Origin of the sequence: Collinsella sp. AF14-35 (assembly GCF_003464565.1) — a bacterium.
In the GTDB taxonomy this organism is placed as follows: Bacteria; Actinomycetota; Coriobacteriia; order Coriobacteriales; family Coriobacteriaceae; genus Collinsella.
This window is the reverse complement of sequence record NZ_QRZD01000009.1, coordinates 1-57671: the sequence shown is the minus strand read 5'-3', so window position 1 is coordinate 57671 and position 57671 is coordinate 1. Positions and strand designations below refer to the sequence as shown.

The window sequence follows — 57671 nt, the reverse complement described above, 5'->3', positions numbered from 1 at the left end:
CTTTATAATTTTTGCTAACCAGTTAATAAATATTACTGGCGTTGCTTGGGCTCGGTGACGATGGCTCGGACGATGCGGGGGCGATCGGTGAGGTCGTGGACGATGCGCACGTCCGACAGACCCGCTTGACGACAGAGCTCGGCCGCGGCGTCGAGCGCGCCCTCGTAGAGCTCGCAGGCAAACAGGCCGCCGGCACGCAGCATATAGGGTGCCGCATTGAGCAGGCGGCGGAAGATGTCCAGGCCGTCGGCACCGCCCTCGAGCGCCAGGTCGGGCTCAAAGTCCTTGACCTCGTGCGGCAGCGAGCGCATGACATCGGTGGGGATGTAGGGCGGGTTGGAGACGAGTACGTCAAAGGTGCCCCACTCTTCACGGGGAATGGAGCTCACCAGGTTCGTGAGGCTGAAGGCGACCTCGTCGGACGTGAGGCCAAGCGCATCGCGGTTTTTGGTAGCAAGGTCGATGGCGCGCGGCTCGATATCGGTAGCAGTGCAGGTGACGTGGCCGCGACGCTCCCAGGCGATCGAGAGCGAGATACAGCCCGTGCCGCAGCCGACCTCGAGAACGCGGGCAGTGCGGGGCTCGGCTGGGGCAGGCGCAGCGGCATCCTGAGCTGAAACCGTCTCCTGGTCGGCGCCCTCGATGGCGATGTCGTATTCGTCGAGCTCGGGCTCGGCGGCTTTTGCGGCTTCGGCTTCTGCTGCTTGCGCGGCGGCTTCCTCGGCCTCGCGATCGGCAAGCTCCTCGGCATAGGCGCGGCTACCGAGCACGTCGCTACCCAGCGCAGCCTCATCGGCGGCCGTCAGGTTGGCAGCACGGCGCTCGGCGGTCGCGCGTTCGTCGGCCAGCGCCGCCTCAGCTTTGCGGGCCTGCTCGACCTCATCGTTCCAAGGCAGCTCAACACGCTGACGGGCAGCGGCCTCGGGGCTCAGCACCTCGGTATCCAGATAGTTCAGGACTTCTTCGACGAGCATCTCGGTCTCGGGGCGCGGGATGAGCACGCCGGGGGCGCACGCGACGTCGATCATGCGAAACTGCGTGCTGCCCGTGATGTACTGCAGCGGCTCGCCTTTGGCGCGACGAACGACGGCCGCGTGCATGGTCTCGAGCTGGGCTGCGTTAAGCGTCTCGTCCATGCGCATATACAAGTCGATACGCGCCAGGCCCGTGGCCGCGCACAGCAGCCACTCGGCAGAAAGACGGGGATGCTCCTCGCCGCGCTCGGCCAGGTACTCCTTGGTCCACTCGAGACAACGCTTGATGGTCCAAATCTCGTTTGCCATGGGGCCCTCCCCTCTTAAGCGCCGGACGGCGCGCGAATGTCGGAGCAGATTGTAAGCGAGGCCAGCGCTTGGCAAGGGGCGATTAAAGGCGATTATCGAGAATCAGCCCAGAATTTTGCTTGGAGCCTGCCTAGAGTGTTCATTCGTCGACGTCTAAATCTGCATCCGTCAAGCTTTTGGCAAGGTTGCCCCAAAACTGACCAATATCTAACCAAGAACTTGCCACATCGCTTGACGCGCGACGCACCAAAAAGGACCCCGCGACTTCTTGGACGATTTTTCGAGCAATATTTTCAATAGCAGATGCACACCGTTAATTGCTTTAAGCAGGTAAGCAGCTCAAAGGCCATCACAGCTGATTGAATAACACCTCAAAGCAATATGCCCAACCTGGTCATTTAAGAACGTCCCCAATGACCACCTCTAAGGCGCCGCAGGTTGAGCATAAGTCAGCGAAAACGCCCCTAAGCGAGCAAGGTGACGTGAAATGAAAGGGCGCTGACCTTCTGGTCGCGCCCTTGAAATTGAACGTCAGATTGCCGCTTAGGGGCGTTTGCAGCGTCGAGCCGTTACGGCGTTTGGTAAAACGCCGTAACTTAAACTGCCTGTGCCAGCTTCTCGGCTCGCTCGGCGGCGGCGAGTGCCTCGATGACGGTGCCGAGCTGGTCGCCCAGAAGGACGCCGTTGTAGGTGGAGTTGAAGCCGATGCGGTGATCGGTCACGCGGTCCTGGGGCTGGTTGTAGGTACGGATCTTCTCGGAACGGTTGCCGTGGCCGATCTGGCTCTGGCGCTCGGCACCGAGCTCTGCCTGCTGCTTCTCGAGCTCCATCTCGTACAGACGGGCGCGCAGCATCTGCATGCAGACTTCGCGGTTCTGGATCTGGGAGCGCTGTTCCTGCGACTGCACCACGGTGTTGGTGGGCAGGTGGGTGATGCGCACGGCGGAATAAGTGGTGTTAACGCACTGACCGCCAGGACCGGAGGCGCAGTAGGTGTCGATACGCAGGTCGGACTGGTTGATCTGGACGTCGATCTCCTCGGCCTCGGGAAGTACGGCGACGGTCGCCGTGGAGGTCTGGATACGGCCCTGGGACTCGGTCTTGGGAACGCGCTGGACGCGGTGCACGCCGGACTCGAACTTCATGACGGAGTAGACGCGGTCGCCCTCGACCTTGAACTCGATGGACTTAAAGCCGCCGGCCTCGCTGGGGCTGGAGTCGAGCACGGTGGTCTTCCAGCCGCGCGACTCGCAGAAGCGCTGATACATCTTGTACAGATCGCCGGCAAAGATGGCCGCCTCGTCGCCACCAGCGGCGGAGCGAATCTCGACGATGGTGTTCTTGTCGTCGTTGGGGTCGCTCGGGATGAGCATGTACTTAATGTCTTCCTCGAGCTGGGGAAGCTTGGCCTCGTTTTCGGAGATGTCCATCTGGAGCATCTCCTTCTCATCGGCATCGGTAGTATCGTGGAGCATTTCCTTGGCGGCCTCGATGTCATCGAGCGCGCCGATGTACTCGCGCGAGGCAGCGATGAGGTCGGACTGGTGCGCGTACTCCTTGTTGAGACGCGTGAACTCCTTGATATCGGAGGCGACGGCCGGGTCGGAAAGCTTTTTCTCGAGCTCCTCGTAGGCCTTGATGATCTTTTCGAGCTTGTCGCGCATGACGGGACTCCTTTATATGCGTGAAGGTGAAAATCGGCAGAATTGATGGGGCGCACGGCGCCATTGCGGGGGTAAGTCCAGCTAGAGCATGTCGATCTTCAGATACATGCGCATCCCTTCGCGTACGGGGTACATAGTTGCGGTCTAACCCATACATGATAGCGTGCGCAGGCAAACCTGCATATAACCCGCACGGAATCCGACAAAGGGAGAGTCCCTTTGTCGGATTCTAGAGCGTATGGAGCAGGGCGATGAGGAAGCGTACGCCCTGGAGGTAGGCGCGGCGGGTGATGCGCTCGTTGGTGCCGTGGACGCCGCGGTCGCACTCGTCATCGTCGACCACAAAGGCCGAGAAGCGAATGCACTCAGGGCAAATGCGTTGGTAGTTAGCAGCGTCGGTCGCGCCAATCACGGTCGAGGGCACAATTGCCACTGGCTCGAATGATCCGTTTTCCTCCGTCCCCTTTGGATCACGGAAATAGCGGACGGCGATGGAGCGAACCGCCTCGAGGCCGGGACCACCGATGCGCGGGGACGGCGAGGGCTCGGAGCTGCCGGGGCCCAGCTCCACTTCGACACGGTCGGCAAGGTCCGCCTCGGCAACCGCTTCACGGCAGCGCGCCACAACGTCGGCCACGCTCGTGCCCTCGAGCATGCGGAAGTTGATGTTGGCCCACATATCCTGCGGCATTACGTTGGCGCCGGTGCTGCCACCCTCAATTTGGGTCGGTGCACAAGTGGTGGTCACGAGCGGATAGAGCTTCTTGCTAGCGAGGCACTCGCGCACGATGGCGTCCTTGTTGGCGGCAATTTCATCGGCCGTGTAGAGCCCCAACTCGACGAGCTGGGCGGCAAGCAAGTCGGTCACGCGCGTCGGCCACTCGATATCGCAGATTGCGGTGATGGCACGGCTGAGCACCTCGAGCGACGTGCCACCGTAGGGGTTGGAGGAATGCCCGCCCGCACTCTTTGTCTTGAGCACAATGTCGGCATAACCTTTCTCAGCCAGGTCGGCGTGCATGAGCCAACCCTCGCCCGCGCTGTACTCGGCAGCCGGAGCGATGCGGTAATCGCCCTCGTCGATCAGGTACTCAAGCTCAATGCCGCGCTCCTCGAGCGCGCGGCCAATGGCGCCTGCGCCGTGCTGCGTAGTCTCCTCGTCCTGGCCAAAGGCCAGGAGCAGTGTGCGCTCGTGCCGCCAACCGTGCGCCAGCGCATACTCAACAGCTTCGAGAATGCCTGCGACCTGGTCCTTCATGTCGATCGCGCCGCGGCCCCAGATGTAGGTGTCGTCCACGTGCCCGCTAAAGGGAGCATGCGTCCAGTCGGCCTCGGTGCCCGGCACCACGGGGACCACGTCCATGTGGCCCATGAGCATGACGGGTTTGAGGGCGGAGTCGGAACCGCCAAGCGTCACCAACAGCGAATGGCCGACAAGCTCGACCTCGCCCGCCGCAAATACGTGCGGCCAGGCCTGCTGCATATACGCGCGCAGGTCGTCGAAGGGCTGCCAATCCACCGCCTCGGCATCCATGCTCGAAATGGTCGGAAACGACAGCACGCGGCCCAAGCGCTCGCACGCGCCGGCCTCGTCTATATCGGCAAAATCGTCCTCATGCGCAAAGAAGCGCCAAACCTCGGCCATGACATCCTTTCGATTGTGACGACAAAGGCCGCCCCACGGGAGCGGCCCTGCAACGTAAGCGTTTGCGGTCGGTTATTTGTCCTCGAGATAGCGAGAGAGGAACTCACGAGTGCGCTGGTGTTTGGGGTTGCCAAAGAGCTCGGCCGGCGCGGCGTCCTCGAGTACCACGCCCTTGTCCATAAAGACCACGCGGTCGGATACGGTTCGGGCAAAGGCCATCTCATGCGTGACGACGACCATGGTCATGCCGTCGGCAGCGAGCTTGCGCATGACCTCGAGCACCTCGCCCACGATCTCGGGGTCGAGTGCCGAAGTCGGCTCGTCGAACAGCATGATCTGCGGATTCATGCACAGGGCGCGCGCGATGGCCACGCGCTGCTTTTGGCCACCGGACAGGCGACCCACGGCGGCGTGCGCGAACTTTTCGAGTCCCACGCTCGTCAGATGCTCCATCGCGACCTTCTCGGCCTCGGCCTTGCTCATCTTTTTGAGCGTGACGGGCGCGAGCGTGCAGTTGTCGAGCACATCCATGTTGTTGAACAGGTTAAAGCCCTGGAACACCATGCCGATGTCCTCGCGCAATTTGTTGATGTTGCAGCGCTCGGCCGTGAGGTCCTGGCCGTGGAACCAGATGTGGCCCGCGTCCGGGGTCTCGAGCAGGTTGAGGCAGCGCAGGAAGGTCGATTTGCCCGAGCCCGAGGCGCCGATGATGGTGACAACCTCACCGGAATTGACGGACAGGTCGATGCCCTTGAGTACCTCGAGTGAGCCAAAGCTCTTGCGCAGGCCCTCGACGCGGATAAGCGGCTCTTGGTTTTGCACGGCTGCCGCAGTGCCGGTAGTGGCGGTATCTGCCATGATGATTCTCCTCGTCTTGCGCCTAGTTGGAGCTGGGCAGCGTGGCAGGGGCCTCGGCGCCCAGCTTTTTGCCAAAGGCTTCGAGCAGGCGGCTCGCCACGAGTGTCAGGATCAGGTAGACCACGAGCGCCACGCAGTAGACCTCCATCTGGCGGTAGTACACGCCGGCGACCGTGGTAGTAGCGTACATAAGGTCGAACACGCCGATGACCGAGAGCACCGACGAGTCCTTAATGTTGATGATGAGCTCGTTGGTGAGCGCCGGAATCGCGTTTTTAATGCCTTGGGGGAACACGACTTTGCGCATGGCCTGCCACTGCGACAGGCCCAGCGAGCGCGCTGCCTCGGCCTGGCCGGGATCGATGGACTCGATGCCGCCGCGCAGGACCTCCATCATGTAGGCGGTGGAGTTGAGCGAGATGGTGACGAGGCCGGCGGTGAAGGTACTCCAGATCTGGTTGGCCTGAGCGGTCTCGAAGCCCATGCCGCGCAAAACGGTAAAGCCCGCGTAATAGATGAGCAGGCCCTGGACCATCATGGGCGTGCCGCGCACGATGGTGGAGTAGATGGTCGCAAAGCCGCGGCCGATACTCTTAAAGAAGCGCACCAGGTCGTTGTCCACGCGGTCAAAGGTCTGAATACGCAGGAACACAAAGAGCAGCGCCAGGAAGAATGCGATGACGGTACCGAAGGTCGCAAGCGCGATGGTGATCTCGATACCGCGGATAAAGAAGTCGCCACTCTTGTAGGTCATGTAGACCAGGCTCGACAAAAAGTCGCTGGGGTTGGAATCCGAGACAATGCTCACCTGCACCAGGTCGATAAACGACATGACGCAGCGGTCGATAAAGAAGATCGCCGCGATAGCGACCACAACATAGCTACCCAGGCGCGCGCCGCGGCGGAAACGCTCGGATGCGAACGGCGACTTTTCGCGATAGTCACTCCAGTGCATAAGCTTGGTGACAAGCGCCGCTGCCGACACGACAATCCAGGCCCAAAGAATCGCCCAAAGGCAATCCTGGAAGATACCGGTGGGGGCTAAAAAGCTCAGCGGTGTGGGGTTGCGCTGGCTAAACGCCAGGCCGAGCGCCGCGATGACGCTCGTGCCCAGGTATACATAACGGTGGTCGGCCTTGATAAAGGAGGCCAGACGGTTGATGGCTTTCATGCTGCCTCCCTATGCCGGCTGACGGTCGAGGCACGCGTCCCACATTTGGTCGCGCTCCTCTTGGCTAATGCCCTTGAGTGTCTTGTCGATGAGCTTAAGCAGTTTGTCCGAGCCCTTGCGGCAACCGACATTTGCCGTGACCTCCTGCTTAAAGCCCTCGCCCTCGGCAAAGTGGATGGGGACGATACCGGGATTTTGGGCCATATAGCCCTTTTCGTTCTCAGTGTTGTAGGTCACGGCGTCGCACGTGCCCTGCAGCAGATTCGAGAACACCGTGGGGACCGAATCGACCGGGTTCTTGTGCACAACGCCCGGAATCTCGTCGATGACGGTATCGAGCATGGTGTCCTTTTGGCCGAGCACCGTGGCACCGCTGAAGTCGCTGAGCTTGGTGGCGTTTTGGTAGGGCGAGCCCTCTTTTACGAACAGGCCAAAGTAGCCAATGAAGTACGGGTCGGAAAAGCCGACGGACTCCTCGCGCTCGGGCGTGGCGCTCATGCCGGCGATGATGAGGTCAATCTGGCCGTTGTTGAGCGAGTCGATAAGGCCCGAGAAGCTCTGCTTGACGGCAACGGGCTCGCCGCCGAGAGCCTTGCAGACGATCTTGGCGATCTGCACGTCGTAGCCATCGGCATAGGCGCCCTGCACGTTGTCGATGGGGATCGTGAACTCGCTGGCCTCGGAAACCTGCCAGTTGTACGGGGCGTAGGCCGCCTCCATGCCGATGCGGATCTTATCCTTGCCGATCACAGAATCGGACAGGTCGTCGCGACCGCCGCCCGTCGTGGACTGAACTACTTCCAGCGTGGAGGGACGCTGGCAGCCGGCAAGTGCGCCGGCGACGACAGAAGCGCTCGCAGCGAGAGCGCTACCCAAAAAGATGCGACGGCTGCATACCGGCTGTGGATGCGCGTCGCGCTGTTGTCGAGATTGCATCTGGTGCCTTCCCAATTTCGTTTTGCTGACAATAAGACAGGATATACGCCCGCAACCAGCAGCGCGGCATGTGCGCGAAAAATTAATAGACACACGAGGACGATTGGCGCAAAGCAGCCTGCCCCATGTACCACTTGGCATGAAAAAGGCAAGGCATAGACCTTCTGGTCATGCCTTGCCTTTTGAATGACAAATTGTCGCTCTGGGTGGCGCGCAGCGTCGACCGGTCCGTCGTTCGTTAGAACGGCGGAACCTCTAGAGCAGGGTGACGCTAAAGGAACGGATGTCGGTAGCGCCCGGTGCCAACGTGATGGTGTTGACCTTGTGCTCAAAGACATCGTCCTCGGTGTCCATGGTGGTGTGGCCGGTCCAGGGCTCGAGCGCCATAAACGGAGCGTCGTTGGCGGCAGACCACACGCCGATGTACTTAAAGCCCTCAAAGTCGATCTTGACGCCGTGGCCCGACTTGCGGCCGCGCAGCGTGAGCGTGGAGCCCGGAGTATCGGTGAACATGATGGCATCGTTATCGAAGCTGCGGTGCGTGATGGGCAGCACGTCCGAGTTATCGGGAGCCTTGTAGCTACCCTCGAACGTCATGAGACCGTCGGGCGTGATGATGGGAGCCTCGTTCGTCCAGGCCTCGGTAAACGCCAGCTCGTAATCCTCGAATACCTCGTCCTCGGCACCGGGGGCGGGCACGTTAAATGCGGGGTGGCCGCCCACCGAGAACGGCAGGTCCACGTCGCCGGTGTTCGTAACGGCAAAGGTCTGGGTAAGCGTGGCGTCGCCGGTCAGGGCATAGGTCATGTTGAGCTTAAAGTGAAACGGAAAGGCCTTGAGCGACTCGGGCGTATCGGTGATCTCGTACGTTACCGAGGAGCCGTCCTCCGAAACCTCGACCAGCTTGTGCTCGACGATGCGCGCGAGTCCGTGGCGCGGCATCTCGCAGGTGCCGGCCGCAGACGTTGCCGTGTTGTTGCGCAGCGAGCCCACAATGGGGAACAGGATGGGCGCATGCTTGCCCCAAAAGGTGGGATCGCCCTGCCACAGATACTCGTTGCCGTTGAGGGCAAGGCTCGTGAGCTGGGCACCCATGGAATCGATGGCCGCGGTGAGGCCGCCGCGCTTGATGGTAGTGACGGTGGACATGCTACTTCCTCCAATAGTAAACAACGGTGTCGAGGGCTATTGTCCCACTCTTGGCGGCGGGGTTGAGCGACAGGTGCAGTTATTGAGCAATAGCGTAAAGGTCAAACCCGCCCTGCGGCGTGCTATCGACCGTATCGGGCGCCTGTGAATTAAAACTCACCGGAACCATGCGCTTTGAGGCACGGTAACGCGTGCCGTCGGTGGCGACGGGCGGCTCATCGACCGTGAGCTCGTAGTCGCCGGGCTTGAGCTCGATGCCGTCACCTTCGGAATTGACGTATTGGTACTCGTCGATCGCTTGCCCCTTGAGCGTGCGACCCACGATATGGACGAGCATCTGGCTGTCGCCGCGCGCGGTGTCCCACGTCGCGCCGTCCTTGACCTCGACCGATACATGCACCGAGCGCGTGCGGCTGAGCGATTGTTCGACGGACATCTCGACCTTGGCGGCGTCTTTGCGCTGTTGCTCCACGTGACTCCAGACATTTCCGATCGCCGAGCAAGCGATGACGCCGGCCATAAAGGCGATGAGAATGGGGCCGAGCGGCGAGCGACGTCCCGCATCTTCCTCGCGAGACAGATTGGGGCGACGCGTGGGCGCGGGCGCCTGAGCACCCTGCGAGGGCACGTCGAGAATGCTGAAGGATGCCGTGCTGTCGGGGTCGATGTTATGGCGAGGTTGCGGGGTGTTTGCCGGCGAGATGGACATATCGGCCGGCTCACCGAGCGTGGCCGTGGCATCGGCCTTTGCCTCGTCGGCCTCGGCCTGGGCCCAAGCCTGCTCAAAGGTCAGAGGCTCGGCGGCATCGGAGGCGGCGTCAGGCTCGACAGCAGCATCGCTGCCGGTCTCGTCCTCGTCGCTCGACACGTCACGCGGCGCGGGCTCGTCCCACTCCTCGTCCGGAGCCTCGCCCTCGCTATACCACCATTCAAAGTTATCGATATCCATACGGGGCGCCCCTTAAGCCTCGCAAATTAACACTTGCCAGCCTTATACCCCCAGATGGCACGGCGGCTCGCATGGAATGTGACAAAGGGACTATCCCTTTGTCACACGGCCAGACGTGAAAACTTATAAACTTGCAGATTTTGCAAGTTTATAAGAAATGAGCGACCCTCCTCCGCTTCAAAACAAGCTTGCGATGCTATTCGGATGTGACAAAGGGACTGTCCCTTTGTCACATCTGGAGGGCGACGGGGATTTGGATGCAGCAGAAGTCCTCTTGGTGGGGCTCGTCATAGCTCGTGGTATCGAGGTAGCAAAAGTCGAAGGCGTTGCCAACGGGCTGGAGCGCGTGCTCGTCCATGCAGGCCACAATGGCGCGGATGCCTTCGGGCTCGTACGGCATGCCCCAGCGGCTCATGCACAGGTATGTGCCCTCGGGCAGCACTTCGATGCCGATCTCTGCCAGCTCGGCAGCGTCGCTCGGCAGCAGCTCCTCGGCACCGCGCGGCAGCACGGCAAAGGAGCCGGCGCCGGCAATAGGGTCGTCGGAATGCAGCGCCTCGCGACGCAGCATGGCACCCCAGCCGCGCATGGGGCGCGTGCCCGTCAACGTACGCATGCGCAGGATGGCCCGCATGAGCGTGGGATGAAGCATTGAGCGGCCACGCTCAATATCGCCCGGAAACTCCTCAAAGACCACGTAGCGGCGCTCGAATTGCTTGAGTTCCGGTTTGCCCTCGCGCTCGCGCCAGTAGACTGCCTCGTCGTAAAAGCTCAGGCGCTCCTGCACACTCGCGCGCTCAGCCTTGAGCCCGGCAATCTGCTTGTCGAGCGCCTGCACCCGCGAGCGCAGGTGATCGGTCATCTCGCCAATGTCGAACGTCGAGGTCAGGCGGTCAATCTCGTCGAGTTCGAGCCCTAGGTCGCGCAGCATGCAGATCAGACGCATGAGCGGGATCTGCGTGGGCGAATAGAAACGGTAGCCTTTTTCGTTAACCACGGCGGGCTTAAACAGGCCGATCTTGTCGTAGTAGATGAGCGTTTGGCGCGAAACGTTAAACAAGCTCGCCATCTCGCTGATCGCATACATGCCCGTCTGCATAGATCCTCCCGACACACCAAAGCCCGCCGCCCACAGGGGCAGCGGGCTTAAACACTATTCGTATCCTACCCTAAAGACGCCTATGACCAGCGCTTATAGTTTGCGCATGACACGCCGACGGCCTCGAGCGCCTTGGCGGCGATGTGATGCACCGCGTCGTCGAGCGTGGCGGGGCCGTTGTAAAACGTGAGCATAGGCGGCATGAGCATGATGCCGGGCACGCGCGCCAGGCGCGCCATGTTATCGACGTGAATGGCGCTGAAGGGCGTCTCGCGCACCATGAGCACCAGGCGGCGCTGCTCTTTCATCTGCACGTCGGCCGCACGCAGCAGCAGGTTTTCGCTGTAGCCGCTTGCGATGCCGGCGAGCGTCTTCATGGAGCACGGGGCCACGATCATGCCATCGACCGGATAGGTGCCGCTTGCGATGGCGGCGCCGATGTTCTTGTTGTCGTAGACCACATCGGCATGCGCGGCAAACTCGTCGAGCGTCATGCCGAGCTCCTGCTCGATGGTGATCTCTCCCCCACGCGTGACGACAAGCGCCGACTCGGCACCGGCCTGACGCAGGCACTTGAGACACTCGAGGCCCAGCGCAGCGCCGCTGGCACCAGAAACGCCAACGACAATGCGACGGGGGCGAACAGAAGACTCAGGCATGACAACTCCTTGACTACTTGGTAGGGCTTACCAGCAACAACAAAATGGCGGCTATAGGTCGGGCAATGTCAGCGAGCGCACGCCTGGCGAGACAAGGTGTCCCGAAACAAGAAGGCATAGGGCTTATGCCCATGCCTTCGCAGCTGAGGGGCAGATTGTCCGCCAGGCGCGGGCGCAGCGTCGACCGGTGCGGCGTTTGTTAAAACGCCGCAATCTCCCTAGCCCACTTGTCCTTGTCGATCTCCATGAACTGCGAGCGGATGAAGCTCTTCTTGAGGTTGAACGGGACCGTGCAGTCGAAGATGGCCTTGCAGGCGATGCCGTGCTCGCGGATCGTGGGGTCGAACGCGGGGTCGTTGGACGGGTCGAGCACGTGGCAGTGGCAGCCAGGGATGGTGATGAGGTCCACGTCGGCCTGGAAGCGCGTGGTCATAGCCCACATCACGTCGCTCATATCAAAGATGTCGACATCCTCGTCAACCAGGATCACGTGCTTGAGCTCGGAGAACGCCGAGAAGGCGAGCATGGCGGCGTTGCGCTGACGGCCCTCGTCATTTTTGCTCGACTTCTTGAACTGCATGATGGCAACGAACTTGCCGCCGCCGCAGGGGGCGGCGTGAACGTTGAGCAGGCGGCCCGGGATAGCGGTCTCGACCATCTTGTAGATGGAAGCCTCGGTGGGGATGCCCGCCATGGACACGTGCTCGTGCGAAGGGCCGATGCAGCTCTCCATGATGGGATTGACGCGTGTGGTGACGGCGGTAATCTTGATCACCGGGCAGACCTTGGCGCCACCGGTGTAGCCGGGGAACTCGGGCATGGCATAGCCGTGGCCGTTGACGTCCTCGTTGATGGTCTCGTCGTGCATGAGGTAGCCCTCGAGCACGTACTCGGCATTGGCGATGCACTTCTGCGAAACGGTAACGCAGTCGGCGAGCTCGACGGCATGGCCGCGCAGGGCGCCGGCGATCTGCAGCTCGTTGAAGCCGAGCGGCGTGGTGGGAGCCTCAAAGCCGCAGCACATGTACACGGCGGGGTCCAGGCCGATGGAGATGGAGATGGGCATGTCCTCGCCGCGCTGGCAGTACTCGTCAAAAAAGGCGCCAAGGTGACGGCTGCCCGGGGTGATCCACATGGCGAGCTTGTCCTTGTCGACGCAGGAGAAGCGGTGGATGGTCACGTCGGACTGGGAGCCGTCGGGGCTCGTGCCGTAGGCGAGGCCCATGGTGATGTAGGGGCCGCCGTCGACGGGCGTGTTGGTGGGAGCGGGGACGATCTTGCGCAGGTCAAAACCCTCGTCGGTCGCCTTGTACACAACCTCCTGGCAGTCGATGTGCGCGCCCTCGGCGATCTGCTTGGGCGCGATCAGGTTCTCGAAGCGCTTGCCGATCTCGAGGCCCAGGTGCTCCTCGTCAAGGTCGAGCAGGGCGGCAACGCGCTTGCGGCTGGCAAGCATGCCGATGCAGACCTTGGCATCGTCAAAGCCCTTGACGTTGTTGAAGACCATCGCCGGACCCTCTTTGGTCGGACGCATAACGGTACCGCCGGCACCGACGTGGCGATAGACGCCCGAGACCTCGGCGTCCGGGTCGACCTGGGTGTCGGTCTCGAGCAGCTGGCCCGGCATCTCACGCAAAAAGTCGAGCGCGGAGCGCAGGTCGTGGATCTGGGAAGCATCGGTAGTGGACATAGCGTGCTCCTTTCGGGAGAGTGCCCGGCGACGGGAGTGCCGCCGGGCTGGGTAACGTAGTGGGGCCGCAGCGCTTATAGATGGAGCGCTTGGCAACTCGCGGTTCAAGCACTCGGCTGTTTACAGCCCAAGCGCTCGGCCGCTTACATCAGGCCAAAGAGATGGAACCAGGCGGCCTCGACCAGCACGACGATAAAGACGACCGCGGTGAGGGGAATGCCCATGCGCATGGCTTCTTTGGAGGTGTAGCCGCCGGCGTCCTTGCCCTCGCCGATAAGGATCGGCAGGTTATGGAACGGCAGGATGTAGTGGATGTTGATGGACGTGAAGACGATGAGTGCCACGGCGAGCGGGCTCACGCTGGAGCCGGCCGCGAAGCTGATGAACGCCGGCACGCACACGCCGAGTACGGCCATGACCGAGCCCATGAACATGTGGATGATCATGGAGAGCGCGGCGACAAGCAGGGCGAACAGGAAGATGTTCTCGGGCACGGAGCTGGGAAGCACGACGTCGGCGATCCAGGCGTTCATGCCGGTGGCACCGCCCACAGAGCCTACGGCCATGGCGGCCGTCAGGAACATGAGGGACTTGATGTCGACAGCATTCCAGCTGGCGGGGGTGAGGACCTCGCCGATGACGGGCATGGCGAGAGCGACGCCAATGGCCAGGGTGACCCAGCCGATGTAGTCGCCCGAGACGGTGAGCCACAGCGCAATGGCGATGACAAGCCACACGATGGTGCGGATCTCCTTGACGGAGAGCTTGCCGAGCGCGGCCTGCTTGGCCACGATCTGCTCGCGATCGTAGACGAGCTCCTTGCTGGGCTTAAAGAGGAAGAGGCCCAGGAACAGGGTGCACAGCAGCGCGACCAGCATGGGCACGCTCATGTACAGGAACCAGTCGACGAAGGACGGGCTCATGCCGCCGGCCTCGGCGCTGTACTGCGCAACGAGCGGGTTGAGCGTGGAGTCGCCCGTCAGGAAGAACATGGAGCCCGGGGCGGCAGCGGCAAACACGAGGAAGCCGAGCTTGCCGCGGTCGTCGTCACCGTAGCCGGCGGACTCGGCGATGACCGAGACGACGGCGAGGATGAGGAAGGCGCGGGGGAACGGATGCGGGATCAGCAGCGACAGCACAAAGGTGAGCGCGAAGATCGAGATAATGAGCGACTTGGCATCGCGCACGAACTTGAGCATAAACGCATAGGCGATGCGCTCGCCCAGGCCCGACTCCTTGACCGCGCTGGCGATGAGGTAGGCGCCGATGACGAGCCACATGGTGGCCTTGGTCCACGAGCTAAACGTGGAGGCGACCGTCGCCGAGATGCTCGCGGCGCCCGTGTCGTCCACGCACACCTTGAACAGAACGAGCAGCGCGCAATAGAGCAGGCCCACAAAGCCCGGCTGTGCCACGCCACACGCCCAGAACACCACCGTGGCGAGCGTCAACGCCAGACAGGTCTGACCGCCGACCGTAAGCTCGACCGTCGAGCTCAGCTCCGCCAAAGGAAGAAACTTCACTAGCAAAAAGACAACGATACCCAGCACAAAGCCAATTTCGCGCCTGGTGATCTTAAACGCCTTCTTTTCCGCTTCCATCTCCCCACCTTTCTTGTTGGGGGCGCTCCGGATTCGCAGCCACGTTGCCACTTAAAAAGGGGCGCCCGTTATCGGACACCCCTTACGTTGCGCTGTGTTGCGGCAATACAGTCAAGCGGGATTTTTGGATGAGAAGCGATCCTCTGGGCAAAAACCGTCACAACATTCGACGCTTTTCCTCGATTTCGAGATTTTCATCGAATGTTGTGACGGTTTGGATATGGCAAAGGGACTGTACCTTTGTTACATAGCGAGGGCCGTACGGATGGATGGGTCGCTGAGTGCCTCGCGGAGCCAGGGGGCCAGCTGCTCGGGGTGACCCTGCAGGTAGCCTTTGAGCTCGGACGGGGCCACGCGACGCACCTCCGAGATCTCCTCTTGGTTGATATGCAGCTCGCCCGGCTCAACATGGGCTGCGAACACCTCGCACCATTCGCACTCGCAGCGGCCGTCGCCGTGATCCTCGCGATACACCACGTGACCGAGGTGCTTGAGCTGGTCGGGCTCGCGCGCAATGCCAAGCTCTTCGTTGATGCGACGCGCCGTGGCGGCCGCGACGTCTTCCCCGGGGAGCGGATGGCCGGCACAGCTATCGGCCAGCACCCCGCCCCACAGTCGTTTGAGCGGACTGCGGCGACAGAGCAGCAGGCGCGCGTCTTCGCCCTGGCCCTCGACCAGAAGCGTCAGAAATGCCTGGTGCAGAATGCCCTCGCCGGTATGGGCCTCGACGCGATCGACGGGGCCAAGCGCCTCGCCGGTCGCGTCATCGACCGCCACGACCTCGGCGCCTGCGCCGCCCTCATCCCAGCCGGCGCGCAGAATGCGGGCTGCGGCCTCCTCGAGCGCGGCGATGAGCTCCTTGGTGGTATCGAGCATGCGCTGCAAGTCGTCCCCGCTCGCCTGCTCAACATGAAAACCCGTGCTTGCAACGACCGGCACATCAAAGCGCGTGGCCAGCGCCGCCGCGATATCGTGCGCCGGGATCTCATCTCGATGGCACGGAACGGCCAGGATGCTCACCGTCGCCGTGCGGCCGGGCTCGGGGCGCGGAATGGCCTGCGCCGTAGCGCCCAGGTGCGCGAACTCCGGCGAGCAGGCGTACACCGCCATGCCTCGCGGCGTCACCGTCAGCTGGGCCTCGAGCGCAAACTTGCCCTCGCCCACTGCAACCTTTGTCGTGTGCATACCCATGGGATCTCCTGTCGCCCGCGATGTACCTGAGACCATCTTCGCCTGTATTGCGACTATACAGGCAAGCGCAGCCTGCGACAAAGGGGGCAGGCACCTGACACATTCTGTTAGAGTTGCAGGGATTGAATCCCGCTTATTCATGCGACATTGGAGTGACAACCTTGACCGCCGCAACCACGCCTAAAAGTAAGTCAACCGCCGCCGCGCTCTCCCCCGCGCGCACCAAGCTCTGCCTGGCGCTGCTCGTGCTGTTGGGATTCTCGCTCGGCTGCTCCGAGTTCGTGGTCATCGGCATCGAAAGCGACTTGGCGACGGAACTCGGCATATCACTTGCCACTGCGGGCCAGCTCATCAGCGTGTTCGCACTCGTCTACGCCATCGCCACGCCGGTGCTTGCACTCAGCACGGGGCGATTCCGCCGCTATCAGCTGCTCGTGTGCTATAGCATCGTCTTTGTGCTCGGCAACCTGGTCATGGCGTTGGCGCCCAACTTCCAGGTACTGTTTATCTCGCGCATTGTCCTGGGCTCTGTCTCGGGCGCACTGCTCGCCGTGGGCGTGACGTACATCCCCGAGCTGCTGTCCCCGCAGCAAACTTCGCTTGCCATCTCGGTGGTATATGGTGCGTTTTCCGTGGCAATGGTCTTTGTCACTTCGATTGGCAAGTTCGTGGCCGACACGCTCGACTGGCACGTGGCCATGTACGGCACGCTGACCTTTGCCGTTCTGATCTGCGGAGCGCTCGTGGCGTTTATGCCGCGCGCTGGGCAAACCGACGAGCCTGCCACCTTTCGCGAGCAGGCGGGTCTGCTGCGCGAGCCGAGCATCATCACCGGCATGCTCATCTTTTTGTTTGGCGTAGGCTCGGTCTATGTGTTCTACGGCTACGTGACGCCTTATCTTGAGCAGGTGCTGGGCATGGGCACCGTTCAGGCGAGCACCACGCTTATGGCCTACGGCGTGTTCTGCCTGATCTCGAACATCCTGGGCGGATGGATCGACGCACGTTTTGGCATGAAGGCACTGCTTGTGACGTTTGTGCTGCAGGCTGCGGCGTTGCTCGGGCTGTTTGCCGTGGGCGGCACCATGCCGCTCGCGCTGGTCTTTGTCTTTAGCTTGGCGCTGCTCATGTACCTGTTCTCGGTGTCGTGCATCACGCACTTTATGGACGTGGCACGCAGCCGCCACCCCAAGTCGATGGTACTCGCAAGTTCGGTTGAGCCCATGGCGTTTAACGTCGGCATTTCGTTTGGCACCGCGGTAGGCGGAGCCGTGGTAAGCGGAGTTGGCATTGTCTGCGTGGGCGCGGTTGGTGCCGCGTTCTCGCTTGTGGCCTGGGCGCTTACGCTGGTGACGATTAAGCTGGCACGTTGGGAGCGCAAGCGGGCGAGGGCGTAAGCACAGATGCGATACTCGAGCTCGATGATGGCGATCGAAAGGAAACCGCATATGCAACGTGTACTGTTTATCTGCTATGGAAATATCTGTCGCTCGACGATGGCTGAGTCGGTGTTTACCGAGCTGGTGCGCCGCGCTGGGCGCGCGGGCGAGTTTGTCATCGATTCTGCAGCGACCTCAACTGAGGAGATCGGCAACCCGCCGCATCATGGCACGGTCGCCAAGCTGCGCGAGGTCGGGATTCCCGTCGTTGCCCACCGCGCACGCCAGGTGCGTCGCGCGGAGTATGGCGACTGGGATCACATTGTCTATATGGATGCCGAGAACGCGCGTGGCCTGCGTCGCATCTTTGGCGACGACCCCGACGGCAAGATTACGCGCTTGCTCGATTGGACCGAGCGCCCCGGCGACGTGGCCGATCCCTGGTACACCGGCAACTTCGATGCCACCTACCGCGACGTGCTCGACGGTTGCATCGCTATGCTCGAGCAGCTGTAGGCAAGCGAGCTCGCGAGGTGCGCCATTGGCATAAAACGAGCGTGGATTATCTCCCGCATACAAATTGAGCGTGGATTTTCTCGATGGGAGAAAATCCACGTTCAACTACTCGTCGACGATCTCGGCGAGCCAGACGTTGAGGGTGTCGACCTCGGGGCAGCAGAACTTTGCCGTACCAGGCTCGTTGCCAGGCACGGTTCCGCCATAGCGCAGGATATCAATATAGGGAAAGCCCACATGGCAGGCCATGGCGCACATCTTGCCGCGGTCTCGGTCGAAATCAAAGACGTCGCCCGGCTTGTGACCATGGTGGCAGCGGCACGCACCCAGCTGGTCCACGCAGCTCACGCGGATACGCGGACGCTTGCCACGCGGCGCGCCGAGCGGCTTGTTCTCGCCCGTGGCCTCGGTACCACTCTCGTCGGCGTTACTCATGGTCAATCACATCCAGGCAGGCCTCGATGGGAAGGCCGGCGGACTTATCCTCCTGGTCGGCATTGCGCTCGATAAGCTCGGCTACTACGCGCATGGCATCGCTCGTCGCGCGCTGCAGACTCCAACCTGCCATAACGCGGCCAACGAGCACCGCCGAGAACGTGTCACCCGTGCCCGGGAAATAGACCGGAATGAGCTCAAAGGGAATCGTGAAGTACTCCCCCGCTACATGGTCGTAACCGATAACCGCGTTCGTGCCATTGACCACGGCGCTCGTAATGACCACCGACTTGGCACCCAACTCGCGCACGGCGTCCACAAGGACGCGGGCCTCATCGGGCGTGATCTGCTCTGCAATAGGCGTATCGGTGAGCAGACAGGCCTCGGTGTAGTTGGGCACCGCGTAGTCTGCGCACTCCAGCAGGTGCCGCATAAGGCCAATCGTGGACTCGGGCACGCCGGCATAGAGCTTGCCGTTGTCGCCCATGATGGGATCGACGAACACCTTGGTGCCCTTTTGCGCACGGCGGTGGCAAAAGTCCGAGATGATGCGCGTCTCTTCCTCGGTCACGATAAAGCCGGTGGAGATGGCGTCGAACTCAAAGCCGAGCTCCTCCCAGATAGCGAGACTCTGGCGCACGTACTCCGTGGTGTCGTGGATGTAGAACTTGGGGTAGTTGAGCGTATCGGAAACGAGGGCCGTCGGCAGGTTATGGATACGGTAGCCCATGTGCGACAGCACCGGCAGCATGGCGGAGAGCGCGACCTTGCCGTAGCCGCACATATCGTTGATCAGCAGCAGCTGAGTATTCTTCATGAGGGTCTCCCTTGTTTCGGGTGCGGCGCAGCAGCGCCACAGTGCGACTAAGTGTAGCGCAGGGGACGTTGTGAACGGGCGCTGGCACCGCAGAGGACGAATTGTTGCGGAAAGGTTACGGGAAGGAGGAAGTTAGTCGTTGGGGACGTTCTTAAATGACTAGTCGACACAAGGAGTGTCCCCAAATGCCGGCACATAAGGAACGTCCCTAAGTGCCGCTCGAACATAATAAGTTTGGTACCTTGACATTTATTTACCGTGCTCCTAAATTGGTTAGGCACAAAACAATTCAACTACCTAACTAAAGAAAGGAGCGAAGCTTAGATATGTGTGTTGAACCACTCGTCCTTCCGCATGAGCCCGGCGGTGACCCGTCGCAACCGGTAGACATACCCGAAGCGGTCAGCGCCGAAGACAAACTCGCCAAGCGCATCCTGAGCGGCCTGGGCTTTTGCGGCCATTACATGCATTTTCATGGCGGAGGCGTGTCCGGCAAGGCGCCCATCATCTGCCTGCTGGCCAAGCAACCCGGCGGCGAGATGTCGCAGCAGGAACTCGGCATGCACTTTGACCTCAAGCCGGGGTCGCTTTCCGAGATCCTGTCCAAGCTCGAGCTCAACGGCCTCATCGAGCGCAGCCGTAACCCCAAGGACCGACGGCAGCTCACCATTCGCCTGACCGAAACCGGCCGGGAAAACGCCCGCATCGACCAGGCGGCCCGCATTCGCTTTAGAGAGCAAGCCTTTAGTGCCCTCACCCACGACGAGCGCGAGCAGCTCGCCGAAATGCTCGAGAAAATCCGTGTAACCTGGGAGGAACTGGATGATTAAAACCCTCATGGGAAGCATCCGCGGCTATATGAAAGTCACCGTTGCCACGCCGCTGCTCGTGCTTGGCGAGGTGCTCTGCGAGATGCTGATTCCATTTATCACCGCCAACCTGATCGACGCCATCAAAGACGGCGCCACCGTAGCCGAGATGCTTCCCACCGCGGGCCTTTTGGTGCTCATCGCGCTGACATCGCTTGCTTTTGGCGCCGCGGCAGGCGTCACCTGCAGCCATGCGAGCTGCGGCTTCGCCAAGAACCTGCGTCACGACCTGTTCTACAAGATCCAGACGTTCAGCTTTGCCAACATCGATGAGTTCTCGAGCTCCTCGCTCGTCACGCGCCTGACCACCGATATCAACAACGTGCAGCAGGCCTTTATGATGATCATCCGTATCGCCGTGCGCGCGCCGCTGGTATTGATCTTCGCCTTTACCATGGCGTTTATCATGGGCGGCAGCGTCGCCATGGTCTACCTGGTCATCATTCCGCTGCTGGGCTTTGGACTGTTCTTTATCATCTTTAAGGTGCGCCCCATCTTCTCGCGCGTGTTCCACAAGTACGATGCCCTTAACGAGTCCGTCGAGGAAAACGTCACCGGCATGCGCGTGGTCAAGAGCTATGTGCGCGAAGACTTTGAGAAGGAGAAGTTCGCGACCGCCGCGCGCGACGTCCAGATGGACTTCACCCGCGCCGAGAAGCTGCTCGCCTTTAACAACCCCATGATGAACATCTGCGTCAACGGCGCGTTTGTCGTCATCATCTACCTGGGCTCCAAGCTCATCATCACGAGCCAGGGCACGCTGTTCGACGTGGGCCAGCTCTCCTCGACCTTTACCTATGGTTTCCAGATTCTCATGAGCCTGATGCAGCTGTCGATGATCTTTGTCATGGTGACCATGGCCGACGAATCGGCACACCGCATTGCCGAGGTGCTGGCCGCCGAGCCCACGATCGCCGATCCCGCCGAGCCCGTGCTCGAGGTTGCCGACGGTTCCATCGACTTTGACCACGTGAGCTTTAAGTATTCCGCGCATGCGAAACGCCAGGCGCTCGACGATATCGACCTGCACATTACGAGCGGCGAGACCATCGGCATCATCGGCGGCACTGGCTCGGCCAAGTCCACGCTCGTTAACCTCATCGCCCGCCTGTACGACACCACCGAAGGCGCTGTGCGCGTGGGCGGCGTGGACGTGCGCGACTACGACCTGGACGCACTGCGCCACCAGGTCGCCATGGTACTGCAGAAAAACGTGCTGTTTAGCGGCACCATCGCCGAGAACCTGCGTTGGGGCGACCCGAACGCCACCGACGAGGAAGTCCGCGAGGCAGCGCATCTGGCCTGCGCCGACGAGTTTGTCGACGGCTTCCCCAAGGGCTACGACACCTGGATCGAACAGGGTGGCTCTAATGTTTCGGGCGGTCAGAAACAGCGCCTGTGCATTGCACGCGCCCTGCTGCGTCGCCCCAAGATCTTGATCCTGGACGACTCCACCAGCGCCGTCGACACCAAGACCGACGCTAAGATTCGTGCAGGACTGGCAAGCTATCTGCCCAACACGACCAAGCTCATCATCGCCCAGCGCATTAGCTCCGTGCAGGATGCCGATCGCATCATCGTCATGGAGGGCGGCCGCATCGCACAGATCGGCAACCACGAAGAGCTACTCAAGACGAGCGAGATCTACCGAGAGACCTTTACCTCGCAAAACAAGATGTCTGCCGAAGGTACGCAAGACGCCGACGACGTCTCTGGCGACGCGAACACGGCGGCAGACAACACCGACATGACCGCAACGCAAGCTCAGACCCAGGAAGGAGGCGAGGCACATGAGTAAGGCAACGACCGCCGAGCGCGCGCTCAACCGTAAGGGCGGCACCATGTCGCGCCTCATCAAGACGCTCTTTGGCTTCTATCCCGTGCTTTTGCCCCTTGTCGTCGCCGGCGTGGTGCTCTGCGCCATCATCAACTCCATCGGCGCGACCTTCCTGCAGAGCGCCCTGCAGATTATTAGCGAATCGTGGCAGTCGGGCGATTGGGAAGCCGCACAGCCCAAGATTCTGCAGCTCGTGACCACCCTCGCCTGCATCTACGGCGTCGGTGTCCTGTCCTCGCTCTTCTGGAACCGCGCCATGGCTATCGTCACGCAGGGCTCGCTCGAGAAGCTGCGCGAGATGATGTTCAACCGCATGCAGGACCTACCGATCCGCTACTTCGACACGCACCAGCGCGGCGATATCATGAGCCACTACACCAACGACATCGATACGCTGCGCCAGATGATCAGCCAGTCGCTGCCCAACCTGCTCATGACGATCATCATCATCGTCACGGTGTTCTTTATCATGCTGTACTACAGCGTGTGGATGTGCCTGGTCATCATCGCCGGCGTCGCCTTTATGACCTTTATGACCAAGCTGCTCGGCTCCAATTCCGCGCGTTTCTTCATTGCGCAGCAGACCGAGCTCGGCGTGGTCGAGGGCCATATCGAGGAGGTCATGAACGGCCAGAAGGTCGTCAAGGCGTTCTGCCACGAGTCTGCCGCCGAGGCCGATTTTGACGAGCGCAACGAAAAGCTCTTCGAGGTCTCCCAGAAGGCCAACATGTACGCCAACATCCTCATGCCCATCCTTATGAACCTGGGCAACCTGCTCTACGTGCTGGTCGCACTGGCGGGCGGCATTTTCCTGGCGCTGGGCGTGCCCAACCTGAGCATCTCGGGCATGGCGCTGTCCATCGCCGTCGTGGTGCCGTTCCTCAACATGACCAAGCAGTTCTGCGGACAGATCGGCCAGATCTCGCAGCAGATCAACGCCGTGGTCATGGGCCTCGCCGGCGCCGACCGCATCTTTGAGCTCATCGACGAGAAGCCCGAGGCCGACGAAGGCTATGTGACGCTCGTCAACGCACAGGTGAACCCCGAGACTTGGGAGTTCGAGGAGGCTGACCACCACACCGGCATGTGGGCGTGGAAACATCCGCACCGCGCAACCGGCGAGATCGAGTACGTCCCGCTGCGCGGCGACTTGGTCATGGACAACGTCGACTTTGGCTACACCCCCGACCACGAGGTCCTGCACGGCGTGTCCGTGTTTGCCAAGCCGGGTCAGAAGGTCGCGTTTGTCGGCGCCACCGGTGCCGGTAAGACGACCATCACCAACCTCATCAACCGCTTCTATGACATCGCCGACGGCAAGATTCGCTACGACGGCATCAACGTCAATAAGATCCGCAAGGCCGATCTGCGCCGCTCGCTGGGCGTCGTGCTGCAGGACGTGAACCTGTTCACCGGCACCGTGATGGACAACATCCGCTACGGCAACCTGGATGCGACCGACGAGGAGTGCATCGCGGCGGCCAAGCTCGCGGGCGCAGACGACTTTATCACCCGCCTGCCCGACGGCTACGACACGATGCTCACCGGCAACGGCGCACAGCTGTCGCAGGGCCAGCGCCAGCTGATCTCGATCGCCCGCGCCGCCGTCGCCGATCCGCCGGCGATGATTCTAGACGAGGCCACGAGCTCCATCGACACCCGCACCGAGGCCATCGTGCAGGCGGGCATGGATAAGCTCATGGAGGGCCGCACGACGTTTGTCATCGCACACCGCCTGTCCACCGTGCGCAACTCCGACGCGATCATCTGTCTGGACCACGGCCGTATCATCGAGCGCGGCAACCACGACGAGCTGATCGCCAAGCGCGGGTACTACTACCAGCTGTACACGGGTGCGTTTGAGCTGGAGTAGGAACGGTTACTGACGGAGGGTGCCCCGGGGCGTCGGGGTAATTCCTCCGTGCTCAAACATTCTCGCTTCGCTGCGAAACTGCGCGCGGAGGAAATACCCCGCCGCCCCGGGGCACCCTCCTGCGCGCAATCAGCCCGTTGTTTAAAACGGAATAAAGGTTAGTGAGGCCCTGGCCGTTTGGCCAGGGCCTCGTTTTGTTAGTCTTTTTGGGACGGGGCTTTTTGACTACTTTGAGGGTGCGCAGGCAGGGCGGCGAAAGTAGCTAAAAAAGCCCCGTCCCAAAAAGACTACCCGCGCCAAATGAGCTAGTTGAGGAGTTGGGCCATGGCGTTGACGAATTTTTGGACTTGGAGGGTGGGCTCGAGCGGGTAGTGCAAATAGACCGGCACCTCGCGACCGCATAGAAACGGTACGCCCACAAAGGCCGGGTGCACGCCCGACCACGCTCCGCAGGTGAGCACCGCATCGCCCTTTTCCTCCGCCTCGTTAAAGAGCGCAAAGTCGAAGCTATCCACGTCGATCACGTCCACGCCGCCGTCGGCCAACAGGTCGATGCGCAGGCTGTCCATAGCGTCGTTGCCGTGACGGAGCGCGCGCAGGCGCATGCCCTCCAGGTCGGCAACCGTGATGCGCGTCTTGCGCGCAAGCGGGCTCGTGCGCGGCACATCAATATAAAACGGTACGTTGACGATAAGGAGCTTTTGGCAGGCGTCGCCCCAGCGCGGGGTCGAAAAACTCGACTGCACTACATCCACTTCGCGACCAAGACTGCGCATGACGGTCTCGCGCTCATCGTAGAGGTCACTCACCGGCACAATCTCAAAGCGCAGCGACGGCTCCAGCTCGTGCACACTCGGCCACATCGACAGCGTTTGGCGCCCCGGGCACATCATCGACACGCCCAGACGCACGGCGCCGCCATCGCCCGCTGCGCGTCGGGCACGGCGCAACGCATCCTCGGACTGACGCATGATCGAGCGCGCATCGTCTACCAGCAGCGCACCCGCCGGCGTCACCTTAACGCCCGAATGCGAGCGCTCGAACAACGTGATGCCAAACTCGGCCTCGAACCCCGACACCTGTTTGACGAGAGCCGGGGTCGACACACGTAGTTTTGCCGCCGCGCGCGAGAAGCTTCCCAGCTCCGCGGCGGCCGATATGGCCTCAAGTCGTCGATCGTACACGTCAATCTCCCGTTTTCGCGCCCGTGGCCACATGGTGCCACAGGAGGTTGTTTTCGCAGGTCATGCGCTCAATTGAGAACAAACCTCAATGTACAGTGTAAACCTACGGTTAACGTCATTCTAACAAATATGCAATTCACCTGCGCGAACGCTAAGCATACGATAACCAGCGAAAACCACGTGGGTCGGTTAATGGGAGCGACCCACCGGGAGGCACAAGAAGGGAAGTTCCTATGAGCAACTGGCTTAAGCTCGAGGGCGATGTCTGCGCCGTGACCGGCGCACTCGGCGGTATGGGCGTCGAGATTTGCCGCGAGTTCGCCCGCAACGGCGCCAACGTCGTCCTGCTCGATCTGGACGAGGAAAAGGTCAAGGCCGCAGCCGCTGACCTCGCCGCTGAGTTTGGCATCCACGCCGAGGGCTACAAGATGAACGCCACCGACGAGGCCGAGGTTCAGGCCGCCGTCGATGCCACCATCGCCAACTTCGGCCGTGTCGACGTCCTCGTCAACACCGCCGGTATCCTGCGCTTCGCCGCCATGGAGGACCTGCCGCTCTCCGACTGGAACGAGGTCATCAACGTCAACCTCACCGGCTACTTCATCACCTCGCAGCGCTTTGGTCGCGAGATGATCAAGGCCGGCCAGGGCCGCCTGGTGCACATCTCCACCGTCGCCAGCCACTCCCCCGAGACGTTCTCGGGCGTGTACAGCTCCACCAAGGCCGGCGTCAACATGATGTCCAAGATGCTCGCCGCCGAGTGGGGCCCCTACGGCGTGCGCTCCAACTGCGTCGAGCCCTGCTTCGTTAAGACCCCGATGTCGGCCAACTTCTACGCCGACCCCGAGGTCGAGAAGAGCCGCAGCCGCCTGATCGCCACGCGCCGCATCGGCGAGGTCAGCGATATCGCCAACGCCGTCATGTTCCTGGCGTCCACGCGCTCGGACTTTACCACCGGCGACGCCATCAAGGTCGACGGCGGCTTCTCCAATATGATGGGCGACCTCACCGCCAAGCCCGGCGGCCGTCGCGCATACGCCGACAACTACCTTAAGAACAAGGGTGTCGAGCTTTGGTCCGACGAGTCCGGCGTCGCAAAGCCGACCGATCAGTAAACCAGCCCGACTGGGAGGCCCCGCGGACGCGCCCCTCCCTCCCCCGTATCGATTAGAAAGAGTCCAATGGCTTCCACCAACTCCAATAAGGGTCGCGCCGTCGTGCTTTCTGCCGCGTGCGTCACCATGTTCTTCATCAGCTCCATCGCGCTGTACTCCGTCGTGTCCAAGAATCTGCTCGCCGTCTACCCCGAGTGGTCCAGCGCACTTACCTGGGCTTTCCCGGTCTTCCAGACCATCATGGCCGTGACGGGCATCTTCGCCGGCCGTATCTCCGACAAGATCGGCCCCCGCAACGTCGTGATCGCCGCCGCCGTGTGCTACGGCGTGGGCTGGTTCATGTCCGGCACCGTCACCGAGCCGTGGCAGTTCTACCTGTGGTTCTCGCTCGTCGCCGCCATCGGCAACGGTCTGGGTTACAACCCCGCGCTCACCACCGGCCAAAAGTGGTTCATCGACAAGAAGGGTCTCGCCTCCGGCATCACCCTTGCCGCTTCGACCGCCGGCCCCGCCGTGCTGTCCCCGGTGCTCGCCTCACTGCTCATCCCGAGCCTGGGCATCTTTGGCGCCCTCAAGGCACTCGGCGTCATCTTCTTTGTGACGATCGCCGCCTCCGCCCTGTTCCTGAAGGCCCCCGAGGCCGGCTGGCTGCCCGAGGGCTTCGAGGCCCCCAAGGGCGGAGCGCACGCCGGCACCTTCGGTGACCTCACTCCGGGCGAGATGGTCAAGACCCCGCGCTTCTGGGTCCTCATCGTCACCTTCGCCTTTGCCGCCACCGCGGGTACCCTGCTCGTAGGCAAGGTTGCCTCCATCGCCGCCGTCCAGCTCTTCGCCGACCCCACGAGCGCCGCAGCTGTCGCCCTCGGCGGCGTGGTGGTCTCCGTCAACACCTGCGCCAACCTGGTCGGTCGCCTGTCCTTTGGTCAGATCATCGACAAGCTCGGCGCCTATAAGTCGCTGCTCATCAGCCTTGTCGTCACCATCGTCGCGCTCGTCATCATGTCGATGAGCTTTACGCAGAGCATGTTCTTTGTGGCGCTCGCCCTGCTCGGCTTTAGCTTTGGCGCCCTGCTCGTCATCTACCCGCCGCTCACTGGTGGCGCCTTTGGCACCAGCAACATCGGCGTCAACTACGGCATCATGTTCCTGGGCTATGCCGCTTCCACCTGGATCAGCCAGCCCATCACCGCCGTGCTGTATCACGCCGAGGCCGGCAGCGCCGCCTACCAGCAGTCCTTCTACGGCGCCATCGTGATCGCCGCCACCGCCGTCGTGCTCACCGTCTATATGATGGTCTCCGACAGCAAGAAGAAGTCCGCTTAGTCGTATCGATGTGACAAAGGGACAGCCCCTTTGTCACATTCGGCAGCCACCAATTATTAAGGAGTCGAAATGTCTGAGCTCAACCCCGTCCGCATTGCCGTTATCGGCGCCGGCGCCATGGGCCGCAACCACATCCGCTTTGTCACCGAGGAGCCCGAGGCCGAGCTCGTCGCCATCGCCGACGCCTTTGAGGGCGCCCGCGCCACGGCCGAGTCCGCCGGCGTGCCGTTTTACACCGATCCTGCCCAGATGATGGACGAGGTCAAGCCCGAGGCCGTCATTATCGCCACCCCCAACGACCTGCACCTGGGCGTTGCCCGCGAGGCTGTGAAGCGCAACATCGTACCGCTGGTCGAAAAGCCGATCTCCAACGATCTCGAGGATGCCCAGGCCTTCGCCGCCGAGGCCGAGACCGCCGGCGTGCCCGTGCTCGTGGGCCAGCACCGTCGCCACAACCCGTTTGTGAACAAGGCCAAGGAGATCATCGAGTCCGGCGAGCTGGGCAAGCTCACCGTGTCGAGCTTCCACTATATGATCTATAAGAACGACGAGTACTTCGATGTCGAGTGGCGCCGCAAGAAGGGTGCCGGCCCGATCCTGGTTAACCTGGTTCACGACGTCGACCTGCTCCGCTATCTGCTGGGCGAGCCCGTTGCCGTCCAGGGTATGCAGTCCAGCGCCGCCCGCGGTTTTGAGACCGAGGACTCCGCCGTGGTCAACGTTCGCTTTGCCGATGGCGCGCTCGCGAGCATGACCATCTCCGACGCCACCGCCAGCCCCTGGAACTGGGAGGCGACTGCTCGCGAGGACCCGCAGTACCGCCCCTTCGACGCCGATGCCTACTTTATCGGTGGCACCAAGGGCGCCCTGTCGCTGCCCCGCCTGCACCAGTTCTCCTACGACGGCGCCTCCAACTGGCACAAGCCGCTGCAGATGGAGATTCCGGCCGTCGACCCGGCACTGCCGCACAAGATGCAGCTCAAGCACTTTGTGAAGGTCGTCCGCCGCGAGGTCGAGCCCGTCGTGACCCCCGCCGACAACGTTAAGACGCTCACGCTGCTTAACGCCATCAAGGAGGCCGCCGAGACCGGCCAGCTCGTCGAGCTGTAATGCCTTAAGAGCGGCCGCGGCAGAAACCCCATGCCGAGTCCCTCGGTCCGTCACAAATAAGCCCCTCTTCTTTGCCCCGCGAGCAGCCTCCTGCCCGCGGGGCATTTTGCTACCTTGCCGACGATTTTTCTGGAGCAGGAGCCATTTTGTACCTCAGATTGATTCGTTCGCCACGAAATGGGCCTATCTACTACGTTTAACCGATTGCCCTCAACCATGCCAAATTTCGAGAAATAAAAACCGCAGGTAGACAGGTTGCGCGTTCTCGGAAAACCGGGGATGGTCGACCCATACGGTTCAAACGTAGTAGATAGGCCGTTTTCATGGCGCGGCCCCAAAACAGTCTTTTGGGACGGGTGGTATCCTTGGTAGCCCTGTGCCGCAAACGCACCTCAAACGCAAGGAGTTCCATGGATCTTATCGCCCAGCTCGCCCGCGAGCTCAACCTTAAGGCCGCCAACGTCGAGGCAGCCGTCAAGCTCATCGACGAGGGCAACACCATCCCCTTTATCTCGCGCTACCGCAAGGAAGCAACGGGCGGCATGGACGACGTTGCCCTGCGCGCGCTCGACGAGCGCCTGTCCTACCTGCGCAATCTTGAACAGCGTAAAGAGGACGTCATCCTGCTCATCGACGCCCAGGGCAAACTCACGCCCGAGCTCGAGCAGCAGATTCGCGAGGCCACACAGCTCCAGCGCGTCGAAGACCTCTACAAGCCCTACCGTAAAAAGCGCATGACCCGCGCGCAGAAGGCCCGCGAGGCAGGTCTGGAGCCGCTTGCCAACATGGTCATCATGCAGGCCTCGGCCAAGGGCAGCGCGCTCGACGCCGCCGCGGCATACGTCAACGAGGAGGCCGGCTTCGACACGCCCGAGAAGGCGCTCGCTGGCGCCGCTGACATCGTGGCCGAGACGGTAGCCGAGGACCCCGAGAACGTCGCCGACGTGCGCGCCTTTACGCAAAACACCGCCGACATCGTCGTCGAGGCAACCGACCCCGCCGAGAAGACCCCCTACGAGCCCTACTACAGCTATGACGAGCCGTTGCGCCGTATACCCAACCACCGCGTGCTGGCTATCGACCGCGGTGAGCGCGAGGGCAAGCTCCGCGTGCGCGTGAACGTCGACGGCGTTGCCGCCACGGCGCGCCTCAGCAGCCGTTGGCCCCGACGCCAGGGCGTGTTTGCTCCCATCTTCGATGCCGCCATCGCCGACGGCTACAAACGCCTCATGGCTCCCTCGCTGGAGCGCGAGGCCCGCGCCAAACTCACCGTTCGCGCCCAGACCGAGGCCATCAACGTCTTTGCCAAGAATCTCGAGGGCCTGCTCTCGGCGCGCCCCGTGCGCGGCGCCCGCGTACTCGCGCTCGACCCGGGCTACCGCACCGGCTGCAAGGTCGCCGTCATGGACGAGACCGGCAAGCTGCTCGACCACGGCGTGGTCTACCCCACCAAGCCGCGCCACGACGTCGCCGGCACCAAGCGCGAGCTCGCCCGCCTCGTCAAAAAGGACGGCGTCAACACCATCGTCATCGGCAACGGCACCGCCAGCCGCGAGACCGAGGAAGTCGTCTCGGAGTTCATTGCCGAGCAGGCGCCCAGCCTTCGCTACACCATCGTCAACGAAGCCGGCGCGTCGGTGTACTCGGCCTCCGAGCTCGCGAGCCAAGAGTATCCCGACCTGGACGTCACCGTGCGTGGCGCCATGAGCCTGGGCCGCCGTCTGCAAGACCCGCTGGCAGAGCTCGTCAAGATTCCGCCCCAGTCCATCGGCGTGGGCCAGTACCAGCACGACCTTGACCAGGCCGAACTCTCGCGCACCCTGGGCCACGTGGTGGAAGACGTCGTCAACCGCGTGGGCGTCGACGTCAACACCGCGAGCGCGAGCCTGCTGGGCTACGTGTCGGGCATTACGCCGAGCGTGGCCAAGAACATCGTGGCATACCGCGAGGAAAACGGCGCCTTTACCGATCGCCGCCAGCTCAAGAAGGTCCCCAAGCTGGGACCCAAGGCATACCTCAACGCCGCGGGCTTCCTGCGCATCAGCGGCGGCAAGAACCCGCTCGACGCGACAAGCGTCCACCCCGAGAGCTACGAGGTGGCCACGTCCGTCCTAGAGCGCGCAGGCGTTAAAGCCAGCGAGCTCAGCCGCGGTGGCGTGCCCGACATCGAGCGCCGCCTGGGCAGCATCTCGGCGCTGGCAAGCGACCTGGACTGTGGCACCCTGACGCTCATCGACATTGTCAACGAGCTCAAGAAGCCCGGTCGCGACCCGCGCGACGACGCGCCCGAGGTGGTCTTTAGCCGCTCGGCACTTTCTATTGACGACCTGGAGCCCGGCATGGAGCTCAAGGGCACGGTGCGCAACGTCGTCGACTTTGGCGCCTTCGTCGACGTGGGCGTGCACCAGGACGGCCTCGTGCACATCTCCAAGCTGGCCAACCGCTTCGTCAAGCACCCCAGCGACGTGGTGCGCGTCGGTGACACGGTCAAGGTGTGGGTTGAAAAGGTCGATCGCGACCGCAAGAAGATCTCCCTCACCATGGTGCAGGGGAAGTAAACCGCCAAGCAAGGGTCCCCCCTCTCGCGACGTGCAAAATGGCGAATATTCAGCATTTCCCGATAGCACCGCGGCACCTCGGAGAACCATAAAAGCAAAAACGGCCCCCGTTTTGGCGTTTTTAGAGCCAAAACGGGGGCCGTTCCGTGCTTCGACCAACTGGTAAAAGCTGGTAAAATCTGATAAAAGCCTTTACCGTGCTGAATATTCGCGATTTTGCACGTCGCGAGAGGGGGTACCCTTGCTTACGGCAGGATATGGAAGCCCAAAGCGGCGATATCCTTGGCAAAGCCGCGCACGGTGTCGAGCGAGACCTCGTACGGGTCGCGACCGATGTTCTTGCGCTTGGCCAGGATGCTGTTGGGCACCGTGATGATCTGGCAACCGCAGGCTTCGGCCTGGTAGATGTTGATGAGCTCGCGCGTGGACGCCCACAGGACCTCGCAGTTGGGCTTGGCGGCGGCCTTCTTAACCGACTCCGTCATAAACGGAATGGGGTCAACGCCGGTATCGGCGATACGGCCGGCAAAGAGCGAGATGATAGACGGCGTCTCGGCGTCAACGGCCTCGACCATCTCATCGACCTGCTCGGGAGTAAAGATGGTGGTAACGTTGACCTTGATGCCGTCGGCCGAAAGCTTGCGCACCAGCTCGGCGGTGGACTCGCCCTTGGTAGTCACGCACGGAATCTTGACGTAGACGTTCTCGGCCCAGGCAGCAATCTCGCGGGCCTCGACCTCCATGGTCTCGACGTCGTCGGCAAAGACCTCAAACGACACGGACACATCGATGATGTGGGCCAGGACCTCCTTGGCAAACGCGCGGTAATCCGTCACGCCGCCCTTCTTCATAAGGGACGGGTTGGTCGTGAAACCCTGAACGTTGCCGCTCTCGTACATGTCGAGCATGCCCTCGAGGTTTGCACCGTCAGCGAACACCTTGATTGCCATCTGCCTGATTCCTTTCGTTAGCATACGGCCGATAAACTGCTAAACACTTTATCTACGTTTATCAAGGCGTGAACTGCGGTTTTTTATCTTCTCGGCGAACGGTTTTGCAGATTTACCATTTTTATATCGACGCCCCAGCGGCAAAACGTTTTTGCCGATCATCGCGGTTGATTCCGTTCGCGGCGCAGAGACAGCGCTTCACCGGTGCGTTTTCACAACCAGTCCAAAACAAAAAGCGGTGACGCCTCATTTGAGACGTCACCGCTTCCGTGTAGGAGCCGGTTATCGGAGCTCCGCCCGATTAGGGCTTAACGTATGCCTGGATTACTCTTCCTCAACGTGATTGATCACAGCACCCTTGGTGTGGATGAAGTTGGGGACGAAGGCGACGATCAGAAGGACAGCAAGAATCGCGTAGACACCGGTGGTACCGAAGGCCTCGGCAGCGCGGCCAAGCGTAATGCCAATGACGGAGAAATCAAAGTCGCCGAACGTAGTGTTCTTGAAGCCAAAGACGTCAAGAACGGGCAGGAGCAGGGCCGGGGCAAAGGTGATGAGCAGGCCGTTGACGAAAGCGCCAAGAGCTGCGCCCTTGCGACCGCCGGTAGCATTGCCGTAGATGCCCGCGGTAGCACCGCAGAAGAAGTGAGGAACCATGCCCGGGATGATGAAGATGCCCAGGGTAGCGCCCACGATGAACATACCGACCACGCCACCGATAAAGGAAGCGACAAAGCCGAGGATGACGGCGGTGGGAGCATAGGGGAAGAAGACGGCGCAGTCGACGGCGGGGATGGCACCGGGGATCAGCTTGTTGGAGATGCCCTGGAAAGCCGGGACCAGGTCGGCAAGGATCATACGAACGCCGTTATAGACGATGGTGACACCAACGGCAAAGGACAGGGCACAGGTCAGGGCATAGACAATCACGTTGTCGCCGCCAGCGGTCTTGGTAACGACCGCAGGATCTGCGATGTAAGCGGCGAAAGCGGTAACCAGGTAGAAGAAGGCCATGGTAAGAGCCGTGGAGATGGTAGTGTCGCGCAGGAAGGCGAACTTCTCGGGAACCTCGATCTTCTCGGTGCTGTTCTCCTCGGCGTCCTTAGCAAAAAGCGTACCGACTGCAGCGGAGATGTAATAGGCGAGTGAACCGAAGTGGCCCATGGCGATTTCATCGCCATCGGTAACCTTCTCGGTGAAACGCTGACCAACGGCGGGAAGCATAGCGCTCACGAGGCCCAGGAACATGCCGCCCACGATGACAAGCTGGACATCCTGGAAGCCAGATGCCTGCAGAACGGCAGACAGCAGGCAGGCCATAAACATGCTGTGATGGCCCGTCAGGAAGATGTACTTAAACTTGGTAAAGCGGGCAATGATAATGTTCACGACATAGCCGAGAATCAGGATCATCATGGTCTGAACGCCGAGGACGCTCTGAGCCATCGAAACAACGACCTCGTTGTTGGGCACGACGCCGGTGATGTGGAAACCGGTCTCGATGAAGGTACCCAGCGGAGCAAGGTTCTCCTGAACAACAGCGGCGCCGGCGGACAGCATGATGTAACCAAGAATGGGCTTCAGGGTGCCCGTCATCACCTTGTGGGCAGGACGCTTAAGCGCGACAAGGCCCACAAAGGCAAATAGACCCATAATCCACGCTGGCTTGGTCAGAATCGATTGGATAAACTCAAGTATGGGAAGGATGGCTTGCATCTGCGCTTCCTTTCTCTCTAACGTGGGCGCGTTTCCCTCTTCCACAGGGAACCGCCCTTTTTTGTGCCGCTTTAGGCGTTAGCGGCGGCCGCCTTGATTGCCTCGAGGGCGTCTTCGCGGATCTTCTTCTTGTTCACATAGCTGCGAACGATCACAACGTTGCCGTGGAGCTCGGGGGCGAGTTCTTTAACGGTGATGAACAGATCCGGATTTGCGGAAGAAGCACCGTTCAGGTCCATAGACTCAACGTCGGCCTTGATGCCCTCCTCCTCGCAAAGCTCCTCGACTTTGCCAGCGAGCATCAGGCTGGACCCGATGCCGTTTCCGCATACGGTGATGATATGCATGGCAACCTTCCTCTCCTACACGTGACGGTTTTCCGTCTATCCAAAAGCGGCGACGCATCGCCGTGCCATTAAGGCCTAAAAGAATGAACGCATGGTCTCCAAAACCTGCTCGGGCGTATCGCATGCGCTGAGCTTGGCAACGCAGTCCTCGTCCTCGAACATCTGCGAAAGCTCCGCCAAGCAGCCAAGATGAGCCTTGGGGTCGGGTGCGCAAATACCCACGAGCACGTGAACCGGATCGAAATCCTCGTGTCCAAACGCAATGGCAGGGTCAAGCGTGACGATACAGATCCCCGCTTCACTCACATTGCCATCTGCCTGAGCGTGGGGCATGGCGATGCCCTCTTCCAAGACCATATAGGGGCCGAATTTGTGAACCGGTGAAATCATGGCGTCAACATAGCTCTGGTCGCATTTGCCAGCGTCTACGAGCAACTTACCGCATGCCTTGATCGCTTCCTCCCAGTCGGAGGCCTCGACGTGGCAGGCAACAAGCTCGGGCTTAAGAAGATCGGTCAGCATGCTCGTCCCCTACTCCTCGGGCAGGATATGAAAACCAAGCGCCTGAATGTCGCGGGCAAAGCCCTTGACCGTATCAAGCGAGTACTCAAGCAAATCTTTCCCGAAATTCTTGCGCTTGGCAAGAAGGGCATTGGGGACCGTAATGATCTGACAGCCAACGGACTCCGCCTGGAAGATATTGAGGACCTCGCGCGTAGACGCCCAGAGAACCTCGGCAGCAGGCTTAACGGCAGCCTTCTTTACGGACTCCGCCATGAGGGGCAGCGGATCGACGCCGGTATCGGCAATGCGACCGGCAAAGATGGACAGAATAGAGGGGGTCTCAGCAGAGACGGCATCGACAAACTCGTCGACCTGCTCGGGCGTAAAGATAGTGGTGACATTCACCTTGATGCCGTCGGCAGAAAGGCGCTTGACCAGCGCGGCAGTGGACTCACCCTTGGTGTTGAGCGCCGGGATCTTAACGTAGACGTTGTCTGCCCAGGTTGCGATCTCGCGAGCCTCGGCTTCCATACCCGCCTCGTCGTCGGCGAATACCTCAAAAGAGACCGACACATCAGTAATGTGCTCAAGAACCGTCTTGGCAAAAGCGCGGTAGTCGGTCACGCCGCCGGCCTTCATAAGGGAAGGATTGGTCGTGAAGCCCTGAACGTTGCCATTGTCATGCATGTCAAGCATACCCTCGAGGTTAGCGCCGTCGGCAAACACCTTGATCGCCATGTTCGGTCCTTTCTCATCTAACACTATTGCTATCGAAAGCCTTCTTCTTTGTTTCAAAAGCTTTTCGGTTTTCTTTTATAAACCATTTCAAAAGCTATCGAAAGCTCAATTGTCAACTTTCCGTGAACGGTCGAATATCGGGCGTGAACGTACTTCTTTTGGGCGGCACCTTCAGAATGAGACTCTTTATAGCCCGTTTACGTGCGAACTATCTGCTACGCATGCATTTGTGACATGCCATTCCGTTCTTTTGATTCATTCGAATTTGCCTTGTTCTTTTCATATCGATACGTTATATTTCGATTACGAAAGGCGCATCTTTTACCTTTTGTTCAAAAGGAGCGGCATATGGCATCTACTTCAGACCTTTCACCGGCCGAGCGTCAGCGATTTATCATGAATTGGCTGGCCGAAAAGCCAAATATCTCGGTATCCGACATCGTTCGCCGTTTTTCGGTTTCGGAAGTCACCGCACGACACGACCTCATCTCGCTGGAATCCGAAGGCAAGCTGCGTCGCGTACGCGGCGGAGCGGTATCGCTTTCTCGCTCCAACGCAATCTCGTATCCCGAGGAGCGCATCAATGTCCAAGTCGAGGCCAAGGAAGCCATCGCCGCAACCGCAGCAACTCTTGTTGATGATGGCGATGTTCTGGTAATTGATATCGGCACCACAGGCTTTTACTTCGCTAAGGCCCTCATGGACAAGCGTGAGATCACCATTATCACCGGCGATCTTGCAATCGCGAACTACGCCAGCTTCAATCTCCCCAATGCTTCGGTAGTGCTGCTGGGCGGCTCCGTGCGCAAGGGCCACCTCTATCTCGCGGGCGCACTAACGCTCGACTGCATGAGCAAACTACATGCCGACAAGGCGTTTGTCAGTGCCGACGGATTCCACCCCGACCACGGTTTTACCGTCGAGCACGACTTCTCGGCCATGATCAAGCATATGTACCTTACCAACTCAAACCAGGGCTACATGATGGTTGACCAGGGAAAGTTCAATAAGACCAGTTTTTATCAGTCCGCGCAGATCGATGACCTCGACGGCATCATCGTTGATGGAGACGACGAGGGCATCATGACGGCGGCGATCGAGAGCAGTCGCAGTCATCCCAAGCTCTATATTGCAAAATAGCTCAAATGGCCGGGTCGCCCCCACTGCGGGCGACCCGGCCATTTATTAAATCAACCCAAAATGGCGCATCGCTGTGACGGTGCCATCGTGTGCGACATCGTCGGTCACGTAGTCGGCGACTGCCTTGACCTCGGGCATGGCGTTGCCCATGGCTACAGCCGTCTCGACGGCGGCGAGCATACCCAGATCGTTGCCGGAATCGCCAAAGCCAAAGGTGCGCGCGTTGCCGGTGCGACCCAGGTATTCCAGCGCTCGCGCCACGCCCACGCCCTTGTCGATGCCCTTGGGGCTCAGCTCGCGATTCTGACCACCGGTGTTGCACAGCTCAAACTCGCGCTCGATAAAGCCGTCATCGTTGGCTACGCGAGCCAGGTCGTACGCGTTAATGCACACCTTGCCTACGCGCAAGCGGCCATCGACGCGCATCTGGTCGGTGCCATGCACCACGCCGGCGCCTAGCAGAAATGACTGTTCGACACCAACTGGCTCAAGTGAATAGGTGGCACCGTTCGTCTCGAACAACGCCTCGCCGCCCGCCACAGTAATGCGACGCGCGAGCTCCTCAACAATGTCCTCGTCAATGCAGTCCTCGTGTGCCACGCGGCCCTCGACCTCGAGCGTGGCCCCCGCCATGGCAACGATACCCGCCGGGTTCAGCGCGCGCAGGCCATCGGCAATCAGCCACAAGGGGCGACCCGTGCAGATAAACGCCTGGTGCCCCGCATCGCGCAGACGATGAAACGCCTCGATGACCGCCTGCGAGGGGCGCACCGCCGAAAAATCCTTATCGGTCATGTTATCGGGATCGAACGACGTCAGCGTGCCGTCCACGTCAAAAAAGAGCACAGCGGAATCGGGGCACGCATCAATCATATGGGTTCCTTTCGAGGATAAGGGCAAACGAAGCATCCATCATATAATGGAGCGACGCAACCAGAGAGGTCACCCATGGAATTTTACGCAAGCTGCCCCGAGGGCTTTGAGTCCGCACTCGCCGATGAGCTTAAACGCCTCGGGCTTTCGCATGTCCGCCGCCTGAAAGGCCGCGCTACGTTTGAGGGCGAGCTCGAAGAAGGCTACCGCGCCTGTCTGTGGTCGCGCCTGGCGAGCCGCGTGTTCGTGGTACTCGGGCGCTTTGAGGCGCAGGATGCCGATGAACTGTACGATAGCGTTTACGACATCGCCTGGGAGAGCATCGTCCGCCCCGGCGCCACCATCGCCATCACCGCCCGCGGCGTGACCGAGCAGCTGCGCAACACGCGCTTCTCGGCCCTGCGCGCCAAGGACGCGCTGTGCGACCGTCTGGCCGAGACCACGGGCCGTCGCGCCGATGTCGACGCCGCCGACCCCGACGTTCACCTGTTGCTTTCACTGCGCCAGCGCCGCGCGAGCATAAGCCTGGACCTTTCGGGGGACCCACTGTTCAAACGCCTGCCGCCCGCAGCGACCCGCGCCGGCGAGGGCGCGCACGTACTGCGCCCCGACTACGCCGCCCTGGTGCTGGCGCAGGTCGGCTGGACCGCACTGTGCGAGCGCGATCTGACGGCCGACGATTACGAAAACGAAGCCCTACCCACGCTGATCGACGCCTCATGCGCCGGCGGCGGTCTGCTGTTGGAGGCCGTGAACATTCTGACCGACCGCGCCCCGGGTACCGCACGCGAGCACTGGGGCTTTGAGGGCTGGCAGCTGCACGACGCCGCCCTGTGGAAGCAACTGCTTGCCGAGGCGCGCGAGCGCGAGACGGCAGCACGCGAGCGACAGGCGCGCATCGTGGCCGTAGACATCGACCCCGCCGCCCGCAAGACCGCAGAGCGCATGGTCAAGTGCGCCGGCTACAAGCGTTTTGTCGACTTTTGCGCTGCCAAGCCCGCCACCGTGTTGGACCATGCAGGCGCTGTCGCCGGCGCCGCCGTGGTCGCGGATACGACCGAGACACCGCTTTCGCTCATGCACGACGCCATGACGCTGATCGGCGAGCTGCGCCGCGCGCCCGAGCTCGCTTCGGCACCGGTCGCCGCGCTCACCCGCGATGGCCTTATGGCCCGCGCGCTCCATGCCGAGTCTGCGCGCTCCATCGCTGTCATGCCCAATAACGAGGAGGCGGCTATTGAGGTTTGGCCCTCGCTCGACCACGCCGCCGCGACATTCGAAGCTGCGACCAGTGCGAATGCCGAGGCCGAGGTTACGGATGCCAACGAAGTCAACGACGAAGCCGCCGCTTCCGCCATGCCCGAGCCTGCCGCCATGCTCGACCTGGGCGACGGCAAGCCGCTGCCCGTGCTCATCCCCGAGTCGGAGCAGTTCGCCAACCGCCTGCGCAAAAACGCCCGCCTGCGTCGCAAGTGGGCAAAGCGCGAGGGCGTGAGCTGCTACCGCGTCTACGATGCCGACCTGCCCGATTACTCCGCCGCCATCGATCTGTACGAGGGTTGTCCACAGACTCCGGGCCGCTGGCTCGTCATCGCCGAATATGCCGCGCCGAAGACCATCGACCCCGCACTGGCCCAGGCCCGTATGCTCGATATCCTGGCCATCGCGCCGCGTATCCTAGATGTTCCCGCCGAGCATGTGCACGCCAAGGCCCGCATGCGTTCGCGCGGCGGCTCGCAATACGGCAAGCAGGGCGCCGGCAAGGGCGGCTCGGGCGAGCGCGCCAATATCGCGCGCCGTCGTCTGCCGCTCATCGAAGAGGGCGGCCTCACCTTTGCCGTCAACTTTGACGACTACCTGGACGTGGGCATCTTCTTGGACCACCGCGTCACCCGCAACCTGGTGCGCGAGCACGCCAAGCAGGCGCGCCGCTTCCTCAACCTGTTTGCCTACACCGGCACTGCCACCTGCTATGCGGCAGACGGCGGCGTCGAGGAGACCGTGACGGTCGACCTCTCCAACACCTATCTGGACTGGGCCGAGCGCAACATGCGCCAGAACGGCTTTGTGGGGCCTCAGCATCATTTTGTGCGCGACGACGTGCTCGCCTGGATTCGCGACCAGCGCCAGACGCGCAACCGCTGGGACCTGATCTTTGTCGACCCGCCCACGTTCTCGAACTCGTCCAAGATGGGCCGTCGCACCTGGGATGTTCAGCGCGACCATGTTGAGCTTTTGGCCGGCGTATCGCGCCTGCTCGCGCAGGGCGGCCATGCCATCTTTAGCTGCAACCTGCGCGGTTTCCGCCCCGAGACGCGCAAGCTTGCGCGCGCAGGCGTGGTGCTGGAGGACATTACGGCGCAGACCATCCCCGAGGATTTCGCGCGCAACCAGAAGGTGCACCACTGCTACATCGTGCGCCGCCTGCCCATCGAGGACGCCATGGCCGAGGTCGGCTTTAGCGTCGAGGAGATTGCCGAGCGCGTTGAGGAACTGCGCAACCCCGAGGCCCGCAAGCCCCGTGCGGCAGTACCCGCACACGCGCAGGCCGGCAACGACAAGTCCAACTTTGCCGGCAAACCCTCCCCCGCCGGCAAGCCCAAAAAGAAAAAGTTCTACGCCAGCAAGCCCAAGGGCAGATAACAAAGTTGCGGTGGAATACGGACTGTTTTGCCTGGAATTAGGCAAATTTAGACCGTATTTCACCGCAACTCATATTGGGATGGTGGTTGGCGATCTAGCCTTGGGTAACTAGGCGGTAGCCAATGCCTACGTGCGTCTGGATATAGCGCGGATGCGCGGGGTCGGACTCAATCTTCTTGCGCAGCGTGCCCATAAAGACGCGCAGGCTCGCCAGGTCGCTCTTGGTCGCCGTGCCCCAGATCTCGTGCAGGATAAACTGGTGCGTCAGCACCTTGTCGGCATTGTGTGCCAGCAGGCACAAGAGCTTGTACTCAATCGGTGTCAGATGCAGCTCCTCGCCATCCATCGCGGCGATACCGGCATCAAAATCGATATGCAACTCGCCGGTATCGAACGAGCCCTCGGAGGAAACGCCGCCCGTTTGCGCATACGAAAGGCGCCTGAGCGTCGTGCGAATGCGCGCGAGCAGCTCCTCGACCGAAAACGGCTTGGTCAGGTAATCGTCGGCGCCGGCATCGAGCGCGCGGATCTTGTCCGCGTCCTCGCTGCGCGCCGAGACCACGATGATCGGCATGCCCGACCACGCGCGCACCGACTCCACCACCTTGACGCCGTCCATATCGGGCAGGCCCAGATCGAGCAGCACAATGCTCGGCGCCTGCGACGAAGCGGCGGCGATGGCGGCGTGGGCGGTCTCCACAGCCATATGGCGCAAACCGTGCGCCTCGAGCGCAGCGACGATAAGGTTGCGGACGGCGGGATCGTCCTCAACGACCAAGATGAGCGGTTTCACGGCAGAGTTCGGCACAGCGCTACTCCTTATCAAACGAAACATCGGCGGCGGGAAGCTCAATCGTAAAGACCGAACCGTGCGGGTCCGCCGCGGCAACCTCTATGCTACCGCCATGTGCCAACGCAATGGAGCGGCAGAGCGAAAGCCCCAAGCCCACGCTGCGGCAGCTGTCGGCTAGGCCATGGTTGGCGGTGTAGAACGACTCAAAGATACGCTCGCGGTCCTCGGGCGCAATGCCCGGACCGTCATCGGCCACCGAGCACGCCACGCACCCATCATCGACGCCAATCGAGATCACGATATGCGAGCCCGCAGGCGTATAGGCGATGGCGTTGTTCACCAGATTGACCACCAGCTGCACCATCAGACGTGCGTCGACGTTGACGAGCGCCGGTTCATCGCACGCCACTACCTTAAGGTCGTGCTCGCGCACGGCCGGGTTTACGTGGCGCAACGCCTCCTCGACGATATCGTCCATAAGCTCGAGTGTGGTCGACAGATGCATACCGTCGCCCTCGAGCTTGGTAATGGCGAGCAGATTCTCGACGGTGGCGTTGAGCCATTGTGCATCCGAACGAATGGATAGGAGCATGCCGCGGCGCGTCTGATCGTCGAGCACGGCGGTACCGGTCGAACCCTGATCGAGTAGTACATCGGCATTGCCAGAAATACTGGTAAGCGGCGTGCGCAGGTCGTGCGAGATGGAGCGCAGCAAGTTGGCGCGAAGTTGCTCGTTTTTAGCAAGCACCGCCGCTTCCTCGCGGGCCTCCATGGCGCGGGCGCGATCGAGCGCCAGCTCGCCTTCGCTCACGATGGCATCGGCAAGCGTCCGCTCCTCGGGCGTCAGCGCATCGGGCTCGGCGACAATGGCGAACACCCCCACCACCGAGGCGGGATCGCCCGCGCGCACCATGGTGTCGCCCGAGCGCACGGTCAGGTATATGCCGTAGAACGCCGAGGCGCCATAGGTGGCATCGAGCGGCGTTCCCACATAGGCGGACGCCGAGAGCCGCGGCGGCATCTGCGGCGCCAGCTGGTGTACCGGCGCGGCATCGCCCACGGCCGTGTACGTCGTGCGCGGCATCAGGTCATCGTTATCGGCATCGGCGCTATACCACACGACCGGACAGTCCGAAAGACGCGCCAGCTGCGTTGCCATAGCGTGCACAATCTGTTGCTGATCGCCACACCGCTGCAGCATGCGGTTGGTCTCGAGCACCATCTGCGTGCGACGGTCGCTGGCGGCAGCCTGCGCCAAGGCGCGGCGCAGGGCCAGCGCGATCGAGCTCGATACGAGCGAGACCGCAAACATGATAAAGAACATGCCGGGATAGACGCGGTCGATAAACGACAGCGCGTAGCGCGGGTCGACAAACAAGAAGTTGTAGAGCGCCACGGCGGCAGCCGAGCTCAGCAGGCAGTACAGGCGGCTCCAGGTAAAGAAAGCGCACAGCTGCACGGCGAACACATAGACGATCATGATGCTCGGCGCGAGCCCCGGATGGTCGAGCAGCGCGCCCACAATCGTCGCCGCGGCTAGCAGCCCCGCCGATACGCAGGCGTCATACAGAGGGCTGCGACGCGTCAGCGTTGTACGCCGCCACCAAAAGTTCTCGGCAATATCGCCGTCCGCACGGACGTCCATCAGCGCCCCGCCCCTCTCTCAAAAACAAAAACCACCACAAAGGGGACTGGCGCCTTTGCGGTGGTGGCCTCCTTGTGGTGGTTTCAAGTGTATAGCCTTTGCAGCCTGCGGTCGCTAGACAAACAGCAGACGTCGACTACGGGCGCTCGTCGGGAGCCAGGCGCTGCATCTTGCTCACGGCCTTAAACTTGGTGAACAGCGGCACGTACTCAAAGCTCACGTTGGAGTTCTCCAGGCCGTACCAGCGCGCGGGGGTGCCGGCAGCGCGGCGGATGATGTACTTGAGCGTGATGGCCGTACGCTCGCTGGGCTCCACGTCGCTTTCGGGCGCCAGCAGCTTGCGGATCATGACGAACTTAAACGTACCGATGTTGCCCGGATCCTTGTAGACCGAGTAGTCGTGCGTCTGCGCCGGCAGCTCGCCGCTGGCAGCCAGGTCCTGAACAACCTGGCGCAGGTAAGCATTGACGCGCTGGTTGATCTTATAGCCCAGGTACAGATGCACGCGGAATACGTAGTCGGTGCCGAACGTCTCGACCGAGTAGGCAAAGGTATGCGGCTCGTCCATGGTCTCGACGTTCACGAACCACCAGGCACGAGCGCGCTTGGGGTGCTTGTCCAAAATCGAGTAGACGATATCGCGGTCGATATAGTCGGTGTTGGTGTCCTTGGTCAGGTACACGATGTTGTCGCTCACGAGCTCGTAGCGATCGTCGTCGCGCAGGCGCTTGAGCTGCGGCAGATAGCTGCGCAGCGGCAGCAGCGTAAACTGGCGCTGCTCAACCGCCGTGCCGTTGTACCAGCACACCATGATGCCCATGATGAGCGCGGCCATAAGGATGGTGAAATAGCCGCCGTGGAAGAACTTGGTGAGCGAGCTCACAAAGAAGAAGCCCTCGAGCATAAGGAAGAAGGCGGCAAAGATCCACGGCGCGACCTTGAGATTGCGCTCCACGTGCAGATAGAAGAAGAGCAGCATTGTCGTGCACATCATGGTCAGGGTAATGGCCAGGCCGTACGCGGCCTCCATGTGCGCCGAGTTCTGGAACAGCAGCACCACGACGACGCAGCCCACGAGCATGACGTTGTTGACCATGGGGATGTAGAGCTGGCCCTTGGTCTCGGCAGGATAGAAGACCTGCATATGCGGCATGAGGTCCAGGCGGCTGGCCTCGGACACCAGCGAGAATGCGCCGGTGATGAGCGCCTGCGAGGCGATGATGGCCGCAACGGTGGAAAGGCCGACGGCAAAGGGGCGCAGACCCGGGGCGAGCATCTGGTAGAAGGGGTTGAGGTCGGCGATACCCATGAGCTCCGGGTTGCCGGCGTTGTTGATAAGCCACGCGCCCTGGCCCATGTAGGACAGCAGCAGGCAGCACTTAACGAACGGCCAGGTGGCGTAGATGTTGCCGCGGCCCACATGGCCCATGTCGGAGTAGAGCGCCTCGGCACCGGTGGTGGCAAGGAAGCAGCTGCCCAGAATCATGATGCCCGCGTGGTTGTTGGGGCTCAGCAGAAAAGCGATGCCACGCAACGGGTTGAGGCACAGCAGCACCGCGGGATACTGGCAGACAAAGAACAGGCCCGTGCCGCCCAGGAACAAAAACCACAGCGTCATGATGGGGCCGAAGGCGTGACCGATCTTGGCCGTGCCGATGCGCTGCACCAAGAAGAGCGCGATGATGATGGCAAGCGTGATGGCGACGACACGACCCTGGTCGTCACCGAGCACGGCATGGACCGCCGGGATGGTGCGCAGGCCCTCAATGGCCGTGGTGACGGTAACGGCAGGCGTCAGGATGCCGTCGGCGAGGAGCGCCGCGCCGCCCAGCATGGCGGGGATGATGAGCCACTTGCCGCAGCGCTTGACCAGGCTGTACAGGGCAAAGATGCCGCCCTCGCCGTGGTTGTCGGCGCGCAGCGAGATCAGCACGTACTTGACGGTCGTCAGCAGCGTGACCGTCCACACGACAAGGGAGAGCGCGCCGAGCACGAACTCCTGCGTGACGCTTCCGATGCCGCCGTTGCCGGCAACGAGCGCCTTGGTTACATACATGGGGCTGGTGCCGATATCGCCATACACCACGCCCAGCGTGACGAGCATCGCCGAGATGCTCACAGGAATCGCAGCGTGCGAGGCTACTTCCTTTGCCTTTTGTTCCATAAGCCGGTTTCCTCCCAATTTTAACGTTCGACGGGATTATAGGTAATCAGCCCATATTTTAATGGCACCGTTTTCCCAGCTAGATAAACATTTATGCGGCCTTTAGGCCACCGCGGCGATATGGAATGTGACAAGGGGACGCCCCCTTTGTCACATTCGTCATTTTCCGAGCCAGTTTTTGAACCACCACTCCATAGAGCGGCTCATCTCGGCCATAAAGGGGCTCGTGTGCTTGCGGGTGTAGATATCCACCACGCGCTCGCCTACCTCGCGGGCATGCGGACGGAACATCGCGTCCATCTCGGCCACCTGCGCGTCCATGGTCGTGGCGCCGGCGCGGCAGTAGCGCTCCTCGTGCACCAGGTTCACCACGGGATGCGCAATAGCCGGGCGCTCCTTGCGGGGCGTGCCGATGATGAGCATCGACAGCGGCATGGTATAGGGAGGCAAGTCCAGCAGTGCGGCAACTTCCTCGGCATTCTCGACGATATCACCGATGTAGCAGCTCCCCAGCCCCAGGGCCTCGGCGGCAACCACGGCGTTTTGCGCAGCGATCACGGCATCCTGCGCCGCGATGGCAAAGTCGCCCAAACCCGGCGCGCGGCGGGGCGCCTTGCCCGTGCATTCGACAAAATCGGGCTCAAAGCAGCCCACGTGCTCAAACAGATCGATCCACTTGGCATAATCGACCACAAATATAAGTGCCCAGGGCGCCTTGGCGATCATGGGCTGGTGATCGCACAGGTCGGCCAGACGGTCCAGCGTAGCCTGCTCGCGAATGCTCACGATGGAATACATCATCATGGCGCCCGCCGACGGCGCGCGACTCGCCGCATGCAAGATCGCCGCCCGCTGCTCGTCGGTCACCGCCACGGGACGGCCGTCGTCATCGCGCGCAAAAGCGCGCGTGGACGAGCGGTGCTCCAAAATGTCCAGCACCGCGTTGCCCGTGGTCTCGACCGGATAACCGCCAGCATCCACGCCCGCAGCTCCGCCGCCGCCCACGTCCGCCTTGCAAACCCGCTCGTTCATCGCCTCATCCTCGCCATTTCTTTAAGAAGCCTTTACGTTTCCGTGTAATTCCCGTCCATTATCGCGCAGGTCGACACTACATTGCGCCACACCGCCACACATGCGCGTTAATATGGCTGGTTGTTGTGCGCAGCCACCAATTGCAGCGCATATCTTGGTAACAATCGGGTAAACCCCCGCTTTCGTAGGTTTTACATTTGTGAGGAGTCTCAGCATGTTCGCTGCCGCCATCTCGCTCGTCGGTCTTGCGGCGACCGTCTACCTTGTCTTGCGCGAGGCCAAGGCCATTCGCGCTCAGTCGGGCACCGTCACCAAGGGCGCCTTCGCCTGGAGCGTCGCCTTTGGCCTGTTCCAGCTCTTTTTGACTATTTGGGGCGCCGTGGGCCTCGTCGCCCAAAACGAGCCGCTCGCCTTTGTGATGCTCATCCTGACCAATGCCATTCTCACCGGATGCGCCTGGGCCAGCATCGCCCGCGACCGCATCGCCCCGCGCGCCTTTGCGTTCGCCTCTGCCGACGCCCCCGTCCCCACCGGCAAGCTCGCCCGCCTGCGCAGCGCCTTTGTGGGCAAACCGCTCGTCGCCGCCGTCTTGTGCCTGCTGCTCGCCGGCGTCTTTGCGCTGCTGGGCATGGAGGTCTCGTCCAACCACGACTTTACCTGGGTCTACCCCCTGTGCATCCTGCTCGAGTGGGCCATCATCACCACGCTCATGGTCGGCCTGTTCTTCCTATTCCAGCGCCACGGCGCAGCTCCCGCGGTCCTGGCCATTGCCCTCTTTGTCCTGGGCATTGCCGAGTTCTTCGTCATCACGTTTAAATCCATGCCCATCCAGCCGGGCGACCTTTCGGCCATCTCCACCGCCGCCGCGGTCGCCGGCACCGGCTACACCTTCTCGATCTCGCTGTTCTGCGTGCTATCCATGGGCTTTACCGCCATCGCCATGCTGCTGTGCGAGTACGCCGGCCTGGTCGCGCCGCACCGCCAGAAGGGCGCCGCCAACGCCAAGCGCATGCTGCTCACCAACCTGCTCGTGGCGGTGCTGTGCCTGGGCGGCGTGACCGCGCATGTCACGCTCATCGACTACTACAACACCCTCGGCATCACCGTCTACACCTGGCGTCCGCTCGAGAGCTACTGGCGCGAGGGCTACCTGCCTGCCTTTATTAGCGCGGCACAGTCCATCAAGCCGCCCAAACCCGCCGACTACTCCGTCGACGATGCCAAGGCCACGCTCAAAAAGTACGCCAAGGCCTACGACAAGTCCGATGCGGCCAAGAGCGACGAGCGCGCCGCCGCAAAGGAGCAGTTCGATAGCGAGAAGCCCACGGTCATCGCCATCATGAACGAGACCTTCTCGGACCTGTCCATCTACCAGAACATGCGCGCCGGCTACGAGGGCCCGCAGTACTTTAAGAACCTGTCCAACTGCCTCAGTCGCGGCAAGCTCTATGTGAGCGCCTACGGCGGCGGTACCGCCAATACCGAGTTTGAGTTTATGACCGGCAACTCCATGGCCAACCTGGGCTCGGGCGTGTACCCCTACACCATCTACAACATGGAAACGACTGGGAACCTGGCAGAGCAGTTCAAGTCGCTCGGATATTCCACCACGGCCATGCACCCCAACCACGCGACCAACTGGAACCGCGAGAACGTCTACAAGGACTTTGGCTTTGACCAGTTCCTGTCCATCAACGACTTCCAGGGAGCCGATACCCTGCGCGGCATGGTGACCGACCAGGCTACCTACGACAAGATTCTTGAGCTGCTCGACCAGAACGCCGATCCGCAGTTTATCTTCGACGTGACCATGCAGAACCACTCGGGCTACGACACGGGCCTGCTGCCGGTCGACAAGCAGATGCACCTGAACATCGACACGACCGACCTGGACGCCAAGACCGTCGAGGACGGCACGCTCTCCGATGTCGACGAGTATGTCTCGTGCATCGAGCAGTCCGACCAGGCGCTGCGCTACTTCCTTAACGCCTTAAGCAAGCTCGACCGCAAGGTGGTCGTGGTGTTCTGGGGCGACCATCAGCCGTTCTTCCCGTCCAAGTTCAATGACAAGTGGTTTACCAACGAGGACGACGCCACGCACCAGGAGCGTCTGTGGCAGACCGACTACATCATCTGGGCCAACTACGACGTTGCCGGCTGCGACCAGACAAGCGAGGTCGACGACTTGTCCACCAACTACCTGTCCACGCAGCTTATGCAGTTGATCGGCGCACCGCTGTCCGACTACCAGAAGGCGCACATGACGCTGCGCGAGTCGCTGCCCGCCATCAACTCGGTCGGCTACGAGGACGCCAGCCTGCGCTGGGCGCTCTCCTCCAACGTCACCGGTGACGACGCCGTCGCCGCTGCTGCCACCAAGGCGCGCGAGGATTACGCCAAGATGCAGTATTACGAAATGTTCCGCGACGGCAAGAACGTCTACACCGAGCACTTCCAGACCGAGGCCAACGAAACCGACCCCAACCTGGCGCCGGGCACGACCAAGATCAAGTAGCGACCAGCTGCGAGTTCATAACTGAAACGTCTGTCCGGGCGGAGGCATATAAGGTTCCCTGCTCGGACAGTCCTGCGCAAGACGGAGGCCACATTAAGTGGCCTCCTTTGCGTGCGGAACTCGCGATGAACCTTATATGCCTCCGCCCGGACAGACGCCTTGTTGTTGGAACACGGCTTGTCATGGGGGTACCCGCAACATATATAAGTTGAAGGCCACGTCATGTGGCCTTTTTTGCATCCGGAAACTGTGTCCTAGAATTCATGTCCGGAGTGGGATGCAGTTTCCCCTTGCGACCCCGTTGGGAAACCACATCCCACTTCAAGAGTAAATTCCGGGTCGCACTTTCCGCTAAGGCTCTCAACCGGAAAGTGCATCCCATTCCAAGCCTTAATTCCGGGACATAGTTTCCGGACAAGACATCAACCGGAAAGTGGGGACCACTCTGAGCGCCGATTCTGGGACACACTTTCCGAAACACCGCCCATCCGGAAAGCCCGTCCCACTCCGAATACATCCAGGCATAAAATCATCAGCTTATTAGGCCTTCTATCAATAAAGAGACACCCTCCCGGGCGGCGGGCACGAAGTTCATCGCGAGTTCCGCACGCAAAGAAGGCCACTTAATGTGGCCTTCGTCTTGCGCAGGACTGTAGAGCAGGGAACTTCGTGCCCGCCGCCCGGGAGGGCGTTTCATTTAGAAGATGAACCTAGCGCTTATCCCTCCGGGACAAAAGAAGCGCGGCTATAAATGCGATGATTGCAAGTGTCAGCAACACCAAAAGCAACGTGAGCGTGTTGTCGCCTGTTGCCACCAGACCAAGCAAACCGGGCTTCTTGCTGTCAGCAGACTGCATGGGGATCTTCTCGCCATCGTCCTCGGCGGTGATTTCCCAGCGAATGGTCTTGTTTGCGTCGGCAACCTCGTTGCCCACCGATGTCGGAACGTTTAGCTGCAAATTAAGCACCGTGCTGCCATCGCTCGTAAACGTGGCGATTTGCGTGGGATAAGCGAACACGCTGCCCGGTGTTCCTGTCTGGAGCCAACCTGCAGAGCCATCGCCCGCCGACGCCGTTAGGGTAATGGGCGACAGCAGGCGTGCCGTCTCGTTATCGACAACGGCACGCACAAACACGCGCACCTGGGACTTTACGCCCGTGGCACGAATCTCTATCTGCTGATCACGCACATCGCCAGGCATCAGATCTTTAAAGGCCAAAAACAGATCGGGCTCCCCCGAGGAGTCCGTCGCTCCCGATACCGTTAGCTGGCGTGCATTTCCGTTATAAGCAATCGTGGGAGTGTCAGCAAACGCACGTGCAGGAACGGCGAGCGCGATAAGGCAGACGATTGCCGCCATCACGCAATGCAAGAAACACGCAACGTCTTTACGAATCGGAGAGGCCATACTTACGCACCTCCATGCGGCGGCACCAGCACGCCATCCTTGACTGTACAGCCCCATGTCTCTGCAACTGCATCGTCGGGCGTGGATTGAATTGCCTGGGTCGAAATGTCAACGACCAGGTTCTTCCCATCTGCCTTCTGCTCAGTCACGCTCTTGATGAGCACATCGGTTTTGTCCATCGGTGCAACGGGAGACGTCCAGTAGTAGTATCCGTCGGACGCGACAACCCAAGATGAGGCGGTGTTGGAAGCAGATGCCTTGGACACACTGCCCCACTCAATGGTGTAGTCGGTGCCGGCAACCGGCTCATCCCACAGGCGCGCGCCATCCTTATCCTGCCAGTAGATATCCACCGCGACACGCAGGTATGCCGGAGCCGAGCCCGTGTTTTTTACCGAGACATCCCTTTTCACGTTGTCCTTGCGCGTCTCGTCCACCGAAGGTGCCACCGAACCAAAGCCAAACTCGTTGACCAGCACCCCCGTAACCGAAAGCCACGCAAAGGTACCGGCGGCGCCAGCCAACAGGAGAACGCCAACAAGGAGGGCAACGATCTGCTTGCGCTTAGTCATCCTAGTCCTCCCTCCTCAGCGTGCCGTTTTCCCAAACATTCTTGGCACGCGAGCCGCCATCGACCCATTTGTCATTCGCGCGCGTGTTGACGCACGTCACCACCGCATCGCCCGCGCTCGAAGCAGACGAAATCGTCAGCTCGGCAGATTTACCGGGCGCCTTGCCCGGCGTGCTCAGCTCGCCCTCGTAGCGCCATGCCCAATTCGTGTCTTCCTCGACGGTATAGATGCCCGTCGGCGCGGCAAATTGCACGCTGCCGACATACCAGGTCTCGCCGTCTTCGTCGCGCCTCTCGCTAACTTTCACCTCGACCATGCGCGTCTCGGCAGGAGAATCCTCCGACGCCTTGCGTGCCACCTTAAAGCGGAACGTTTGTCCCATGGCGCTGGCATCGGTGGTCTTTTTGACGATCGTCAGCGCATGGGTCTTGGCGAAGTCGAACACGGCATTGCCGTCGCCTTGCTTGCCTTCGCCCGTCTTCTTGGACTCCAGGCGGTTGGCCAAGTCGAACGAACCGTTACCCGAGCCCAAGCTGTAGAGCGAGACATACTGGTCGTTAACGGGTTCCTCCGTCATGGACGCATCAGGACCGTAGCTCGCCCGCTTAACGGTAACAGTCAGCTGCGTCCCCATAAACGGCTCAGCAAAGCAGACCTTAAAGGGTGCTTTGTCGGCGCTATTGTCGACTGTGTTGGCGGCGTTGGGATCGAGCAGCCATTTAAGCTGCGCGGTGGTCATGGTTACGTGGTTCTCGGGGTCTGATGTATCCTTGGCGACCACGCGATACGTCACGGGATACAGGTCCATGTCGCCCTTAACCGACTCGTCCTTAAACTCATCCCAATACTTCGCAGCGCCACCGTCAGGCACATATCGCCACTCCAGGAAGAGTTCGCGCACGTCACCGCTGGCCGCCCGTTCATCGAGCAGCGCGACGATCTTGGAGTGGGCGTCCGGGTCGTATGCCACGGACTTTTTCTCCATCTCGGGATTGCCGTCGTTGTCATAGACCGGGTTGCCGCTCTCATCCACCTTGGGAACATCGACGTTATGGACAAAGCCGGCGCCCGTCGCGCGCTCGCCGTCCGAGTCGACCGTCGCCGTAAAGACGACCGACCCGTCGACACCGTGATAGCGAACCTTATACGGCGCGATCTTGTACACCGCGGTGTAGGTCACGCTCTCAAAGGGCTCGCTGCCCTCGAGGGGATACTTCTCGTCATCGGTCAACAGGGTGTATTTGCCATCGGAATCATAGTCGCGCGACCAGCCGGCAAAGTCGTACTTGGTGCCGTCAATGCCCACAACCTCCTTGACAGCCTTGACCTCAAGAGAAATCTGGTCGCCGGAATCAGTACGGCCGAGACCGCGGACAAGAGCAGGATTCGCGAGATTTGAGTCGATGTTCGATTGAACGGTAACCAGGCTGGGACGGTAGACCGGGTACAGCTCCATGGGGGCCCTGACCACGGTAGAAGCACTCACCATGCGGATACCCTCCGACCAAGCGACATAGCCCTTGCCAGGTGCCGGCTTGGCTTCCGTCCAGCCCACGAAGGCGTTGAACGCACCTCCTGTATCCCTATCGATAGCGCTGACGTCATAAGTGGGCTTCGGGATGCTGCCATCAAGGTTGCCGAGCATATCGCCTTGCTGAGCAACTTTGCCGTCAACATCTTTGGCATTGAGATGGTACACGACCGCCAACGGCGAATAGTACGCCACAAATGTATAGGCCCCGCCGGGTTCCACCTGATGGGAATACGAGTTATCGCCGTTAGGTTCGATCTCTTCAGCTTCGCCATTCGGAAGCTCGATCTCAACCTTCTGCAACTTATACAGCTCACCGCCTGCTTTATAAACCGGAGTCGTGACGTCAGGGGTCACCGTTGCCGTAGCAGGGTCGGTGCCCGCGTTGATAACGGGATCGATGTCGTACCTAGGCACATTGACCTTGTCCGTGCCCTTAAAACCGGCGCGATACAGGTTGGTGGTGTACCTAACATCGTACTTCGCGTACACCGGATAGGCATCCTGCCACTGGGTGACCTTAAAATCTGGTTTCACCAGATACGGTTCGGCCTTATCCGGGTCAGAAGTGGTGAAGGAATCGCCCTCGACATCGTAGATATACTTCCAGACGTCAGAACCCTTCTGGACCTCGGCGGTCGAAATCCAGCCCAGGAACTTATAGCCCGGCACGGCCATGTCGGCATCGGTCGGGGAAGCTTCGAGGGTCAGGGGGCTCTCATACGATCCCTTCTCACCATCTTCTGGCTTTTCGGCCACTTTAACCGACTTATTAACATGCGGGTAGTAATACGTGAACGTCGGATCCGCCCCGTTCACCTTGGTCTGCAGCAAGTTACTCTCATAGCGCCGCGTGGCAGTCCTCACGACATTATCGCCCTTGTTGTAGAAATTAACGTCCGTGGTAATCATCGCGCGAACGTAGTACTTCTTATCTGTACGCACCATGCTCTCGATGGGATTTTTCACATATGTCCAATATTCACCATCGCGCTCAAGCGTCCAGAAATTCAGGCGATAGCGATCATTCACCGGTTTGACCGTTACGTTCAGCGAAGCCGAAGTCCAAGTATCGCTTAGCGTTGCAGCGCCTGGAAAATCGGTATCGGCATAGAGGTTTTTTAGAGTATCGGCTCCCGTATCGTTTTTAACGTTGTGCGAGTACGCGTTAAGGGGACTCACGACAAGGGTTTCCTTCGTGAAGCGCGTGCCACACGTTTCATAACTATCCTTTATACCGTGGTCAACATGCTCCGGGCCCCAGTGGACGACGTTTTCACGCACGAAGGTACTACCGACGTTTTCCTCAAAGGGCGTTTGATAGCGATTCCAAACGGAACAAAGTAGCTTGCTGTCCGTAAACTCATGGTTGGTATAAGCCCGAACGTAATAATCCACGCGGTACTCAAAGCGGGCGATGTAGGTATGCGGCGCGGTTAAATCGACATCGGCGGGGAGCGTATAGCTGGGATCGCGGCTTACGCGCACCTCGAGCGGGGCATCCTCGGTTCCCTTGTTTTCATACCAACCCAAGAAGCGATAGCCGTCGGGCAGGGTGCCGTCCTTGGATATAGCATTGCCGGATACATCGAGCACCTGCACGGTATACGCGCTTGTGCCATCTTCTGCAGTCCCAACCTTAACGTAAGTTTTGCCCACGCCTTCGCGCTTAGTTTTATCATCCGGGTCGTGGCCTTCAAACTCCGTCAGGATGTTCGACACGTAGTCGCTGTACACGGGATAGAAATCGGTAGGCCCGACCACGGTGATCTCGCTACCCGCAGGATAGAATGCTCCCTTGTTTTTCAGATCAGCCAGCTGAGTAGAGGTGATGGCGGCATAGGCACCGTTCTTCCCGGCCTCGTTGCTAGGCTGCGAGGTCCAGCCGATAAACGTTGCGCTGTCGGAAAGCCCCTCGCGGTCTGCAGGAGCCGTAGGCGTCACATCCACACCGTAGCGATACCAATCAACTGACTTGTTGTGCGCATCACCGGTTTTCCAATCAAGCGTCTCACCCTTAGCGTTATAGAACAGTACCTGCGCCTCGTACGAAGCAATAAACAGGTCGTTGCCCTTAAAGGCCTCGGCCCCCTTCGCGTTATCGGCGGTATAGCTCGACGTTATCTCGTGCGCTTCGTTCTTCTGGACCTGCTTGCCAGCCTTAACGGCATCGGCATCGGTCTTGCCGTTAAGCCAGCTGTTATCGGCATCGATGCGGTTCACGTTGACTCCGGGTTCGCGGAACCAGCCCATGAAGCGATAACCGCCGTTGGCATCGGTCAAGCCCTTGGGCTTTGCGGAGGTATCCTGCCTAAACGTCACCGATGTATCGCCCTGGGCCAAGCCCTGAGCCGTTCCCGCCAGCACGGCGCTCACGGCAAAGGCGTACGGATCCGAGGTCGCTTGATCAATACCGAGTTTGGTTGCCGTAATTGTCGCGGTACCCGCACCGGGAAAATCGATCGTCGCCTTAACGCTCTGGCCATGCACGGGGATATTCAGCTTGTAATCCATCGCCCACTCATTGGTGTGCTGGCCACCCAGGGCATCGTCGTTGGCGGTCGAGCGCATGGTGCCGGCACAGAAATCGTAGTCGTGCTCTTCCCACAGCTCACGCGTGGTGTAGCGCTCGTCATCCCACGGACCATAGCCATCACCCTTGGTGGTGCCGTCGCCACCAAACGAGGGGATTTTCTTTTTGGCAGGGTTGCCCTGGCTGTTGCCAGAAAGGCTCACGCTCGGCTTAAAGTAGCACTCGGTGACCGTGGCATCATCCTTGTTGGCACGCGCGGCAATGCCGCCCAGGTTCACATCGTTTTGAATGATGGGAATCACGGCGATGGGATTGTACTGGCGCGAACTCAAATCGCCCGCAAAATGGCTGCGGACGAGCTCGTTGCCCTCGGCGGTCAAAATTCGGCCCGCCAGGCCGCCTGTCCACGCACGCGTCACGGCGACGACGCCCACATATGACGCGGCATAGCTGTAGCACTGCGCCGTCGAGAAGCAGTCGATAATCTTGGCCTCGCCCGCCATGCAGCCCACAAAACCCGAGGCGTACACGTTGTTGCCGCCCAGGGCGCCAATGGCCACGTCGTACTTATTGGTTACGTCGGTCATGCCCTTCTCGGCAATCGAGCCGTCGTCCTTACGCGTCGGCGTCACGCGGCAGTACTCGATAGTCGAGTTCTTAACGTAGCCGGCAAACGCCGCCATATACAGACCCTCACCGCCGAGCGCCTGCACGCCCGAGGTCGCATTGTTGACGGCACGGCCGCCACGGACCTCGCAGTTGTAGAGGGTGCAGCCGTCGAGCTCGCCGGCGATGAGACCGCCCTCAAAGCCTGCGTTGGTAATGAGGTTGAGAGCATTGTTGGCGCAGGTCACGTGCAGCGTGCTCTCCATGACCATAACGTTTTCGAAGCGCGTATTGACGGCCTTGCCCACGATAATGCCACCGCGGAAGTCCGCCCACACGTTGGCGTCCTTGACCAGGAAGTTTTTGATGGTGGCACCGTTGGTCTCGGCAAAAAATCCCGTATCGCGCTCGGGGTCAAAAGCGTCTTTATCGTAGTTCAGGCCCTCAACGGTGTGGTTTTGACCATCGAACACGCCCTTAAACGGATGCTCCTTGTTGCCAAACGACAGATGCTTAACGGTGTTTGCAACGATGGCTTTCATGTCGTCGCTGTCGAGCTCAATGTCGTTATCGAGATAAACGTGCCAGCCGGACGTATCGCGCTCGCGCGACAGCGCCACACACAACAAAAAGTCAGCCTCGTTTTTGATGTGGAATTCGGTTTTGGCCTCGGGCACGTCCTCGGCATGCACCACCGTTGGCAGCGCCATAACGCAGCAAAAGACAATCGCTGCGACGGCAACCAGCCTGCTAAGCATGCCCCGGTTTATGTTCTTGATCTTCATAGGCTAGTTCGCCTCCGGCCAGCCCACGACGTCAAGCACGTCGAGGACGGTATCGTTTGCCTGCTGGTTTTTGGCCTGCACGGCCTGAACGTCGATATCGAGCCTGTATGAGCCACCGCGCGCGGCATCGTGGTAGTCGCCCACAAATCGCAGCGAGTCCATGAGGCTTTCCGTCATGGCGCTGGGGTCGAGCACGCCGCCACGCCCATCCAATCCGCGGTAGTAGTACCACCCATCGCCGCCATCGATCCACGGGGATCCCTCGCCCGCGTTCACGTGAAAGGCAACGTTGCCCGAGGCGTCCGCGCTCGAACCGTCGGGCGCCACCGACGCCATACGCAGGCGCGCGAACGTACTCAGGCTGCGCGCCGGCGTTCTCCACGCGCACGATGCGGCTGATGTCAGAGCCCTCGGCCGTGGTATCGGGATAGTCGCCGCGCTCGTTGGCCTCAAACGGAATCTCCTCACCCTGCTCGTTTAGGGTGAATTCGCAGACTCGTACCTTCACGCTGCCAAACGATAGGACGTTGTTCGCCGGAACCATATCAACGGTAAAAGCCAGCGTGCCGCACAGGCACGCCAGGGCCAACAGCGCCATCGCGGCAAGCGCCAAGGTACGTTTCTGATTGTCGGAAAGATTGTTGAGCATTACGTTCGCCAATCGTCGGATACAGGGGGCGAGACCCCGGTCCGAATATAGGGGTGGGGCGGACCGGGGTCTCGACGGAGGGGGTGGGATTACTTCAGGTGGTTGCTCGGGTCGTTAACCCAAGCCTTGGCCTGCTCGATGGCGTTCTGGGCATCACCCTGGTCAGCGCCGAAGATGTAGCAGGAGACCGTCATAGCGGGATTGGTGACGACATCCGTGCTGTTCATGGCAGCCGGGATATGCACGGTGCTGAACAGCTCACCGGTGTAAGCAGCCTTTGCCTCGGTAGTCTCAGTCTTTTGAGTTGGAGCAAGCTTGGCAGGGGTGTCGGTGTTACCAGCGGTATACATGAACAGACCGCTCACGTACTTGCCATCGGCGTTTGTAGTCACCTGATCAACGGCAACCGGCTTCCAGTTAGCGTTAAGCTCGAAGTACGGGGTCTTGGCAAGCGCGTCAGTGGCGTCTGTCTTCACAATGGCGTTCTTCACATAGATGAACACATAGGAGCTATCGGAATCCTTGCCGATGCCGACGTTGGGGTTCTTATTGATGTCGGTGTCGGGAATCATCTTGGAGTCCTTCACCCACTTGGTCTCAAACAGATAACCATCCACTGAGGGGTCCGTGGGATCAGTGCCGGGCTTGTCCGGATGATCGGGGTCGGGCTTCACTTCGGGCTTGCCGATGCTGCCAACCGTGAACTCATTCGTCACCTGATCGGTTGCCTGCAGCCATGCCCAGGTGCCCACGCCGGCGGCCAGCACCAGCAGCAGCAAGGCGGCAACGATGCCGTAGCGCTTTTTCTTCTTGTTTTCCATCGTTCTCTTCCTTTCGAGAATCGTCTTCCCCGGCAACGGCCTTTACCGCCGCCGACACCTCTCCCCTGCCGCTATGAACGCCGCTCCCTCGCATGCGCGCGGGCATGCTTGCCCGCAGGCTCGTCGGGAACCATCCGATCGAGCACTATCGACGCCGCGACCAGCAGCGCCAGAACGGCCACCACAACAAGCAAACCGGACATCGTCGTGCAATATGCGTTAACGAAGCCCAGGTAAGGGACACAAAAAGAAACGACGCCGATCACGCGTGAAAAAGGCGTCTGCTCGGCGTCGTGCATGATGGTTCCATCTGCATTTTTGTTTGCGATTCCCTGCGTGCTGATCGTCTGCGCCACAGGGTCGACCTCGTACACCTGGTGGGTCACCACGGCGCCGTCCGATCGGTAAAAAGTTGCATTGTCGCCCATGGCAATATCCGTTGGATCAACCTGGTGAACAAACACCATGGAGCCGACGGGGAGCTCGGGTTCCATAGAGCCCGAAAGCACTGCAAAAGGCGTGTATCCAAATGCGCGGGGAGCAAAAGAAACAACGGCAAGGGCTATGACAAGCGCAAGCGCCAGACTGCTAAGAAGTGCAATAAAACGTTTGACTCCGCGCGCCGCCATAATGATTAATTCATCCCCATCGAGGCCTTATTCGACCCCTCCAAAGGTCAGCAAGTTTCAACAGGAACCGCAAGGCGATTGAAAAGTGAGTCCGAAATAAGCCAATTTGGAATCTTTTCGTGGTAGCGCGCAGAGATGTGGTGTAAGAGGCGGGGAATGCCCCGC

Annotated in this window: 44 protein-coding genes; 12 read left to right on the top strand and 32 right to left on the bottom strand. The window is 60.9% G+C overall.

The genetic code is table 11. The features are described from left to right. Window positions 1–32: 32 nt before the first annotated feature. From DWW12_RS04535 to idi, 13 genes are all read right to left on the bottom strand, one after another. Window positions 33–1283 carry a HemK/PrmC family methyltransferase gene (locus tag DWW12_RS04535; RefSeq protein WP_117646264.1) on the bottom strand — a complete coding sequence of 417 codons (1251 nt, stop codon included), beginning with the start codon at window positions 1281–1283 and terminating at the stop codon, window positions 33–35. A 596-nt stretch (window positions 1284–1879) separates the two neighbouring features. Further along, the gene (gene prfA / locus DWW12_RS04530; RefSeq protein WP_055252487.1) at window positions 1880–2947 is read right to left on the bottom strand and encodes a peptide chain release factor 1; all 1068 of its coding nucleotides are present in this window, start codon (window positions 2945–2947) and stop codon (window positions 1880–1882) included. Window positions 2948–3176: 229 nt separating this feature from the next. Next, window positions 3177–4592 (bottom strand): M20/M25/M40 family metallo-hydrolase, encoded by a 1416-nt coding sequence (locus DWW12_RS04525; protein ID WP_117855197.1) that lies wholly within the window; start codon window positions 4590–4592, stop codon window positions 3177–3179. 72 nt (window positions 4593–4664) lie between these two features. Continuing rightward, the gene (locus DWW12_RS04520; RefSeq protein ID WP_089573110.1) at window positions 4665–5450 is read right to left on the bottom strand and encodes an amino acid ABC transporter ATP-binding protein; all 786 of its coding nucleotides are present in this window, start codon (window positions 5448–5450) and stop codon (window positions 4665–4667) included. 22 nt (window positions 5451–5472) lie between these two features. Next, entirely contained in the window at window positions 5473–6621 is a 1149-nt protein-coding gene (locus DWW12_RS04515) for an amino acid ABC transporter permease (protein WP_089573111.1), read from the bottom strand. A 9-nt stretch (window positions 6622–6630) separates the two neighbouring features. After that, window positions 6631–7557 carry a transporter substrate-binding domain-containing protein gene (locus DWW12_RS04510; RefSeq protein ID WP_117855195.1) on the bottom strand — a complete coding sequence of 309 codons (927 nt, stop codon included), beginning with the start codon at window positions 7555–7557 and terminating at the stop codon, window positions 6631–6633. 255 nt (window positions 7558–7812) lie between these two features. Continuing rightward, window positions 7813–8706, bottom strand: coding sequence for an aldose 1-epimerase family protein (locus DWW12_RS04505; protein ID WP_117855193.1), 894 nt, complete (start codon window positions 8704–8706; stop codon window positions 7813–7815). 79 nt (window positions 8707–8785) lie between these two features. Then, the gene (locus DWW12_RS04500; RefSeq protein WP_117855192.1) at window positions 8786–9655 is read right to left on the bottom strand and encodes a hypothetical protein; all 870 of its coding nucleotides are present in this window, start codon (window positions 9653–9655) and stop codon (window positions 8786–8788) included. Window positions 9656–9884: 229 nt separating this feature from the next. Continuing rightward, complete coding sequence (locus DWW12_RS09930) at window positions 9885–10754, bottom strand: MerR family transcriptional regulator (RefSeq protein ID WP_199570685.1); 870 nt, start codon at window positions 10752–10754, stop codon at window positions 9885–9887. An 80-nt stretch (window positions 10755–10834) separates the two neighbouring features. Next, entirely contained in the window at window positions 10835–11413 is a 579-nt protein-coding gene (locus DWW12_RS04490) for a UbiX family flavin prenyltransferase (RefSeq protein ID WP_117855190.1), read from the bottom strand. A gap of 199 nt (window positions 11414–11612) precedes the next feature. Continuing rightward, window positions 11613–13103 (bottom strand): UbiD family decarboxylase, encoded by a 1491-nt coding sequence (locus DWW12_RS04485; RefSeq protein WP_117855188.1) that lies wholly within the window; start codon window positions 13101–13103, stop codon window positions 11613–11615. Window positions 13104–13246: 143 nt separating this feature from the next. After that, window positions 13247–14704 (bottom strand): SLC13 family permease, encoded by a 1458-nt coding sequence (locus DWW12_RS04480; protein WP_199570683.1) that lies wholly within the window; start codon window positions 14702–14704, stop codon window positions 13247–13249. Between the two features lie 243 nt (window positions 14705–14947). After that, entirely contained in the window at window positions 14948–15889 is a 942-nt protein-coding gene (gene idi / locus DWW12_RS04475; RefSeq protein ID WP_199570681.1) for an isopentenyl-diphosphate Delta-isomerase, read from the bottom strand. Between the two features lie 158 nt (window positions 15890–16047). Between idi and DWW12_RS04470 the strand changes: the two genes are divergently transcribed. Together DWW12_RS04470 and DWW12_RS04465 are read left to right on the top strand one after the other, a co-directional pair. Beyond that, entirely contained in the window at window positions 16048–17292 is a 1245-nt protein-coding gene (locus tag DWW12_RS04470; protein ID WP_233544230.1) for an MFS transporter, read from the top strand. Window positions 17293–17343: 51 nt separating this feature from the next. Further along, window positions 17344–17790 carry a low molecular weight protein-tyrosine-phosphatase gene (locus DWW12_RS04465; RefSeq protein WP_187362366.1) on the top strand — a complete coding sequence of 149 codons (447 nt, stop codon included), beginning with the start codon at window positions 17344–17346 and terminating at the stop codon, window positions 17788–17790. 105 nt (window positions 17791–17895) lie between these two features. On the opposite strand, the gene DWW12_RS04460 is transcribed toward DWW12_RS04465, so the two are convergent. Beyond that, the gene (locus tag DWW12_RS04460) at window positions 17896–18225 is read right to left on the bottom strand and encodes a TIGR04076 family protein (protein WP_199570679.1); all 330 of its coding nucleotides are present in this window, start codon (window positions 18223–18225) and stop codon (window positions 17896–17898) included. Beyond that, the gene (locus tag DWW12_RS04455) at window positions 18218–19042 is read right to left on the bottom strand and encodes a PfkB family carbohydrate kinase (protein WP_117776559.1); all 825 of its coding nucleotides are present in this window, start codon (window positions 19040–19042) and stop codon (window positions 18218–18220) included. Before DWW12_RS04455 ends, DWW12_RS04460 begins: the two co-directional genes overlap by 8 nt. Before the next feature lie 326 nt (window positions 19043–19368). Here DWW12_RS04455 and DWW12_RS04450 point away from each other — a divergent pair, with 326 nt between their 5' ends. The 3 genes from DWW12_RS04450 to DWW12_RS04440 are packed head-to-tail and all read left to right on the top strand — an operon-like array spanning window position 19369 to window position 23621. Continuing rightward, complete coding sequence (locus DWW12_RS04450) at window positions 19369–19872, top strand: MarR family winged helix-turn-helix transcriptional regulator (RefSeq protein ID WP_117800283.1); 504 nt, start codon at window positions 19369–19371, stop codon at window positions 19870–19872. Continuing rightward, window positions 19865–21709 carry an ABC transporter ATP-binding protein gene (locus DWW12_RS04445; protein WP_233544229.1) on the top strand — a complete coding sequence of 615 codons (1845 nt, stop codon included), beginning with the start codon at window positions 19865–19867 and terminating at the stop codon, window positions 21707–21709. The genes DWW12_RS04450 and DWW12_RS04445 overlap by 8 nt, the downstream gene beginning before the upstream one ends. Then, window positions 21702–23621, top strand: coding sequence for an ABC transporter ATP-binding protein (locus DWW12_RS04440; protein WP_117716362.1), 1920 nt, complete (start codon window positions 21702–21704; stop codon window positions 23619–23621). Before DWW12_RS04445 ends, DWW12_RS04440 begins: the two co-directional genes overlap by 8 nt. Before the next feature lie 305 nt (window positions 23622–23926). On the opposite strand, the gene DWW12_RS04435 is transcribed toward DWW12_RS04440, so the two are convergent. Further along, window positions 23927–24805 (bottom strand): LysR family transcriptional regulator, encoded by an 879-nt coding sequence (locus DWW12_RS04435; RefSeq protein ID WP_233540354.1) that lies wholly within the window; start codon window positions 24803–24805, stop codon window positions 23927–23929. Window positions 24806–25038: 233 nt separating this feature from the next. Between DWW12_RS04435 and DWW12_RS04430 the strand changes: the two genes are divergently transcribed. From DWW12_RS04430 to DWW12_RS04415, 4 genes are all read left to right on the top strand, one after another. Then, complete coding sequence (locus tag DWW12_RS04430) at window positions 25039–25920, top strand: SDR family NAD(P)-dependent oxidoreductase (RefSeq protein ID WP_117843256.1); 882 nt, start codon at window positions 25039–25041, stop codon at window positions 25918–25920. Window positions 25921–25986: 66 nt separating this feature from the next. Beyond that, window positions 25987–27243 (top strand): MFS transporter, encoded by a 1257-nt coding sequence (locus DWW12_RS04425; protein WP_117843257.1) that lies wholly within the window; start codon window positions 25987–25989, stop codon window positions 27241–27243. A gap of 69 nt (window positions 27244–27312) precedes the next feature. Then, window positions 27313–28353, top strand: a complete 1041-nt coding sequence (locus tag DWW12_RS04420; protein ID WP_117843258.1) for a Gfo/Idh/MocA family protein — start codon at window positions 27313–27315, stop codon at window positions 28351–28353. Window positions 28354–28763: 410 nt separating this feature from the next. Continuing rightward, window positions 28764–30911 carry a Tex family protein gene (locus DWW12_RS04415; RefSeq protein WP_117855184.1) on the top strand — a complete coding sequence of 716 codons (2148 nt, stop codon included), beginning with the start codon at window positions 28764–28766 and terminating at the stop codon, window positions 30909–30911. Window positions 30912–31156: 245 nt separating this feature from the next. Here DWW12_RS04415 and DWW12_RS04410 read toward each other — a convergent pair whose 3' ends face one another. The 5 genes from DWW12_RS04410 to DWW12_RS04390 form a co-directional block, all read right to left on the bottom strand. Further along, complete coding sequence (locus tag DWW12_RS04410) at window positions 31157–31861, bottom strand: transaldolase (protein WP_233544228.1); 705 nt, start codon at window positions 31859–31861, stop codon at window positions 31157–31159. A gap of 324 nt (window positions 31862–32185) precedes the next feature. Continuing rightward, complete coding sequence (locus DWW12_RS04405) at window positions 32186–33577, bottom strand: PTS ascorbate transporter subunit IIC (RefSeq protein ID WP_117635569.1); 1392 nt, start codon at window positions 33575–33577, stop codon at window positions 32186–32188. Between the two features lie 71 nt (window positions 33578–33648). Continuing rightward, the gene (locus DWW12_RS04400) at window positions 33649–33924 is read right to left on the bottom strand and encodes a PTS sugar transporter subunit IIB (RefSeq protein WP_022094539.1); all 276 of its coding nucleotides are present in this window, start codon (window positions 33922–33924) and stop codon (window positions 33649–33651) included. A gap of 75 nt (window positions 33925–33999) precedes the next feature. Then, the gene (locus DWW12_RS04395; RefSeq protein WP_117855180.1) at window positions 34000–34446 is read right to left on the bottom strand and encodes a PTS sugar transporter subunit IIA; all 447 of its coding nucleotides are present in this window, start codon (window positions 34444–34446) and stop codon (window positions 34000–34002) included. 9 nt (window positions 34447–34455) lie between these two features. After that, entirely contained in the window at window positions 34456–35166 is a 711-nt protein-coding gene (locus DWW12_RS04390) for a transaldolase (RefSeq protein ID WP_117564350.1), read from the bottom strand. Window positions 35167–35514: 348 nt separating this feature from the next. Between DWW12_RS04390 and DWW12_RS04385 the strand changes: the two genes are divergently transcribed. Continuing rightward, a complete protein-coding gene (locus DWW12_RS04385) occupies window positions 35515–36306 on the top strand; it encodes a DeoR/GlpR family DNA-binding transcription regulator (protein ID WP_158548938.1) in 792 nt (263 codons plus the stop codon). A gap of 45 nt (window positions 36307–36351) precedes the next feature. Here the strand turns inward: DWW12_RS04385 and DWW12_RS04380 are convergent, their stop codons facing one another. Continuing rightward, a complete protein-coding gene (locus tag DWW12_RS04380) occupies window positions 36352–37179 on the bottom strand; it encodes an HAD hydrolase family protein (RefSeq protein ID WP_158564384.1) in 828 nt (275 codons plus the stop codon). Between the two features lie 75 nt (window positions 37180–37254). Between DWW12_RS04380 and rlmKL the strand changes: the two genes are divergently transcribed. After that, the gene (gene rlmKL, locus DWW12_RS04375) at window positions 37255–39822 is read left to right on the top strand and encodes a bifunctional 23S rRNA (guanine(2069)-N(7))-methyltransferase RlmK/23S rRNA (guanine(2445)-N(2))-methyltransferase RlmL (protein WP_117855177.1); all 2568 of its coding nucleotides are present in this window, start codon (window positions 37255–37257) and stop codon (window positions 39820–39822) included. A gap of 94 nt (window positions 39823–39916) precedes the next feature. Here the strand turns inward: rlmKL and DWW12_RS04370 are convergent, their stop codons facing one another. The 4 genes from DWW12_RS04370 to DWW12_RS04355 all read right to left on the bottom strand — a co-directional run bounded on the left by DWW12_RS04370 (window position 39917) and on the right by DWW12_RS04355 (window position 45456). Further along, window positions 39917–40630: a response regulator gene (locus DWW12_RS04370; protein ID WP_233544227.1), complete on the bottom strand. Its 714-nt coding sequence runs from the start codon at window positions 40628–40630 to the stop codon at window positions 39917–39919. Between the two features lie 4 nt (window positions 40631–40634). Continuing rightward, the gene (locus tag DWW12_RS04365) at window positions 40635–42260 is read right to left on the bottom strand and encodes an ATP-binding protein (protein WP_117855173.1); all 1626 of its coding nucleotides are present in this window, start codon (window positions 42258–42260) and stop codon (window positions 40635–40637) included. 136 nt (window positions 42261–42396) lie between these two features. After that, complete coding sequence (locus DWW12_RS04360) at window positions 42397–44424, bottom strand: KUP/HAK/KT family potassium transporter (protein ID WP_089573158.1); 2028 nt, start codon at window positions 44422–44424, stop codon at window positions 42397–42399. A 159-nt stretch (window positions 44425–44583) separates the two neighbouring features. Continuing rightward, a complete protein-coding gene (locus DWW12_RS04355) occupies window positions 44584–45456 on the bottom strand; it encodes a nitroreductase family protein (RefSeq protein ID WP_117855171.1) in 873 nt (290 codons plus the stop codon). A 214-nt stretch (window positions 45457–45670) separates the two neighbouring features. Here DWW12_RS04355 and DWW12_RS04350 point away from each other — a divergent pair, with 214 nt between their 5' ends. Then, complete coding sequence (locus tag DWW12_RS04350; RefSeq protein ID WP_117855169.1) at window positions 45671–47971, top strand: LTA synthase family protein; 2301 nt, start codon at window positions 45671–45673, stop codon at window positions 47969–47971. A gap of 710 nt (window positions 47972–48681) precedes the next feature. Here DWW12_RS04350 and DWW12_RS04345 read toward each other — a convergent pair. From DWW12_RS04345 to DWW12_RS04320, 6 genes are all read right to left on the bottom strand, one after another. After that, window positions 48682–49380: a hypothetical protein gene (locus DWW12_RS04345; protein ID WP_117855167.1), complete on the bottom strand. Its 699-nt coding sequence runs from the start codon at window positions 49378–49380 to the stop codon at window positions 48682–48684. Window positions 49381–49382: 2 nt separating this feature from the next. Next, window positions 49383–49952 carry a hypothetical protein gene (locus DWW12_RS04340; RefSeq protein ID WP_117855165.1) on the bottom strand — a complete coding sequence of 190 codons (570 nt, stop codon included), beginning with the start codon at window positions 49950–49952 and terminating at the stop codon, window positions 49383–49385. Between the two features lies 1 nt (window position 49953). Further along, window positions 49954–55407: a hypothetical protein gene (locus DWW12_RS04335; protein ID WP_117855164.1), complete on the bottom strand. Its 5454-nt coding sequence runs from the start codon at window positions 55405–55407 to the stop codon at window positions 49954–49956. Window positions 55408–55410: 3 nt separating this feature from the next. Continuing rightward, entirely contained in the window at window positions 55411–55734 is a 324-nt protein-coding gene (locus DWW12_RS04330; RefSeq protein ID WP_117855162.1) for a hypothetical protein, read from the bottom strand. A gap of 411 nt (window positions 55735–56145) precedes the next feature. Further along, a complete protein-coding gene (locus DWW12_RS04325; protein ID WP_117855160.1) occupies window positions 56146–56877 on the bottom strand; it encodes a SipW-dependent-type signal peptide-containing protein in 732 nt (243 codons plus the stop codon). A gap of 71 nt (window positions 56878–56948) precedes the next feature. Further along, window positions 56949–57506, bottom strand: a complete 558-nt coding sequence (locus DWW12_RS04320; protein WP_117855158.1) for a signal peptidase I — start codon at window positions 57504–57506, stop codon at window positions 56949–56951. Window positions 57507–57671 lie beyond the last annotated feature (165 nt).

What these genes read in the sequence shown, in the direction of transcription:
- DWW12_RS04490 (WP_117855190.1), bottom strand. Translation starts at nt 11,413, where the DNA reads ATGCCTGAGTCTTCTGTTCGCCCCCGTCGCATTGTCGTTGGCGTTTCT.
- DWW12_RS04400 (WP_022094539.1), bottom strand. Translation starts at nt 33,924, where the DNA reads ATGCATATCATCACCGTATGCGGAAACGGCATCGGGTCCAGCCTGATG.
- DWW12_RS04320 (WP_117855158.1), bottom strand. Translation starts at nt 57,506, where the DNA reads ATGGCGGCGCGCGGAGTCAAACGTTTTATTGCACTTCTTAGCAGTCTG.
- DWW12_RS04500 (WP_117855192.1), bottom strand. Translation starts at nt 9,655, where the DNA reads ATGGATATCGATAACTTTGAATGGTGGTATAGCGAGGGCGAGGCTCCG.
- DWW12_RS04410 (WP_233544228.1), bottom strand. Translation starts at nt 31,861, where the DNA reads ATGGCAATCAAGGTGTTCGCTGACGGTGCAAACCTCGAGGGCATGCTC.
- DWW12_RS04525 (WP_117855197.1), bottom strand. Translation starts at nt 4,592, where the DNA reads ATGGCCGAGGTTTGGCGCTTCTTTGCGCATGAGGACGATTTTGCCGAT.
- DWW12_RS04520 (WP_089573110.1), bottom strand. Translation starts at nt 5,450, where the DNA reads ATGGCAGATACCGCCACTACCGGCACTGCGGCAGCCGTGCAAAACCAA.
- prfA (WP_055252487.1), bottom strand. Translation starts at nt 2,947, where the DNA reads ATGCGCGACAAGCTCGAAAAGATCATCAAGGCCTACGAGGAGCTCGAG.
- DWW12_RS04430 (WP_117843256.1), top strand. Translation starts at nt 25,039, where the DNA reads ATGAGCAACTGGCTTAAGCTCGAGGGCGATGTCTGCGCCGTGACCGGC.
- DWW12_RS04390 (WP_117564350.1), bottom strand. Translation starts at nt 35,166, where the DNA reads ATGGCGATCAAGGTGTTTGCCGACGGCGCTAACCTCGAGGGTATGCTT.
- DWW12_RS04345 (WP_117855167.1), bottom strand. Translation starts at nt 49,380, where the DNA reads ATGGCCTCTCCGATTCGTAAAGACGTTGCGTGTTTCTTGCATTGCGTG.
- idi (WP_199570681.1), bottom strand. Translation starts at nt 15,889, where the DNA reads ATGCACACGACAAAGGTTGCAGTGGGCGAGGGCAAGTTTGCGCTCGAG.
- DWW12_RS04465 (WP_187362366.1), top strand. Translation starts at nt 17,344, where the DNA reads ATGCAACGTGTACTGTTTATCTGCTATGGAAATATCTGTCGCTCGACG.
- DWW12_RS04450 (WP_117800283.1), top strand. Translation starts at nt 19,369, where the DNA reads ATGTGTGTTGAACCACTCGTCCTTCCGCATGAGCCCGGCGGTGACCCG.
- DWW12_RS04420 (WP_117843258.1), top strand. Translation starts at nt 27,313, where the DNA reads ATGTCTGAGCTCAACCCCGTCCGCATTGCCGTTATCGGCGCCGGCGCC.
- DWW12_RS09930 (WP_199570685.1), bottom strand. Translation starts at nt 10,754, where the DNA reads ATGCAGACGGGCATGTATGCGATCAGCGAGATGGCGAGCTTGTTTAAC.
- DWW12_RS04415 (WP_117855184.1), top strand. Translation starts at nt 28,764, where the DNA reads ATGGATCTTATCGCCCAGCTCGCCCGCGAGCTCAACCTTAAGGCCGCC.
- DWW12_RS04485 (WP_117855188.1), bottom strand. Translation starts at nt 13,103, where the DNA reads ATGTCCACTACCGATGCTTCCCAGATCCACGACCTGCGCTCCGCGCTC.
- DWW12_RS04360 (WP_089573158.1), bottom strand. Translation starts at nt 44,424, where the DNA reads ATGGAACAAAAGGCAAAGGAAGTAGCCTCGCACGCTGCGATTCCTGTG.
- rlmKL (WP_117855177.1), top strand. Translation starts at nt 37,255, where the DNA reads ATGGAATTTTACGCAAGCTGCCCCGAGGGCTTTGAGTCCGCACTCGCC.
- DWW12_RS04445 (WP_233544229.1), top strand. Translation starts at nt 19,865, where the DNA reads ATGATTAAAACCCTCATGGGAAGCATCCGCGGCTATATGAAAGTCACC.
- DWW12_RS04325 (WP_117855160.1), bottom strand. Translation starts at nt 56,877, where the DNA reads ATGGAAAACAAGAAGAAAAAGCGCTACGGCATCGTTGCCGCCTTGCTG.
- DWW12_RS04535 (WP_117646264.1), bottom strand. Translation starts at nt 1,283, where the DNA reads ATGGCAAACGAGATTTGGACCATCAAGCGTTGTCTCGAGTGGACCAAG.
- DWW12_RS04515 (WP_089573111.1), bottom strand. Translation starts at nt 6,621, where the DNA reads ATGAAAGCCATCAACCGTCTGGCCTCCTTTATCAAGGCCGACCACCGT.
- DWW12_RS04455 (WP_117776559.1), bottom strand. Translation starts at nt 19,042, where the DNA reads ATGAAGAATACTCAGCTGCTGCTGATCAACGATATGTGCGGCTACGGC.
- DWW12_RS04395 (WP_117855180.1), bottom strand. Translation starts at nt 34,446, where the DNA reads ATGCTGACCGATCTTCTTAAGCCCGAGCTTGTTGCCTGCCACGTCGAG.
- DWW12_RS04460 (WP_199570679.1), bottom strand. Translation starts at nt 18,225, where the DNA reads ATGAGTAACGCCGACGAGAGTGGTACCGAGGCCACGGGCGAGAACAAG.
- DWW12_RS04405 (WP_117635569.1), bottom strand. Translation starts at nt 33,577, where the DNA reads ATGCAAGCCATCCTTCCCATACTTGAGTTTATCCAATCGATTCTGACC.
- DWW12_RS04380 (WP_158564384.1), bottom strand. Translation starts at nt 37,179, where the DNA reads ATGATTGATGCGTGCCCCGATTCCGCTGTGCTCTTTTTTGACGTGGAC.
- DWW12_RS04340 (WP_117855165.1), bottom strand. Translation starts at nt 49,952, where the DNA reads ATGACTAAGCGCAAGCAGATCGTTGCCCTCCTTGTTGGCGTTCTCCTG.
- DWW12_RS04350 (WP_117855169.1), top strand. Translation starts at nt 45,671, where the DNA reads ATGTTCGCTGCCGCCATCTCGCTCGTCGGTCTTGCGGCGACCGTCTAC.
- DWW12_RS04510 (WP_117855195.1), bottom strand. Translation starts at nt 7,557, where the DNA reads ATGCAATCTCGACAACAGCGCGACGCGCATCCACAGCCGGTATGCAGC.
- DWW12_RS04355 (WP_117855171.1), bottom strand. Translation starts at nt 45,456, where the DNA reads ATGAACGAGCGGGTTTGCAAGGCGGACGTGGGCGGCGGCGGAGCTGCG.
- DWW12_RS04385 (WP_158548938.1), top strand. Translation starts at nt 35,515, where the DNA reads ATGGCATCTACTTCAGACCTTTCACCGGCCGAGCGTCAGCGATTTATC.
- DWW12_RS04335 (WP_117855164.1), bottom strand. Translation starts at nt 55,407, where the DNA reads ATGAAGATCAAGAACATAAACCGGGGCATGCTTAGCAGGCTGGTTGCC.
- DWW12_RS04480 (WP_199570683.1), bottom strand. Translation starts at nt 14,704, where the DNA reads ATGGAAGCGGAAAAGAAGGCGTTTAAGATCACCAGGCGCGAAATTGGC.
- DWW12_RS04425 (WP_117843257.1), top strand. Translation starts at nt 25,987, where the DNA reads ATGGCTTCCACCAACTCCAATAAGGGTCGCGCCGTCGTGCTTTCTGCC.
- DWW12_RS04440 (WP_117716362.1), top strand. Translation starts at nt 21,702, where the DNA reads ATGAGTAAGGCAACGACCGCCGAGCGCGCGCTCAACCGTAAGGGCGGC.
- DWW12_RS04505 (WP_117855193.1), bottom strand. Translation starts at nt 8,706, where the DNA reads ATGTCCACCGTCACTACCATCAAGCGCGGCGGCCTCACCGCGGCCATC.
- DWW12_RS04365 (WP_117855173.1), bottom strand. Translation starts at nt 42,260, where the DNA reads ATGGACGTCCGTGCGGACGGCGATATTGCCGAGAACTTTTGGTGGCGG.